This is a genomic window from Rhizobium sp. BK376, from assembly GCF_004341625.1.
In the GTDB taxonomy this organism is placed as follows: Bacteria; Pseudomonadota; Alphaproteobacteria; order Rhizobiales; family Rhizobiaceae; genus Rhizobium.
In genome coordinates, this window is the sequence record NZ_SLZG01000022.1 from 1 (window position 1) to 56,519 (window position 56,519).

54 protein-coding genes and 2 pseudogenes (1 of these 56 running past the window's edge) are annotated in these 56,519 nt (G+C 59.3%); 23 read left to right on the forward strand and 33 right to left on the reverse strand.

All coding sequences use genetic code 11. The features are described from left to right. Positions 1 to 198 (reverse strand): annotated as a pseudogene (locus tag EV561_RS29765) (DNA polymerase IV); the annotation flags it as partial. 210 nt (positions 199 to 408) lie between these two features. Here EV561_RS29765 and EV561_RS29770 point away from each other — a divergent pair. Continuing rightward, positions 409 to 762 carry a hypothetical protein gene (locus tag EV561_RS29770; RefSeq protein ID WP_132527313.1) on the forward strand — a complete coding sequence of 118 codons (354 nt, stop codon included), beginning with the start codon at positions 409 to 411 and terminating at the stop codon, positions 760 to 762. Positions 763 to 934: 172 nt separating this feature from the next. On the opposite strand, the pseudogene EV561_RS29775 reads toward EV561_RS29770, so the two are convergent. Continuing rightward, a pseudogene (locus EV561_RS29775) lies at positions 935 to 1,417 on the reverse strand (SDR family NAD(P)-dependent oxidoreductase); the annotation flags it as partial. A 274-nt stretch (positions 1,418 to 1,691) separates the two neighbouring features. Between EV561_RS29775 and EV561_RS29780 the strand changes: the two are divergent. Further along, positions 1,692 to 3,095, forward strand: coding sequence for an ATP-binding protein (locus EV561_RS29780; RefSeq protein ID WP_132527317.1), 1,404 nt, complete (start codon positions 1,692 to 1,694; stop codon positions 3,093 to 3,095). Between the two features lie 323 nt (positions 3,096 to 3,418). Here EV561_RS29780 and EV561_RS29790 read toward each other — a convergent pair whose 3' ends face one another. From EV561_RS29790 to EV561_RS29815, 5 genes are all read right to left on the reverse strand, one after another. Next, positions 3,419 to 3,853, reverse strand: a complete 435-nt coding sequence (locus EV561_RS29790) for a response regulator (protein WP_245513057.1) — start codon at positions 3,851 to 3,853, stop codon at positions 3,419 to 3,421. A gap of 246 nt (positions 3,854 to 4,099) precedes the next feature. Then, complete coding sequence (locus tag EV561_RS29795) at positions 4,100 to 5,218, reverse strand: metallophosphoesterase (RefSeq protein WP_132527319.1); 1,119 nt, start codon at positions 5,216 to 5,218, stop codon at positions 4,100 to 4,102. A 262-nt stretch (positions 5,219 to 5,480) separates the two neighbouring features. Continuing rightward, a complete protein-coding gene (locus EV561_RS29800) occupies positions 5,481 to 6,020 on the reverse strand; it encodes an MOSC domain-containing protein (RefSeq protein WP_132527321.1) in 540 nt (179 codons plus the stop codon). 517 nt (positions 6,021 to 6,537) lie between these two features. Then, positions 6,538 to 7,137: an NADPH-dependent F420 reductase gene (locus EV561_RS29810; RefSeq protein ID WP_132527323.1), complete on the reverse strand. Its 600-nt coding sequence runs from the start codon at positions 7,135 to 7,137 to the stop codon at positions 6,538 to 6,540. 65 nt (positions 7,138 to 7,202) lie between these two features. After that, the gene (locus tag EV561_RS29815) at positions 7,203 to 7,937 is read right to left on the reverse strand and encodes an SDR family oxidoreductase (protein ID WP_132527325.1); all 735 of its coding nucleotides are present in this window, start codon (positions 7,935 to 7,937) and stop codon (positions 7,203 to 7,205) included. A 231-nt stretch (positions 7,938 to 8,168) separates the two neighbouring features. Here EV561_RS29815 and EV561_RS29820 point away from each other — a divergent pair, with 231 nt between their 5' ends. Further along, positions 8,169 to 9,116 (forward strand): LysR family transcriptional regulator, encoded by a 948-nt coding sequence (locus EV561_RS29820; RefSeq protein WP_132527327.1) that lies wholly within the window; start codon positions 8,169 to 8,171, stop codon positions 9,114 to 9,116. A 55-nt stretch (positions 9,117 to 9,171) separates the two neighbouring features. Here EV561_RS29820 and EV561_RS29825 read toward each other — a convergent pair whose 3' ends face one another. The 3 genes from EV561_RS29825 to EV561_RS29835 all read right to left on the reverse strand — a co-directional run bounded on the left by EV561_RS29825 (position 9,172) and on the right by EV561_RS29835 (position 11,131). After that, positions 9,172 to 9,963, reverse strand: a complete 792-nt coding sequence (locus tag EV561_RS29825) for an SDR family oxidoreductase (RefSeq protein WP_132527329.1) — start codon at positions 9,961 to 9,963, stop codon at positions 9,172 to 9,174. 65 nt (positions 9,964 to 10,028) lie between these two features. Continuing rightward, entirely contained in the window at positions 10,029 to 10,415 is a 387-nt protein-coding gene (locus tag EV561_RS29830) for a VOC family protein (RefSeq protein WP_132527331.1), read from the reverse strand. 5 nt (positions 10,416 to 10,420) lie between these two features. Beyond that, entirely contained in the window at positions 10,421 to 11,131 is a 711-nt protein-coding gene (locus tag EV561_RS29835; RefSeq protein WP_132527333.1) for an SDR family oxidoreductase, read from the reverse strand. A 121-nt stretch (positions 11,132 to 11,252) separates the two neighbouring features. Between EV561_RS29835 and EV561_RS29840 the strand changes: the two genes are divergently transcribed. Then, a complete protein-coding gene (locus tag EV561_RS29840) occupies positions 11,253 to 12,143 on the forward strand; it encodes a LysR family transcriptional regulator (RefSeq protein ID WP_132527335.1) in 891 nt (296 codons plus the stop codon). A 99-nt stretch (positions 12,144 to 12,242) separates the two neighbouring features. Here the strand turns inward: EV561_RS29840 and EV561_RS29845 are convergent, their stop codons facing one another. Both EV561_RS29845 and EV561_RS29850 read right to left on the reverse strand, forming a co-directional pair. Next, on the reverse strand, positions 12,243 to 12,770 hold the full coding sequence (locus EV561_RS29845; RefSeq protein ID WP_132527337.1) for a cytochrome P460 family protein: 528 nt from the start codon (positions 12,768 to 12,770) through the stop codon (positions 12,243 to 12,245). Positions 12,771 to 13,019: 249 nt separating this feature from the next. Beyond that, on the reverse strand, positions 13,020 to 13,937 hold the full coding sequence (locus EV561_RS29850; protein ID WP_207910615.1) for an AraC family transcriptional regulator: 918 nt from the start codon (positions 13,935 to 13,937) through the stop codon (positions 13,020 to 13,022). A 69-nt stretch (positions 13,938 to 14,006) separates the two neighbouring features. On the opposite strand from EV561_RS29850, the gene EV561_RS29855 reads away from it, so the two are divergent. From EV561_RS29855 to EV561_RS29870, 4 genes are all read left to right on the forward strand, one after another. Beyond that, entirely contained in the window at positions 14,007 to 14,747 is a 741-nt protein-coding gene (locus tag EV561_RS29855; protein WP_207910620.1) for an SDR family oxidoreductase, read from the forward strand. Positions 14,748 to 15,356: 609 nt separating this feature from the next. Beyond that, positions 15,357 to 16,736, forward strand: a complete 1,380-nt coding sequence (locus EV561_RS29860; protein WP_245513059.1) for an MFS transporter — start codon at positions 15,357 to 15,359, stop codon at positions 16,734 to 16,736. A 561-nt stretch (positions 16,737 to 17,297) separates the two neighbouring features. Then, positions 17,298 to 17,708, forward strand: coding sequence for a winged helix-turn-helix domain-containing protein (locus EV561_RS29865; RefSeq protein ID WP_207910616.1), 411 nt, complete (start codon positions 17,298 to 17,300; stop codon positions 17,706 to 17,708). Positions 17,709 to 18,832: 1,124 nt separating this feature from the next. After that, positions 18,833 to 19,264 carry a VanZ family protein gene (locus EV561_RS29870; protein WP_132527341.1) on the forward strand — a complete coding sequence of 144 codons (432 nt, stop codon included), beginning with the start codon at positions 18,833 to 18,835 and terminating at the stop codon, positions 19,262 to 19,264. Between the two features lie 165 nt (positions 19,265 to 19,429). On the opposite strand, the gene EV561_RS29875 is transcribed toward EV561_RS29870, so the two are convergent. Both EV561_RS29875 and EV561_RS29880 read right to left on the reverse strand, forming a co-directional pair. After that, positions 19,430 to 19,798: an NUDIX hydrolase gene (locus tag EV561_RS29875; RefSeq protein WP_165927956.1), complete on the reverse strand. Its 369-nt coding sequence runs from the start codon at positions 19,796 to 19,798 to the stop codon at positions 19,430 to 19,432. A gap of 315 nt (positions 19,799 to 20,113) precedes the next feature. Then, positions 20,114 to 20,668 (reverse strand): LysR substrate-binding domain-containing protein, encoded by a 555-nt coding sequence (locus EV561_RS29880; protein WP_207910617.1) that lies wholly within the window; start codon positions 20,666 to 20,668, stop codon positions 20,114 to 20,116. A gap of 396 nt (positions 20,669 to 21,064) precedes the next feature. On the opposite strand from EV561_RS29880, the gene EV561_RS29885 reads away from it, so the two are divergent. The 3 genes from EV561_RS29885 to EV561_RS29895 all read left to right on the forward strand — a co-directional run bounded on the left by EV561_RS29885 (position 21,065) and on the right by EV561_RS29895 (position 22,389). Then, positions 21,065 to 21,373 carry a hypothetical protein gene (locus EV561_RS29885; RefSeq protein WP_132527345.1) on the forward strand — a complete coding sequence of 103 codons (309 nt, stop codon included), beginning with the start codon at positions 21,065 to 21,067 and terminating at the stop codon, positions 21,371 to 21,373. Between the two features lie 183 nt (positions 21,374 to 21,556). Beyond that, positions 21,557 to 22,003: a pyridoxamine 5'-phosphate oxidase family protein gene (locus tag EV561_RS29890; protein ID WP_132527347.1), complete on the forward strand. Its 447-nt coding sequence runs from the start codon at positions 21,557 to 21,559 to the stop codon at positions 22,001 to 22,003. Positions 22,004 to 22,059: 56 nt separating this feature from the next. Next, positions 22,060 to 22,389: a hypothetical protein gene (locus EV561_RS29895; RefSeq protein WP_132527349.1), complete on the forward strand. Its 330-nt coding sequence runs from the start codon at positions 22,060 to 22,062 to the stop codon at positions 22,387 to 22,389. 233 nt (positions 22,390 to 22,622) lie between these two features. Here EV561_RS29895 and EV561_RS29900 read toward each other — a convergent pair whose 3' ends face one another. Beyond that, positions 22,623 to 23,711 carry an amidohydrolase family protein gene (locus tag EV561_RS29900; RefSeq protein WP_245513074.1) on the reverse strand — a complete coding sequence of 363 codons (1,089 nt, stop codon included), beginning with the start codon at positions 23,709 to 23,711 and terminating at the stop codon, positions 22,623 to 22,625. On the opposite strand from EV561_RS29900, the gene EV561_RS38065 reads away from it, so the two are divergent. Next, positions 23,616 to 23,855, forward strand: coding sequence for a hypothetical protein (locus EV561_RS38065; protein ID WP_245513076.1), 240 nt, complete (start codon positions 23,616 to 23,618; stop codon positions 23,853 to 23,855). The two genes, EV561_RS29900 and EV561_RS38065, sit on opposite strands and share 96 nt — an antisense overlap. A gap of 92 nt (positions 23,856 to 23,947) precedes the next feature. On the opposite strand, the gene EV561_RS29905 is transcribed toward EV561_RS38065, so the two are convergent. Genes EV561_RS29905 through EV561_RS29935 form a run of 7 tightly spaced genes read right to left on the reverse strand, consistent with a single transcriptional unit; the run spans position 23,948 to position 30,450 of the window. Then, positions 23,948 to 24,919, reverse strand: coding sequence for a carbon-nitrogen hydrolase family protein (locus EV561_RS29905; protein WP_132527353.1), 972 nt, complete (start codon positions 24,917 to 24,919; stop codon positions 23,948 to 23,950). Positions 24,920 to 24,937: 18 nt separating this feature from the next. Then, the gene (locus EV561_RS29910) at positions 24,938 to 25,654 is read right to left on the reverse strand and encodes an ABC transporter ATP-binding protein (protein WP_132527355.1); all 717 of its coding nucleotides are present in this window, start codon (positions 25,652 to 25,654) and stop codon (positions 24,938 to 24,940) included. Then, entirely contained in the window at positions 25,647 to 26,435 is a 789-nt protein-coding gene (locus EV561_RS29915) for an ATP-binding cassette domain-containing protein (RefSeq protein WP_132527450.1), read from the reverse strand. The genes EV561_RS29910 and EV561_RS29915 overlap by 8 nt, the downstream gene beginning before the upstream one ends. Next, positions 26,428 to 27,453 (reverse strand): branched-chain amino acid ABC transporter permease, encoded by a 1,026-nt coding sequence (locus tag EV561_RS29920; protein ID WP_165927957.1) that lies wholly within the window; start codon positions 27,451 to 27,453, stop codon positions 26,428 to 26,430. The genes EV561_RS29915 and EV561_RS29920 overlap by 8 nt, the downstream gene beginning before the upstream one ends. Next, a complete protein-coding gene (locus EV561_RS29925) occupies positions 27,437 to 28,327 on the reverse strand; it encodes a branched-chain amino acid ABC transporter permease (RefSeq protein ID WP_132527359.1) in 891 nt (296 codons plus the stop codon). The genes EV561_RS29920 and EV561_RS29925 overlap by 17 nt, the downstream gene beginning before the upstream one ends. A 25-nt stretch (positions 28,328 to 28,352) precedes the next feature. Further along, positions 28,353 to 29,564: an ABC transporter substrate-binding protein gene (locus EV561_RS29930; RefSeq protein WP_165927958.1), complete on the reverse strand. Its 1,212-nt coding sequence runs from the start codon at positions 29,562 to 29,564 to the stop codon at positions 28,353 to 28,355. A gap of 25 nt (positions 29,565 to 29,589) precedes the next feature. Then, positions 29,590 to 30,450 carry an IclR family transcriptional regulator gene (locus tag EV561_RS29935; protein ID WP_132527363.1) on the reverse strand — a complete coding sequence of 287 codons (861 nt, stop codon included), beginning with the start codon at positions 30,448 to 30,450 and terminating at the stop codon, positions 29,590 to 29,592. A 206-nt stretch (positions 30,451 to 30,656) separates the two neighbouring features. Here EV561_RS29935 and EV561_RS29940 point away from each other — a divergent pair, with 206 nt between their 5' ends. Then, positions 30,657 to 31,118 (forward strand): GAF domain-containing protein, encoded by a 462-nt coding sequence (locus EV561_RS29940; protein WP_132527365.1) that lies wholly within the window; start codon positions 30,657 to 30,659, stop codon positions 31,116 to 31,118. A 108-nt stretch (positions 31,119 to 31,226) separates the two neighbouring features. Here EV561_RS29940 and EV561_RS29945 read toward each other — a convergent pair whose 3' ends face one another. The 3 genes from EV561_RS29945 to EV561_RS29955 form a co-directional block, all read right to left on the reverse strand. Then, positions 31,227 to 31,640, reverse strand: coding sequence for a universal stress protein (locus EV561_RS29945; protein ID WP_132527367.1), 414 nt, complete (start codon positions 31,638 to 31,640; stop codon positions 31,227 to 31,229). A 125-nt stretch (positions 31,641 to 31,765) separates the two neighbouring features. After that, positions 31,766 to 34,405 (reverse strand): magnesium-translocating P-type ATPase, encoded by a 2,640-nt coding sequence (mgtA, locus tag EV561_RS29950; RefSeq protein ID WP_132527369.1) that lies wholly within the window; start codon positions 34,403 to 34,405, stop codon positions 31,766 to 31,768. 144 nt (positions 34,406 to 34,549) lie between these two features. Then, positions 34,550 to 34,951, reverse strand: coding sequence for a hypothetical protein (locus EV561_RS29955; RefSeq protein ID WP_132527371.1), 402 nt, complete (start codon positions 34,949 to 34,951; stop codon positions 34,550 to 34,552). Between the two features lie 526 nt (positions 34,952 to 35,477). Between EV561_RS29955 and bcsA the strand changes: the two genes are divergently transcribed. The 4 genes from bcsA to EV561_RS29975 are packed head-to-tail and all read left to right on the forward strand — an operon-like array spanning position 35,478 to position 43,019. Further along, entirely contained in the window at positions 35,478 to 37,721 is a 2,244-nt protein-coding gene (bcsA, locus tag EV561_RS29960) for a UDP-forming cellulose synthase catalytic subunit (RefSeq protein WP_132527373.1), read from the forward strand. Next, positions 37,718 to 40,102 carry a cellulose biosynthesis cyclic di-GMP-binding regulatory protein BcsB gene (locus EV561_RS29965; protein ID WP_132527375.1) on the forward strand — a complete coding sequence of 795 codons (2,385 nt, stop codon included), beginning with the start codon at positions 37,718 to 37,720 and terminating at the stop codon, positions 40,100 to 40,102. Before bcsA ends, EV561_RS29965 begins: the two co-directional genes overlap by 4 nt. After that, the gene (locus EV561_RS29970; protein ID WP_132527377.1) at positions 40,099 to 41,202 is read left to right on the forward strand and encodes a glycosyl hydrolase family 8; all 1,104 of its coding nucleotides are present in this window, start codon (positions 40,099 to 40,101) and stop codon (positions 41,200 to 41,202) included. Before EV561_RS29965 ends, EV561_RS29970 begins: the two co-directional genes overlap by 4 nt. Next, positions 41,181 to 43,019, forward strand: a complete 1,839-nt coding sequence (locus tag EV561_RS29975; RefSeq protein ID WP_132527379.1) for a hypothetical protein — start codon at positions 41,181 to 41,183, stop codon at positions 43,017 to 43,019. Before EV561_RS29970 ends, EV561_RS29975 begins: the two co-directional genes overlap by 22 nt. Before the next feature lie 109 nt (positions 43,020 to 43,128). Here the strand turns inward: EV561_RS29975 and EV561_RS29980 are convergent, their stop codons facing one another. The 3 genes from EV561_RS29980 to EV561_RS29990 form a co-directional block, all read right to left on the reverse strand. Next, positions 43,129 to 43,398, reverse strand: a complete 270-nt coding sequence (locus EV561_RS29980; RefSeq protein WP_132527381.1) for a DUF982 domain-containing protein — start codon at positions 43,396 to 43,398, stop codon at positions 43,129 to 43,131. Positions 43,399 to 43,568: 170 nt separating this feature from the next. Next, positions 43,569 to 44,222, reverse strand: a complete 654-nt coding sequence (locus tag EV561_RS29985) for a BON domain-containing protein (RefSeq protein WP_132527383.1) — start codon at positions 44,220 to 44,222, stop codon at positions 43,569 to 43,571. A 162-nt stretch (positions 44,223 to 44,384) separates the two neighbouring features. Then, the gene (locus EV561_RS29990; RefSeq protein WP_132527385.1) at positions 44,385 to 44,711 is read right to left on the reverse strand and encodes an ATPase inhibitor subunit zeta; all 327 of its coding nucleotides are present in this window, start codon (positions 44,709 to 44,711) and stop codon (positions 44,385 to 44,387) included. 546 nt (positions 44,712 to 45,257) lie between these two features. Between EV561_RS29990 and EV561_RS29995 the strand changes: the two genes are divergently transcribed. After that, on the forward strand, positions 45,258 to 46,040 hold the full coding sequence (locus EV561_RS29995) for a Crp/Fnr family transcriptional regulator (RefSeq protein WP_165927959.1): 783 nt from the start codon (positions 45,258 to 45,260) through the stop codon (positions 46,038 to 46,040). 57 nt (positions 46,041 to 46,097) lie between these two features. Beyond that, on the forward strand, positions 46,098 to 47,639 hold the full coding sequence (locus EV561_RS30000; protein ID WP_132527389.1) for a carboxypeptidase: 1,542 nt from the start codon (positions 46,098 to 46,100) through the stop codon (positions 47,637 to 47,639). Positions 47,640 to 48,025: 386 nt separating this feature from the next. On the opposite strand, the gene EV561_RS30005 is transcribed toward EV561_RS30000, so the two are convergent. Continuing rightward, complete coding sequence (locus EV561_RS30005) at positions 48,026 to 50,209, reverse strand: bifunctional diguanylate cyclase/phosphodiesterase (RefSeq protein ID WP_132527391.1); 2,184 nt, start codon at positions 50,207 to 50,209, stop codon at positions 48,026 to 48,028. A gap of 180 nt (positions 50,210 to 50,389) precedes the next feature. On the opposite strand from EV561_RS30005, the gene EV561_RS30010 reads away from it, so the two are divergent. The 3 genes from EV561_RS30010 to EV561_RS30020 all read left to right on the forward strand — a co-directional run bounded on the left by EV561_RS30010 (position 50,390) and on the right by EV561_RS30020 (position 52,213). Continuing rightward, entirely contained in the window at positions 50,390 to 51,223 is an 834-nt protein-coding gene (locus EV561_RS30010) for a universal stress protein (protein WP_132527393.1), read from the forward strand. Between the two features lie 205 nt (positions 51,224 to 51,428). Then, positions 51,429 to 51,758, forward strand: a complete 330-nt coding sequence (locus tag EV561_RS30015; protein ID WP_132527395.1) for a DUF5335 family protein — start codon at positions 51,429 to 51,431, stop codon at positions 51,756 to 51,758. 41 nt (positions 51,759 to 51,799) lie between these two features. Then, entirely contained in the window at positions 51,800 to 52,213 is a 414-nt protein-coding gene (locus EV561_RS30020; RefSeq protein WP_132527397.1) for a DUF3775 domain-containing protein, read from the forward strand. A gap of 269 nt (positions 52,214 to 52,482) precedes the next feature. On the opposite strand, the gene EV561_RS30025 is transcribed toward EV561_RS30020, so the two are convergent. The 4 genes from EV561_RS30025 to groL all read right to left on the reverse strand — a co-directional run bounded on the left by EV561_RS30025 (position 52,483) and on the right by groL (position 56,129). Further along, positions 52,483 to 53,130 (reverse strand): BON domain-containing protein, encoded by a 648-nt coding sequence (locus EV561_RS30025; RefSeq protein WP_132527398.1) that lies wholly within the window; start codon positions 53,128 to 53,130, stop codon positions 52,483 to 52,485. Positions 53,131 to 53,321: 191 nt separating this feature from the next. Then, positions 53,322 to 54,143, reverse strand: coding sequence for a universal stress protein (locus EV561_RS30030; RefSeq protein ID WP_165927960.1), 822 nt, complete (start codon positions 54,141 to 54,143; stop codon positions 53,322 to 53,324). Continuing rightward, a complete protein-coding gene (locus EV561_RS30035; RefSeq protein WP_245513061.1) occupies positions 54,140 to 54,409 on the reverse strand; it encodes an SPW repeat protein in 270 nt (89 codons plus the stop codon). Before EV561_RS30035 ends, EV561_RS30030 begins: the two co-directional genes overlap by 4 nt. Before the next feature lie 97 nt (positions 54,410 to 54,506). Continuing rightward, positions 54,507 to 56,129 carry a chaperonin GroEL gene (gene groL, locus EV561_RS30040; protein WP_132527402.1) on the reverse strand — a complete coding sequence of 541 codons (1,623 nt, stop codon included), beginning with the start codon at positions 56,127 to 56,129 and terminating at the stop codon, positions 54,507 to 54,509. Between the two features lie 222 nt (positions 56,130 to 56,351). Between groL and EV561_RS30045 the strand changes: the two genes are divergently transcribed. Continuing rightward, positions 56,352 to 56,519, forward strand: the start of a protein-coding gene (locus tag EV561_RS30045) for a trypsin-like peptidase domain-containing protein (protein ID WP_132527404.1). It continues 1,233 nt past the right edge of the window; 168 of the gene's 1,401 nt are visible here — the first part of the coding sequence; it begins with the start codon at positions 56,352 to 56,354; its stop codon lies beyond the right edge, outside the window.

A 56,519-nucleotide genomic window follows, 5' to 3' on the forward strand; every position in this document is an offset into this window, starting at 1 on the left:
CTTGACGGGGAGGGCTGCCACGAATGCCGGGCCATTCTTCGGCGTGATGACGGCCTGGCCATTCGGCTTGTTCAGGTCGCTCGCCATCTTCGCCAGGAACTTGTTGTAGGAAATCCCTGCGGAAGCATTGAGCCCGGTTCCTGCCTTGATTTTCGCCCGGATCTCTTCGGCGATCTCGGTCGCGACCGCCATTCCCTTGTCGGCTGTTGGCGCGCTAGGCGGGCGCCAAGCGATGACAGCGTGATGCGACAGGAGCCCTCCGATCGCGGCAGATCACTGGCGATATATTTGCCGCGATCAGACGTGAAGAGAAGTGAATAGAAGCGGTGCAATGTGGCAGGCGGATGCCCGAATTGATGCACAGATACACAGGGTGGCTACACACAGTCACTTTAAAGGAAAACTACCATGTCCATGCTTCGTAAGATCACTGCAACGAGTCTGATTACTCTGTCGCTTGCAGTCACTTCTATCGCAACGGTGACACCTGCATTGGCCCAAGGCGGCCACGGCGGAGGTCACGGTGGGGGCCATGACGGAGACGAGCATCGGGGAGGAGCTGCCATGAGCAGCCAGATGAGCAGAGAGGCAAGTCGCGGCGGCGGGTTTGCTGGCCGAGACCACTTTTCCGGCCGGTTCCGCGACGATGGACCTTTATCCTCCGGCGACGATGAAAACTATCTCTACAATCAATGCCAATCGCAATGGAGCCACGACTACAACCGCCTCGGTAATCCAGTCAGGCCGGACGTATGCTCCTGATCAATGAGGAGCAAAGGCCGTCATAGAATGATCGATGAGTGGCGCGAGCCGAAAAGCCGCGCTGCGAGTTTAGTTTCTTGAAGGCTATTGCATTCTCTAGGAGGGCACCGTCCGCAGCGTGCTTGACGTGCGGCTGCGGACGCGAGCATCATTCACATTGCGGCCCGTAGGCGACAAATGCTTTCGAAGCTCCGTAAACGCCATTGAACATCCCCGAAGCCAAAGCCAGCGCCGACGCTAGGTTGATGATCGTACCGCGCTGGCGGCCAACAAAAGCCGGGACCGCGGCATAGACCAGGCGGGTCAACGCGATGACGTTGATTTCGATCATGCGCTCCATGTTGTCGACGTTGGCCCTCAGTAGCGGCTCGACGGAGCCGACGCCCGAATTGTTGACAAGCATGGTGATCGTAGCGTCGTTCTTGAGTATAGCCTCAACGCGACGGAGGTCCTCGGTGTTACCCAAGTCCGCTTGAACCGTCGTGACCGCGCGGCCGGTCGTTTCCGTGATGGACTGGGCGACAGTGGCCCGGGCTTCCTTCCCCCTGGCCACCAGGACGAGATCAAACCCCCGTCGTGCGAGCCTGTCGGCGTAGAGCGCCCCGAGACCGGAGGACGCACCTGTGATCAACGCTGTCCCATTTGCAGAAGTCATTGCACAAACTCCTTGGTTTCGGTGTGCCTACGACGGCGGCCATCATTGTCTTGTTTCAGACGAGCTTGATGGTGACGCCGATGTTCCCGCGTGTCGCCTTCGAATAGGCTTATACCGTCGATTGATGATCCTTAGCCTGCGGAAAAAATCGGCAATCTGGAGAAGGCCATCGAGAACCCGTAACGCGCAGGACTTGACAGAAGGAATCGCCACTAGATAATCACGATTAAGGTAATCACGATTAAGGTAATCACCGTTACCAAAAGGAGGACGTATGCAGTTTCTAGGGCGCGAGCGCGAACTCAAGCTGGTGCGGACCGAATTGGACTTACAACGACCTTCCCTCATCATCGTATTTGGCCGACGGCGGATCGGCAAATCGCGGTTCCTTCGGGAGGCCGCCAAGAATCGCCCGGAAATCTATTTTCAGGCGACCCGCGTCTCATCACTTTTGAACCTGGAGCAGTTCAAATCCGATGTCGGAAAGGCAATCGGATCAAAGCCACAGCTCGAAGCCCTGTCAAGCTGGGAGGGTGTACTGCACTATGTTGCCGAGCGTGCCGTCGAGCATCCGGGATTGATCGTCACGATCGACGAATTTCCCTATCTGCTTGATAACGAGCCAGCGCTGCCATCAATCGTGCAGAAGTTTTGGGATTCCGGCGCGCTTGGTGATGGGGCGATGAAACTGATCCTTTGCGGCTCTGCCATTTCTCAAATGGAAGACCTGTTGGCGGAACGGAACCCGCTTTACGGGCGAAAAACCATGTCGCTCGATATGAAGGCCTTGCCCCTTGTCGATGTCGCCAAGTTTTTCCCGGAGTATATGGCCGACGACATTATCAGAACCTATGCGATTTTCGGCGGCGTTCCCTATTATCTTCAGCTTTGCGACGCTCAGGAACCGCTCCGCAACAACGTCATCAAACTCTTGCTCACGGAGACAGGCACGCTGATCGACGAACCGAACACGCTGCTTCAGACCGAACTCAGAGAGCCGTCCTTTTACTCAAGCGTCGTTGCGGCTGTATCTGACGGCTGCAACACCAAGTCGGAGATCGCAAACCGACTGGGTGTCAAAGCGGACGGTATTGGACCGTACCTGGCAAAACTACTCGCGCTTGATTTGATCGATAATTCGAAATCGCTGGATGCCGACGAAAAGGGCCGAAATCGCCGCTATCGCGTTGCAGACAGCCTGATGTCCTTCTGGCATCGCTTCGTGCGACCAAACCTGAGCGCGATCAGCAGCGGGTTTGGCGAGGATGTTTACGACCGCGTCGTGGAGCCTCGGTTCGCCGAATATATGGGAATTGCGTTCGAACCGATCGGCCTTCAATTTGCAAGGCTTCATCTGCAGGAGGTCCTTGCGGTGCCGACGCAGGAGGTTGGCCAAATCTGGGGTCACGCCGATTTCGACATCGATGTCGCGGGGCGATTATTGGATGGTGCATTTTTCTATGGCGAATGCAAATGGCGATCGTGCGTGATCGACCTTGGCCACGTCCGATTGTTGCGGGAGCGATCCGAGAGAACGACTTACGGGGAAGGAGCGACGGGCAAGCACTACCTGTTTTTCAGCAGAAGCGGTTTTTCAAGCGATGTCGAGAGTTTGGCGAAAGAAGACGACCGGCTGCATCTGATAACCCCCGAAACACTGGTAAAGCCGCGCCTGTAGAGGCGACAACGTGGGCGCATCGCCACTCCTAATGCGTCGCCTGACGCAACTCCTGAACAGGCGACAAAGGGATTTTGAGAAAGCCTATCTGCGACAAAATGAAGACGATGTTACGATCAACAAATCTCCCAAAGAGGCGTCCACATATGAACCCCTCGGGCTGGACCACGGGACACGGGAAAACTGATACGCTCTGTGGGCCCCAATCGGAGAAGGCTCATGAAGTCCCGAGGAGCCTATCGACGGCACTCAACGCCATCCAAGCTGCAGCTTTGCCAGGACATACGAAATGGCGTCATCGGACGAAGTGATGCCCAGCGCACTTATGGCGTCTCGGCCAACCTCATCCAGTTGTGACTGACACAGTTCGATCGCGGCGAACTAAATGACGAAGAAGCGACGGCTGAACTGACGGCATCCAGAAGTGCCATCGTATCGATCGGTTTCGTGAGAAAGTCCAAAGCGCCACCCTTCAGACCCCTGACGGTCATCGGGATATCTCCGAAGCCCGAGACGAATATGATCGGCATCCGACTTCTGCTCGTCGTGATCATGCCCTGCAGGTCAAGGCCGTTCACTCCGGGCATGTTGACGTCGAGGAGGAGACAACAGGGGGATGTCAGGACGGCCGCAGCGAGGAAGGACTGTGCGGACTCGAACAGGATCGGCCGCCAGCCAGCAGATCGGATCACGAGTTCAAGCGTTTCCCTGACAGACAAGTCGTCGTCGACCGCGAAGACAGTCGTCCGCGTCTGCACCAGTTACAGTCGAGATCATCCGGTAGATGCGCTCCTCTCCTAAGAAGGGGCCAGCTCGTCCAACCTAAGAAATCATATCACAGTACGTTGCTGACGACATGACACCACGTTCGTTTTACAGATGCCCACCGTGCGTCGATTTGCGTGAAACTCCATTGTACGATGGTATCGGATGCAAATTCTGGATGACGTTAGGACGGCCCAGGATGCTGCATCCATCACGGCCTTCGAGAATTCCGGACGGCTTCATGTTTTTACCCGCAACGTGAAGACCGTGAGTTCCGAAGGCCTGCCCAGACGAAGTGCAAAACCAGGCCACAACGCCGTTCCGTTGTTGACGTAAAGCTGCATCCCATCGACGTCATACCAACCGGACACGAAGCCGTCGTTTGCACGCGCAACCAGACGATCGAGGCCGATGACCATGCCGCCATGGGTGTGGCCCGAGAGCTGAAGCGCGATTCCCACCGTTGCCCTCTGCCGTGCCATCCGTGGCTGATGATCGAGGAGTATGACAGGGGCTCCGTCCGGCGCTCCCTTCAAGGCCTTGGCGATATCAGGTGCGGGAAATTTGCTCCTAACCGCTGCGTGATCGGTCACTCCGGCGATGACAATCTGTGCACCGCCGCGCTCGATAACCGCATGTGCATTCGTCAGCATGCCAATTCCGAGGCCAGCGTCGTGTTTCATCCAGGCATCGTAGTCGAAGAGGTATTCATGATTACCGGGGATCGCATATACGCCATCTCGCGCCCGCAGTTCGGCAAGCGGGGCGACGTCTTCGCGACGGCTCTCCAAGCCGCCGTCGATGAAGTCCCCGGTAATGGCGATGAGATCGACCTCGAGCGCGTTCGACCTTACGACGACGGCTCGCGCCCACCACGCGGGAAACAGCCGACTGAGGTGAAGGTCCGTCAGCTGCAGCAGGCGATATCCATCGAACTCGGTGGGTAAGCCAGAAATACCGATCTCGACGTTCTTTACTGGAGGCACTCGAATAGCCTGGATGACGCCCGACGCCGAGATGGCGAGCGCCGCCGTTCCAATCGCATACCGTACCTCCGGTGGGATGGTCGGAAAGCGTCCGACGCCCAGCATGACAACAAGCGAGAAGACATCAAGAGCGATCTGGAAGATCGCGAGAAGGACGGTCGTACCGAATAGCAGGTTGAACAGGATGATGAGCGGGCGCGGATATTCCGGCGCGAAGACCGAGCCCGAAGATATTCTGTTGATCACGAGATGCTGGGACGCGACGAGAAGGAGGCTCGCGATCAGGATCTTGAGTGAAAGGAGCCAAGGAAGAACGGCGAGGAAGCGTGTCACGACAACCAACCAGGGAAGTCCGAGGATCAAATAGAACATGCAATAGGCCTGGGATGATCGCGCAACGGCGAGATGGCGGGCGCGTCGACGCGGTGGCCTTGCCGGCGCAGAAGCAAGATGGCGATCCGCACTCAGCCGCGCAAGTCCTTCGTCAGATCGATCGCGTACTGTGTTTTTCTGATCGGAGCGAGACACAGCAGCGACGAAAGCCGGATAAGATGCCCGAAGCTGTCGTCTTCGTTTTCAGGAGAGCCATGAGGGCTGCGGCGATTAAGAAGGCCCGCCCCCTCGGATCATCGCGTCACACTGCCTCTAGCTTTCGGTGCGGCGTCTCGGGAAACTCGACATCGATCCTATCGCCAGGATGTATTTCGCCACCTTCAAGAACAACGGACATCACACCGGCTTTCCTGATCAGATTGCCGTCTTCGTCGTGGTCTAGGACGGCGGACATCAGTCCTTTTTGGAACCTGTCGATCTGGCTGCAAGGATTGCGCAGACCTGTAATCTTGAGGCGCACCTGCTGTCCGATCCTCAGAACTGTGTCCGTCGGAAGATCGAGAAGCGCGACGCCGGAGGTCAGGATGTTCTCGCCCAAATCTCCCGCCTTCACAAAGAACCCCTTTGCTGTCAGTTCCTCGAACAGCTCGGAATGTATGAGGTGGACCTGTCTCAAGTTTGGTTGGGTCGGATCGCGGGCGACGCGAGAGCGATGTTTTACCGTGACGCCGGCATGGGCGTCTCCATCGACACCCATCCCTTCGACGATGGAGATGCTGTCGACGACGGTCTTTGAAAACTCGTGAGACGATCGACGGGCGACGGAAACGACAGATGGCATTCACTTCTCCGGGACGGTCGGTGGCAGGGCGGGGTGCTTTCGACTTGTTTATAACACAATGACTCCCTATATGATTGTCATCGGCATTGCTGGTGAGCGCTGGAATAAACTGTTGCTCGCAGTGCTGGCGTCGCTTCTTGCTTTTGACCACGGATGTACTGGCAGGGGTGTAAAGCGACGGTGAGGAAGGTCGGTGCGATTTCGCCCCGGCCTTTTTTGTTTGTTTCCGAATGAATGGCCTCGGATTGGAACCGGCGCCCAACTGTATTGCTCAGGCGCTCCGAGCCTGTTCCCGATGCCGACCTTCGACGAACGATCTTGGCGCAGAAAAGCCGGAAGGTCCTTCGGGTTGCGGCTGGTCGCGAGACCCTTGTCGGTGACCACCTCCTTGCAGACCCGGTTTCTGCCGGTGTTGCAGACGTCGATTGAGATGGTCTCCATCGGTTTGTGCCCGGTTCAGTCGGACACAAACTACTCCACGAGCCGGGATCGCCTCGCAATTTGTGATCGAGGTACATCAGTCGAACTTGACCAGGTCCTGGAAGATCAGTTGACCCCAGCTCTTGCCGCGTGCCTGCACCAGCAGTCCACCTTCCGACAATCCGCCAAGCTTGACCGGCGCGAAGCCGAGCTTTTCCGCAAGCGCGCCGATCTGCTCCGCGGCGCCGTCATCGTCGCTGGCGAGGAACACGACTCTCCTCCCGCCATGCGCGGCGGAATGCTTGGCAAGAGCCGCCGCGCCCAGATGGTTGAACCCCTTGACCAGTCTGGCACCAGTGAAAGCCTGCGCGACCATCTTTGAGGAAGGCTGGTCTCCCAGTTCCTGCGGCGGCACGCCATACGCATTGGTCACGTCGACGATTGTTTTTCGATGCCAGTCGGGCAGCGCCTTGGCGACGTCCGGATGCGCTTCGAATCGAACGGCCAGGAAGATGACGTCCGCCTTGACCGCGTCCGCCAACGTCTTGGGAATGATCGTGGGTCCGATCGCGGCTGCATCCGATGCGAAGCTTTCCGGGTCGCGGGTCGTTGCGACGGATACCTCTATGCCGCTCCGCGCGAACGCCTTGGCCAAGGCCTGGCCGATATTGCCGAAGCCGATAATTGCATAGGTCATCATAGTTCTCCTTAAGTTTGCCTGACGGCGCTCCGAACTAGGATGGAGCGCGTGGCCGGTAGGCCTCAGAGTTGGGCCAGGCCGCCGTCGACGGCGACTTCGCTGGCAGTCATGAAGCTGCTGTCGTCCGACGCAAGAAAGACGGCGACCGCTCCAATTTCCGCGGGATCGGCCATTCGCTGGAGCGGGGTCATCGAAGCGAAGACCTTCTGGCCTTCCTCGCCGAGTGCTTCTTTCGCGAGTTCGGTTGCCGTCGCCCCCGGCGACAGCACGTTCACCCGGATGCCGGTGCCCTTCAGGTCTTCCGCCCAGGTGCGAGCGAAATTGCGCACGGCCGCCTTGCTGGCGCTGTAGGCCGTCATTCCCGGAGCGCCGGTGGTTCCCGCGCTAGATCCGGTGAGGATGATGGAACCGCCCGGACCCATCAGCGGCAGCGCCTTCTGGACCGTGAAGATCACGCCCTTCACATTGGTATCGAAGGTTTCGTCAATGTGCGCGGCGGTGATCTTGCCGAGCGCGAGCTGGCTTCCCGCCCCGGCATTGGCGAAGACGACGTCGAGCGTTCCGCGCTCGGCCTTCACCGCTGCATATAGCCGGTCGAGGTCGGCCTCGTCGGAAACCGATCCCTTCACCGCACGGGCATTGGGTCCAAGTTCGGCAACGGCGGCGTCGAGGACTTCCTGCCGACGGCCGAAGATGAAAACGAAGGCGCCTTCATCGATAAAGCGTTTTGCCGCCGCACGACCGATGCCGGTCGCCCCGCCGGTGATTACGGCGGTCTTTCCATTGAGTCTGGTCATGTCATTCACCCTTGGTTGAGTTTCGGAGACCTCAACATAGGTCGACCGGTCCCTGCCTATGAGTGTGCAAGCACGCACATCGGTGGTGCATAATAAGTCCGGAAGCGCCACTGATGTCGGCAATGACGATCGGTATGTTTGCCGTCGGATGCTATGACGGCCGCACGCTTTGCCGTATGATAGCTGAGACACGAGGTTTGAAAGGCGCACCGGGCGGTGCCGGATTGCACCATGATCGACTGGGATGACATTCGTTACTTTCTCGCCGTGGCGCGCGAAGGATCAGTGCGGGCCGCCGCCGAGGGCCTTGGAGTTTACCATTCCACCGTGCTGCGACGCGTCGCGCAGCTCGAGGAGCGCTTGGGCGCGCAGATGTTTGAAAAGCTGCCTTCGGGCTATCGCCTGACGTCCGCGGGTGAGGAGGTCCTTGAGCTTGCCAACCAGATGGAAGCGTCGTCGCATCAGTTGGAAACGCGCCTCCTCGGTCGCGACCAGAGCGTGCGCGGCCTTCTGCGGGTGACCTTGGCCCCGGCCCTCGCAACGCACCTGCTGATGCCGGACTTCGCCGAATTCGCACGGCTGCATCCCGATATCGAGATGGACGTTCTGTCGTCCGGCGAGCTAGTCAATCTGACCAACCGGGAGGCAGACGTCGCGATACGCGTGGTCTACGACCGCAAGACGCTGCCGCTCAATCTTCACGGTTTGAAAGGACCTGAGGTGTTCGGAGGCGTCTACATTTCCCGAGACCGACTATCTGCGCGGCGTGGAGGCGCATCTGATCCCGTCCGTTGGATTGTGATCAGCAGTCATGGGGTTCCGGACTGGGCAAGTGAGGGCGAGGTTCGCACCACCGAGGTGCCGTTCAGGGTCACGGACGCCGAGGCTCAGATCGTCGCCGTCCGACAGGGACTGGGGATCACGACGCTGCCCTGTTTTGTTGGAGATGCCGACCCGCTGCTGACGAGGGTGCCAGGCACTGACCTGCACATATACGGAACGCTCTTTCTTCTCACCCAAGGGGAGACGCGCAAGACGAAGCGGGTGCGTGCCTTCACGGAGTTCCTATCCCGCAGGCTCGCCGGCTATGCCCCGCTTTTCACGGGGCATAGCCAGGAAAGGTTCGGGGCCGAACCCAGCGGCAACAATGATGGCGACGTCACCGTTCTTGAAAGGTAGCCTTCCAGTGATCGAATGACGCCGCCGGGTCGGGGACTAAAGGCGGGAGATCAAGTCAGAGCGTGTCGATCAGGCCTCCGTCCACCCGCATCGACGCGCCGGTCGTTGCGGACGCAAGAGGCGAGGCGAGGTAAGTCACGAGATTGGCGATTTCCTCCACGCTGGCGGCCCGTTGTATGAGCGAACTGCTGCGGTGTTTCTTGACGAAGTCCGCCGCGACCTCCTCGATTGGCTTTCCCGTCTTCGCGCGCTCGTCGGCGAGCATCGCTTCGACGCCTTCGGACAGCGTGGGGCCTGGGAGAACGGAGTTCACGGTGACGCCGGTTCCAGCCATGCGCTTCGCAAGGCCGCGAGCAACCGCGATGTCGGCAGTCTTGCTGACGCCATAGTGGATCATCTCGACCGGAATGTTGAAGCCGGATTCCGACGCGATGAAGATGACTCGGCCCCAGTCGCGTTTCTGCATGCCGGGAAGGTAGGCGCGCGAAAGCCTGACGGCGGACATGACGTTCACCTGCCAGTGGCGGTCCCATACTTCATCGTCAGCATCGAAGAAATCGAGCGGCTGGAAGATGCCCGCGTTGTTGATGAGGATGTCCACGTGGGGAACTTTGGCGACAAGAGCGTCACATCCTTCAGCGGTCGCGAGATCGGCCGCGACGGCGGTTACGGTGCCCTTTGCTCCTTCGCCTTTCAGGCGTTCGGCGGCCTTCACGGTCTTCTCGTCTGATCGGCCGTTGACGACAACGTGTGCACCCGCCCTGGCGAGCTGGCGGACGATCGCGTAGCCGATGCCTTCCGTGGATCCAGTAACGAGTGCGGTCTTGCCTATGAGGTCGATTTGCATTTTCTGCTCCTATGGGGTTTGGATTACAAAACTTATGAAGATTGACAATCGGTCGCTGCGGTCCATCACCGCCGGGCGGCGGCCCGCTCCGACGCTTCACGGAACACGAGTTCAATCAAGATCTGGCCGGGCGTCCTGACGAACAGGCGCCGCTCGCCTAGATCGGGCAGGTCCATCGTCGAATAAGGGGTTTCGTTTTTGTCGAGGCGAGCCCGGAGTTCATCGTAACCGTCCAGCCGGAAGCCGATATGATCGATGACCTCGGCGCTGCGTCCGACGGGCGCCCCACCGCCGGGGATGAGATGGACGATCGGTTGGTCACCTTCATAGAGCCAGTAGCCCGGAAAGCCGAATGAGGGACGGTACCCGACCGTCAGACCGAGCAGGTCTTGGAGGAACTGTCTGGTACCTTCCAGATCGGCGGTCCGCAACGTCACGTGATCGAGGTTCATGGCCTTCACCCGATCACGCCACCGCCATCGACCCGGACAGTCGACCCGGTGGCGAAGGGCGTGGTCATGAGGAAGAGCACTGCGTTGGCGATATCCGAGGGCTGACCAATAGTCTTGGCCGGCAAGTTGGCAGCAACGCGCTCGAACATGGCGTTTCGGCTGGCATCCTCCATCTTCGCCCAGAGGGGCGTGTCAATCAGGCCCGGGGAAACCGCATTGACCCTGATGGGCGAGAGTTCGAGCGCCAGCCCGCGGCCCAGGGATTCAAGAGCGGCATTGATCGCGCCCTGAAGGACTGAGGAACCGGATGGACGTTCGCTCAGGAAGCCGGAGATGAAGGTAAGCGAACCTCTCTCGGTAAAGCGGGCTGCCCTGGCGACCCGGTAGGCGCCCCAGAACTTGCTCTCCATCGCCCGCCTTGCATCGTCGAGAGAGAGCTTGCGAACCGGTCCGCTGGGCGTCTGTGCGGCAGAGATCACGACGTGATCCCAGGCATCGTGCCCGGCAAAGAAAGAATCGACTGCGCTTTCGTCGCCGGTGTCGAGGACCGCCGTTTCGACGTCGCCGAGGGACGACGCAGCTTCAGCGAGCTTCTGTTTTGAACGGGAGGCGATCGTCACCTTTGCGCCGGCTTCGAGAGCCTGCTTTGCGACTGCATAACCTATCCCGGAACTGCCGCCGACGACGAGGACGCGTTGATTGGTCAAGGATGTCATTTTGGTCTCCTGTTTGACGGGGAACCGTCGTGTTGAGTTCGATGTCCCAGAACATAAGGCATGACAGCAGTCGCAAGAATGGCTGTTGTCGGCGAGTGTCTCTTGCGATATCAGCAAGAGTATGAGCGACAACTTCCTAGACATGCTTGTTTTCGTAAGGGTGGCGGACGCGGGAAGTCTTTCCAGTGCCGCACGAGAGCTCAACTTCTCCCTGACTGTCGTCAGTCGCAAGCTGTCGCGGCTCGAAGAGCGGTTGGGCGTCCGTCTGATGAACCGCACGACGAGGTCACTGACCTTGACCGAGGAGGGCACGCGCTTCTACGAGCGCTGCGTCCGCATCCTTGCTGAAATCGAGGACGCCGAGACGGAGGTCACGAGCGGCCGGGATACCGCCAGCGGCACACTGAAAGTGACTGCCACCTTCGCCTTCGGAATGCGGTGGCTTGCGCCGCTGCTAGGCGAATTTCAGCGCGCTCATCCCGGTCTGCATGTGCGTCTCGACACGGACGACGGCGTCGCGAACATCGTCGACGCCGGGTACGATCTGGCGATCCGGTTCGGTGCGCTTGCCGACTCCAGCCTCGTCGCGCGGCAGCTTGCACCCAACAGGCGGGTTATCTGCGCGGCGCCCGCCTACCTTGACATCCGCGGCCGGCCCAGTTCGCTCGAGGACCTTCTGCAGCACGACGTCGTATCTTTCGGCGACCCTCCGAACACGCATTGGGTGTTTGCGGATGGCCGCTCCGTCAACCTTCGCGGCAACCTCAGCACCAACAACGGCGAGCTTGGCCACCGCTGGGCGTTGCAGGGAGCGGGCCTCATCCTGAAGTCCATCTGGGACGTTCAGGACGACGTCGCTGCCGGAAGGCTGGAAGTCGTACTTCCGGCGCACAGGCTGCCCGCCGCGCCGATACACGCGGTTTTTCCTCACAGTCGGCTGGCGGCGGCAAAAGTTCGCCTTTGCGTGGACTTCCTCGCCGCGCGGCTAAGGAAGGCGTCGCCGGAACTGTGACGGGTACCTGGGAGGGCCGGGTCACATCCGTAATCTCGAAATTCATGCCGCCGATGTGCATTTGGTGCGCCAAGAGCCCGGAAGCCAGGCGGCCGATACTCACGGAGAGTAATGGCTAAACACGAAGTCCTTCGAGCGGTCGAGTTTTGTGTGGCACGCAAAACAGGATTTTATGAGCGGCTCGCTCTGGTTGGCGATGCCGTTCTCGAACTGGCCATATCCCCACCCACCAGTGTCGGCGTACTTCTTCGAATCCTTCACGCTGATCTGCACATTCGTCGGGTCGCCCGCCACGAAGGACTGCGGCGCCGGAAACACGGCGTCGTTTTCGGGAGACGACTTGTAGACATACGCCAGGCGGGCAATCACCGATCCATCGGGGAAGGGCCGCGACCCCTCGCGGAATGCCTTCACGGCAATGTCGTTTCCGAGGATCGCTCGAATGTCATTGTTCTTTCCCGCTTCGTGGGCGACCGTGATCACCTGCCAATCACGATATCCTTCTGGAAGACTGACGCCGTAAATCGGCGAGGCATTGTCAGTAGCGGCGACGACAGCAACGACGAAAGGTAGACAGATCGCGGCAACACCTAACGGCAGCGCCCGCTTGGCAATGTACTTTCGCATTTCAGTCTCCTTGTAAGAAAACCATATCGATCATCTCCGCTCCACTTACATCCGCGTTTGGGGTTCACCTACTGCCCATGAAGTTGCCGTTTAACGTGCTGATCTGACCGCAGACGATATTCTGGATTCGTTTGATTGCGGGCCAGACGCGAGGAAGTGCGAAGCATCGTGGCATAGTACCCCATCGAAAAACTAAGCCCTAATGAAACGCTGCGATTGCTTCCAAACCATCGCGGTCGTCCGGGATGGTCATGCGTCCGAGCGCGGCGTGCGGCCGAAGGTCCGTTTGAAGGCATGGCAGAACGCGCTTTGCGAACTGTAGCCGACATCCGCCGCTGTCATCGCGACGGACTGGCCCATGTCCAGCTTCCTTTGCGCAAGAACCATGCGCCAGCGGGTCAGGTAGTCGAGCGGCGGACGGCCCACGCGATCGACGAATCTCTGGGTGAAGGCCGAGCGCGACATTCCGACCTCCGATGAGAGCATCGGAACCGTCCACCGTCGCGCGACATCGCCGTGCAACAATCTGAGCGCCGGACCGACTTTCGGGTCGGAGAGTGCGGTTATCCAGCCGATGTTCGTGGCGGGACCGGTGGCAACAAAGGCGCGGACCGCCACGACGATCAGGACTTCTGCCAAATGCTCGGCGACCAGCGAACTACCCAGATTCCTGCCGCTGACTTCATTCCTCAAGGACTTGAGGGTGCTTGCAACAATCTCCGCGGTCGGAGAGGTTCGGTCGACGCGCAGGAAGGTCGGTAGGGCGTCCAGCACGAAGGAGGCGCTGCCATCGGCAAACCCGCTTCCACCGCCGATCATTGCTGTCTCGTCCGCCGCTCCAAGGCGCACGATATCTCGTCCCGGCGCGGCGTAGAGAGGCATGCCGTCTGCCGGGTCAATCTCCGGACTGCTTGCGACGGTGTAATGCGTGTTGTTGATGAGAACGACGTCGCCTTCTGTGATCTCGTCCGGCGGGCGGTTCGGCAGCAGGAGCCAGCATCGCCCCCGAGTGACTGCGACAAATTTTAGCCGCGCCCGTCCATCGAAAGAAAGTGCCCAGTCCCCCGCGGCTTCGAGGGCGGTTCCGCGGACGCTGCGCGCGCCGAGCGCAACAAGAACTTGAGAAAACGGATCGGAGTTTGTTTCGGCGGATCGCGACAAAGACATGACCAATCGAGCATAGATCATCCTGTCCATGCCGCATAGGCTAGATTTCCCAACTAAAACATGGAGCCCATTGTGACCATAGAAAACAAGATTGTTGTAGTCACCGGCGCCGGGCGCGGCATCGGCCACGCGACCGCTCTCCATCTCGCCAAGCGCGGCGCATATGTCGTCCTCGGGGCTCGCAGTGAAGCAGAGATCGCCGCCTTGGCGGCGGATATCGAGACGACGGGCGGTCAAGCCATCTGGCGTGCGACCGACGTCACCCGGCGTGCCGACCTCGATGCGCTGGTCGATCTAGCGTGCACACGTTTCGGTCGGCTCGATGTCATAGTCAACAATGCGGGCATCGGGCCGATTTCGCGCTTCGACGCCCTTCAGGTCAACGACTGGGACGCCATGATCGACGTCAACCTGAAGGGCGCGCTTTACGGGATTGCCGCAGCACTTCCGGTATTCGGTCGCCAGGACCGAGGCCATGTTGTCAACGTCATCTCGACCGCCGGCATCAAGATCGTCCCGACGATGGGTGTCTATGCGGCGACCAAAAATGCGCTGCGTACCGCTACCGAAGCGCTGCGCCAGGAGTCCGGCCGCAATCTTCGCGTCACGGAAGTGTCGCCCGGTTTCGTCGACACCACCTTTGCAGACTCCACGATCAAGGTTCCCGAGATCCGAGCTGCAATTCGAAAGCGAAAGGAAGAACTCGCGATTTCGCCGGATGCGATTGCAAGAGCGATTGCTTTCGCGATCGAGCAGCCCGACGACATCGAAATCGGCAGCATCGTGGTCCGCCCGACCGCACAGGACTGACCATAGATTGCCAACGAGGATGGGCTGGCAAATCAGAACCGATCCCTCACCACCTCTGGACCTTCGAGGTTGTTTGAACAGAGGTCGAAGAGATGGTGAGGATGGTATTGCTCGGCTTGGCCTGGGCATTTGGCGGCATTGGTGGGCGCCGGATCTTCGGGACTATCGGAGTTCCTCTTCGTGGAAATGTGGGAGTATTTGTTGCTCAATGCTGGCAGGTGCAGGAAGTTTAGGCTCGACAACTACCAAGCGAGAAACGGTCGAACAAGAAGAAGGCCGCCATTGACAGCTGGCGGTCTTCAATGTGGTCACAGGAACATCGGATTGCGCGTCAAGCAGCGCCCCGCCGCGCGGCCTTGTCAGCCGCCTTCCGATCCGATCCACACTTCTCGATGATTTCCTTGCGAGCACTGCCTGAACATGCGTTTGGACAGCGCTTTGTCACCAACAGCGAGCAGCGTCCGGCCCGCCTCCTTGCTAACAAGAACGTGATGAGGGCGGACTGGCATTCAAACCAACCTCATGTCATGGGTCGCCTAAATCTCCCATCCGAATACACCGCGCCAGATGATTGAACTCTCTTCAGCGACTGGTGATTGAGCTCTGATTGTGTCCGAAACAAATGTAGCCGCCACCAAGCCCCAGATCTCTGACATCAGTCTGTCGCGACGAGACCGTCTGGCGATGGCCGCGCTTATGTTCTCGATCGCGTTGGCCGTTCTCGATACGGCGATTGCGAATACTGCGCTGCCTTCGATAGCGGCAGGTCTGAATACGACGCCAGCCGCCTCGGTGTGGATCATCAACGCCTACCAGCTTGCCGCGGTCGCCACATTGCTTCCGTTCGCAGCACTCGGGAGCGTTGCCGGCCACCGTCGCGTCTACCTTCTCGGATTGATTCTTTTCACCTTCGCGTCGGCGGCATGCAGCTTTTCCGGATCTCTCGAGACACTAACGGCGTCAAGGATCCTGCAAGGCATCGGCGCAAGTGCCATCATGAGCGTGAACACGGCGCTGATCGCCATGATCTACCCGAGCAAGATCCTTGGACGAGGATTGGGTCTCAATGCCCTGGTGGTTGGCATCGGTTTTGCGGTTGGTCCAACGCTCGCCTCCGTCGTCCTCTCCTTCGGGCCATGGCCATGGCTGTTTGCGATCAACGTGCCGATCGGCGTGCTTGCGTTGGCTTTCGCCTTTTCGAACTTGCCAAAATCTGACACGTCGGGGCACAAATTCGACGCCACAGCAGCTATACTCACAGCGATAGCCTTTGCCGCCCTCATCTTTGGACTGGGGGAAGCGGCGCAATCTGCGTCGCCCTATCGAACTGTCCCGGCGCTGGCCATTTTCCTGATCGTGACCACAGTGCTCGTCAGATATGAAGCCAATAGTGCTGCGCCAATGTTGCCGATCGATCTGTTGAAGCGACCAATGTTCGCTCTATCCGCGCTGACCGCGTTCTGCGCCTTCGCAGCCCAGGGACTGGCATTCGTTTCCTTGCCATTTTATCTCGAACATTCCCTGGGGATGAGTGAAACGACAACCGGGTTCGTGATGACACCTTGGTCGGCTGTCGTTGCAATCATGGCACCTATCGCTGGCCGCCTATGCGATCGGTATCCCTCGGGAATTCTTGGCGGGATTGGTCTTGCGTGTCTGGCTGCTGGCATGGCGCTCCTGTCGATCGCCCCAGCAGGCGCGAGCCTGGGAATGATCGAGATCTGCATGGTGGTGTGTGGCGCCGGTTTCGGGTTCTTCCAGTCGCCAAATCAGAAAGCGCTTATGTCTAGTGCCCCGAAAACAAGAAGCGGCGGCGCAAGCGGGGTCATTGCAACGGCCAGACTGATCGGCCAAGCAACTGGCGCTGCCCTTGTCGCCTTCAGCTTCGGCATCGCCGGTGAACACGGACCGACATTGGCCCTGCTGCTCGGCGCCGTCTTTGCAGCGGTGGGATGCGTGGCAAGCGCGAGTCGGCTGCTGACACGGTGACCGCGATTTAACTGGCGGATGACAAGGCTGGTGGTCGGACCAAACACCTTGCTCAAGGCGAAGGGAGATACGAATTGCCGTTCTCTCTTTCTCGCTGACATCGTTCTGATCTATTCGGGTTCCTCCTGATCGGCGGGGGCACTCGTCGGGCTGCCGACAACGGCGCCGACCGGGGGCGGCCGCGCCCCTCCTTTTGACTACCTGAGATCACCGACGATCCTGGTACGATGAAGCATCATTTCCTTTCCGCTGCCAGGCCTGCAGACCGCGGGGGGCTTGTCACTTGGAGTTGCTGCACACGTGAACGAGGAACTGAAGAATGCAGCCGCAAAATTCAGAAACCAGCGTCGGGTTTGAATAGTGCGATTGGACGGGCGGCGGTCTGCGTGCCATCGCCTTGATTGAAGAACCGCAGATGGCGGATCTGCCAAGGTATAGCCCCACGCGCTGACCCCATATGGGTAGGGCATGACGTACAAATGTAATATGCTGAAGAGGCTTTACAATTCGCGCGGTTTGCATCTCTTTACCCAAGACAGGTAGGTCCAAACGGGTATCACAATGTCGAGCGCCGACTTTCTGCTTTCCGAACGACAACAAAAACTACTGAGAGCGTTATTCTTACACGGTGAGGGCCAATTCTCTGTTTCCGACCTCATCCGGATCGCCGGGCCTCGCAACGGCGCGACCCAGAGGATTCTCGACAGCTTCGAGAAAGCCGGTGTCGTCACGAGGGAGCCGAGGGGAAACCAGAGACTTTACAGCGTGAACAAGAAGTATCCTTTCTACCCTGAACTGCGTTCGATCTGCCTCAAGACCTTCGGCCTGGCTGACGTGATCTCCGATGAGTTGATGAAATTCGCGCCCAACATCCAGACCGCCTTCGTTTTCGGCTCCATCGCAAGGGGGAGGAGCGGGCGGACAGCGATATCGACCTCATGGTTGTGGGGGACGTGGATTGCTTCGAATTAGGCGAAGTCGTCGAGAACCTCAAGGGCGCACTGGGACGCGACATCCACCTCAATCTATACACGCCGGCCGAATGGGACGACTTGCAGTCCGACCGCGTGACCCGAGCGATCAAGAGTGAACCTCGCATCATGGTGGCGGGGGCACGAAGTACCCGCACCAGGCGCTCATCGAAATCGCTGGAGCCGAGCGAAGGCTGGCATAAAGGTCTCGGTTGGCATCCTGAGGTGGGCCGAGCGGTTTTCAGCATTGTTGCTGTTGTAGAAGCGGACCGAAGACCGTGTTCACGTCCAACCAAACAACCTACCGGAGACAATTGATTGGATTTGTCCAGCCAATCGGTCGCCCAGCTCGCGACCCTCGGAATCTCTGATATTCCACAGGATGGTGGATCCGACGAGCACCAATGATCTCGGCGAAATCGAATTTTGCAGCAAGCTGCTGCAATTTGGACTGCGGTCGCGCGACTATCTTGTCGGAATCGTCGCATAGTACTCAAAGCGATCCAGAAATCGGGAATTCGATGGGGATCCGGTCGATGTTCCGTTGCTCGACGAACCGCCTAGACCGTTTCCGCCGTACGGCCGGAGCAAAATCCATGCGGCAAGTCCAACGAGGAACAGCGCAGCGAATACCAAGGCCCATCCAGAGCGCGCTTTTCCGCTTCGGGCGCCGCGTCGTCCCTGCCCTTCGTATTGCGTTTTCTTGTTTGATGACCCGAATGGATCCCCTGGTGGTCCGCTCATAATGGTACTCCGCGCGATAGGTCTGGAACCTGCTGCGCGATTGCTTGTTCCACCTGCCGGGCCTTGATATCGCGCAGAGTATCGTTCAAGATATAGCCGGCTCAGGCCGCGTTCACTGCTATGCCGCCCACGATGATGGTGACGTTCGAGACGTTCACCTGCCATGTCTCAAACTTCACTGGCATGTTTGATTCCTCGGTAGCCACCCGCTGCCCTTTTCTGTATGCCATCATGCCAGCTGTTGAGCCCGCAGCGCTTTCATCGTATTTGGTGAAACAGCGATAAGAAAGAAAAGGCCCCGGAAATGGTGCGAGAAGCGGCCGTTAAGGCTACTCCCAATTCGCAATAGCGCTGCACTGCACAATCGCATATTACAGAAGGATGAAACATCCTCGTTCCCGACCTGCGGCCTGGCTTCTGCTTGCCTTCATTATTTTCGCTACTGTTTGCCCAATCAGCGTGCGTCCGCATGACTATCTTCCTGTGGAAGTCGATCGAGCATTGGCGTTCTTCCTGATGACGGGCGCCTTTGTCGTGGCCTATCCCAATCGCTGGCTCTCTGTGACACCGATGTGCATAGCCGGTGCCTTCGGCATCGAAGCGCTTCAATTCTTGTCGGAAACCAGACATCCTGAGCTGGCGGACGCAATGGTGAAGGCAGTAGGCGCTGCTTTGGGTGCGTCGCTCGGAATTGCTTTCAATGCAGTCCGACGCCGTGCCTTAGGATGGCGACAGACCGCACCCTCCCCCGCGGCGGAGTCAGCTATCGCGTCATTGGTCATCTTGAAGATCATTTCGAGAGTACTAAAGTAACGAATCTCACTTTCTTTCCGTCCATTGCCCCGCGTTCCTGAAGATGCGGGGGTTCTTTTTGCAGATCCATGACAGCAGAAACCCGGTCCGACGAAATCAGAGAGGCCTTCCTGGATGTTCTCCGACGGCTTGGCGTCCGCTAGAGCTTTTGACCTTACGGAGATGTCATTGGCGCAGCTTGCTCTTGCGTTCGTGAAGCAGTCGAAGCAGCCCCTTCAGTTCCGGTTCGTCAACTTTGACGGCAGCCTCAAAGCAAAAGCACCATAGAAGTTCTCGCTGGCCCTGCTCCCGATCGTGATCCAATGGCTTTTCAAACTTCAGCAGATGGACCTGGACCACACAAGGCACGTTCTCGCCGTCGCTGAGGCATTTGAGATAGGTGAAATATCCGAATGCCTTCTTCGATACCTTACCGCAAACGCCGGCCTCTTCACGCGCCTCTTGCTCGGCGACTTGATGGGCGGATTTGCCCTCCATGGGCCAGCCTTTCGGGATTGCCCAGCGGCGTGACTCTCGGGTCGTGATCAGAAGCACCTCAAGCGCGCTGGAGCGCCGTCTTTTATGTGGATGATCTCGACAGCTTCAATACCTGGTTCGCGGCCAATGGCGCGGACATCCTTCACCCGCCACAGGCAACACCCCTCGGGCGAAACATGACCGTTCGAAATCCCGATGGGTCGGTCGCAGAGTATTTTGAGGCCGCTGGCGCAAACATCAACAGATCATCGGACCGTTAGGTCCGCCTGCTCGATGCGACACCGGAACTGCGGCGACATTGCTCGGCGACTGCGCGCCACCGGCCCCTTGCCGGATCGGTCGAACACCCGTTGCGCCCGGTTGGCGTCGCGATCAGCGCGTCGCCCTAATGACGTTAATGAATGCCCTCAGACTTGGCGGCACGTGCCGATGTCCGGGATAATAGAGGAACAGGCCAGGGTAGGCGGGTGACCCGTCCTCAAGCATCGCCTTGAGACGACTGTCGGCAAGATAGGGTGCTGCAACCCGCTGCGGAATGAAGGCGATACCCGCGCCAGCCAGCGCTGCTTGAGCCATCAGCTCCGTCCTGTTGAGAATGAGTTGGCCGGGCACGTCGATCGACAGCGCGTGACCGTCTCGCTCAAACTCCCAGCGATAGGGCCGTCCGTTCGGCGTCCGGGAGCGCACGCAACGATGGTCGGCAAGGCCTTCCGGCGTTTGCGGCGGCTCGCGGCCATCGAGATAGGCCGGAGACGCAACGGTGAGCATCCGCGACTCGCCTCCGAACCGGACCGCAACCATGTCGCGAGGCACGGCCTCGCCGAGACGCACACCGGCGTCAAAGCCCTGGGCGACGATGTCGGCGAACGCCGGATCAGCCACCAGATCGAGCGTAACGTCTGGATATTGCTGAAGAAACCGTGGCACGATGTCAGCAGGAACATCGATGCGGTCGCCGACGCCGTGAGCCGAAGCGTTCCTTTCGGACGCTCTCTGCCGACATTGACATCTGCCAAAGCTTCGTCCAGCTCCCGCAGCAGCGGCGCCAGCCTGGCAACGAGTTCTTCACCCGATTGGGTCGGGGCTACGCTGCGCGTTGTGCGTTTGAGAAGGCGCACGCCGAGCTCTTGGCGCAGCCCTTGATTTTCCACCGCAGGCTCTCGCCTTCATCGACGTCCAGGCCCAGGGCCGGTTCAAGGGGCGCCGACACTACCGCATTGCACGATAAATGGTTCGTAAGACAGTTGATCTAGCTCAATGCGATCGAGCCGCGGCGGCGCACTATAGGCTTCGGATCAACACATCAAAGTCTGGATCGACACCATGCTTAGAGGAAAGCGCGACAGTTTCGGCGGCCCGCCGGGTCACCCGATCCCCTCTATGGATGAGGTGGGCGGTAGGATCCTGGTTCTGCGGGTCGTGGCGATCGCCGCACTCGCGAGGCTCTTGAAACGCTACGATGAAAAGGGCAAAGCTGAGCTGACAGCGGCGTTTCGCCGTGCAATCAAGAGAAAATGCGGACAGGCAAATCTCACCGAAGGTGATACCGCTGCCGCCTTGGACTATGCTCGCGAATTGTTCGATGAAGCGCTCACTCGGGCTTCTGCGCCCCAGTCTTCGGGCAGCCACTAATCCGGGGTTGGACGGCATCCGATAACCGAGCGGTCGGGAACCGGCTGGGGATGCCCGCCGATCGCAGATCTCAGGCCGCCTTCGGGCTTATAGCGGGAGCGATCGCTCGCGACGCTCAAAACACAAACGAGATTGTACTGCCTCCGGAGGGACGATCCGCCGGTACGCTTTGAGGTGATCGCCATGAATGTTGAAGAGATGTCCTACCAGGAGTGTATCGCATTTATAAATCGGCAATGGCTAGCAAGACTGGCTTGTGCCGAAGGAAACGTCCCATATGTCGTTCCAGTCCAATACGCTTGCGCCGCCGACAAACTATATGTTTTCACCTTGCCAGGCAAGAAACTGGAAATCATGAGAAAGAACCCTCATGTCTGTGTCCTGATCGACCAATTGAAAAGCAAGCATTCCTGGAAGAGCGTTGTTATCGAGGCGCGGTTCATTGACCTTGGCGCCGAAGAGTCTCGGGAAGAGAAAGGCCAGGCTTGGTCTTTGCTTGCGCAACATGCCGATTGGTGGGAGCCCGGTGCTTTGAAACCGACCGGCAAATTGGCGGATAGTCCGTCGAGCACACATCTGTTTTTCGCGCTTGAATTTGTCGACGTAAGCGGGAGGAAAGCCGACGGCTAGAGTCGCAGCTCTGGCGGCGAACACATCTTTGATAGTCAACAATGAGGGTTGCAGCCATGGCAAAAGGAAAAAGCCCGGCCCCAAATGAGACGAGCGGTGCAATGGCGCCGACAATTGGAGAGATCGAGGGCCGTCTCCTGGTACTTGAAATGGTCGCAGGAAGTGCCGCGGCCAGGTTGCTTAGCCTTCACGACAGCAACGAGAAAGCTGCGCTTGTTGCCGCGATTCTGGCAGACATCGAGCTTAGCTGCCGTAGCAAAGGGCTTCACTTCCGCGACATCCTAGACGCGCAAGGTTACGCTGAGGAACTGCTGGCGGACGCTCAACTCCAGGCGGACGGCCTTGATGATATCAAACATGCATATCTTCACCGAAAGCATGATTAGCCGCATTGGAATAGCTTTAGCCATACGGTTAGCGGTGAAACCGACAGTGACAAGGCAGACCTTGACGCGGCGCGAGCCCATTGCGCCTTCGTGAGACGAACCAGACAAACAGGTGAAGCAGTCGGGCACGCCGATCGCTATGTTACGCCTCAGGCGCACACCGGTTTGGCGCTGCCAGAGGTGACGAAGAGTGCGGTGTCGACTCTCAATTCTTTAAATGTCTTCCAACGAACTCATATACTTGATCGCAGTTCGCTCGACGAAACTGTATTTTTAACGAAAGCGCCGTCTTTGATAATAGCCCGCAGATTTTCTTCCGGGCGGGTCAATACCTGCACATCGGAAATTGGATCGCCATCCACAACAAGAAGATCTGCCATATAACCGGGAGCCACGCGACCGATTTGCTCTTGCATCCGGAAGAGAGCCGCAGCTGTCGTCGTGGCAGAGCGAATGATGTCGATTGGTGCTTGCACCGCCGAACGGATAACGAACTCCTCCAATTGCCGACGATGCATGGAGCCGAGCAGGTCGGTCCCATAAACGATCTTGACGCCAGCCTCATGCGCCATGCGCAACGCATTGATGCCGGCATCCACCACCTCGGAGATTTTCGGGACCATTTTCTGTGGTAGCCCAGACGCCACCCCTTCTTCTGCCAGTGCGCGATATGTGATCAGCGTCGGGACGAGAAACGCATCATATTGCTTGAAATGCCTGATTGCCGACATATCCAGAAGATTGCCGTGCTCGATCGAATCGACTCCGCACATGAGGGCGCGATTAATCGCTTTGGCCGTATAAGCGTGAGCCATGACGGGAATGTTGGCCGCATGGGCCTCCTGGACAGCGGCCTGTATTTCCTCGAAGGCGAATTGAGTGCTGTCAATCCGGTCAGTGGGCGAGGCGACGCCACCTGATACCATGATCTTGATCTGGTTTGCGCCTTTGCGGATTTCTTCGCGGCAAGCCTTGCGCATTTCGGCGACGCCGTCGCAGATGGCGCTCAAGCCCGCACAACAAAGACATTCGTTGAAATGCATATCGCCCGGTCCACGGATGTCGCCGTGGCCACCCGTCTGCGATAGGGAGTGGCCGCAGAACAGCAGGCGCGGTCCCTTGATCAATCCTTCATCCACGGCGCGCGCCAGCCCGAAATCGGCACCACCAGCATCTCGAACGGTGGTAAAGCCACGCATCAGCATGTCTTCCATGATCTTTCGCGCATGCTGCGCAACATAGAAGGGGGACATGCGGTTGACGGCGCCAAGATCCGCGGTGACAGCCGTAACGTGCACATGCGCATCGCAAAGGCCCGGCATGAGCGTGCGGCCACCGACGTTGAACTCTCGTGCGTCGGTGCGGGGTCGGCTGTCTCCGATAGAGGCGATCCGGCCATTGCTGATTTCCACGAAGCGATTGTCGAGGTAGGTACCGGCATCGACGTCGAGAACGCGCGCGTTTGAAATGATCATCGGCTCATTCATGTTGGGTATCCTGACAAATTTCGGCGGGATGTGTTCTGAAAACATCCGCCCTTGAGGCAATGCTTATCGGTCTATTCGGCCGCCGGCTTCGATTGGAGAGATTGTTTGAGTGCGCGCGGCTTGGTGGCCGGACGTGCCACGGGAAGGGTCTCGGAAGGGTAGCGATGGCTTTGGTCGACGACAGCGGCGTAGTGCTCGGGACGACGATCCTGCAGCAGGTTCAGACCAAAGAATTCTTCCGTTCGTGACTTCAGAATTTCTTCCTGCAGGTCAGCTGTATGGACGACGAGACCCTCCTCTTCGGCGAGGTAGCTGACGACTTTGCCGCGTGGATCGACGATCTGGGAGCCGCCATAGTAATCGACGTTCTGGGAGTAAGCCCCTTTTTCGCAGTGATTGGATATGACCAGCCAATTCTGATTGAAAAAAGCATTGCCTTGTGCTGCGGTATCCATGGCCCATCCGTGATAGTCGGTGGCGCGGTCATGCCCTCGCATCGGCCAGGCCGTCGACATCAAGACCACGTCGGCACCCTTGACCGCATAGGTGCGCAGCAATTCCGGGAAGCAGAGATCGTAGCAGATGATGCTGCCGAACACGCCGAGCGGCGTCTCGAATACGGGCATCTCTTCACCCGGATTGAAGTAAGGGAATTCGAACTGGTTGTGAACCTTCCGATAGATCCCAATGACGCCTTCCGGCCCGATGAGGGCAGTGGAATTGTAGATCGCGTTTCCGTGCAATGCGCGTTCCGCCATGCCGAGCTGGATGAGCATGTCGTGCTTGCGTGCCAGTGCTGCAATGGCTTGTGTAGACGGGCCGGGGATCGGTTCGGCTTCGCGGAAATAATATTGTTTCTGTTCTGCTTTCGCCTTGCCGGAAAGATCGAAGTCCGCATAGCCCTGAAGTCCGGCTTCCGGCAGAACGAGAACGTCCACACCCTTGTCGGCTGCTTCGTCTATCAATTCGGTGAAGCGCTGCAGGTTCTTTTTCTTGTCGTGGACGATTTTGACATTGGCTGCGGCTAAGGTGGCTTCGGTCATGATCCTGATCTCCTTTGGTCACGCAAGCGGCGGGCGCACCGGTTGATCCTGGTTGAAGGCAAGTTTCATCAGCCCCGTCACCGCTTCGGTATCGGTGGCAGGGACTGTGAAGGCGGAACGTCCAGTCTGGACGAGGCATAGTTCATCGGCAAAATCCCGGGCACGCGCGATGTTCTGCTCAACGAGAAGCATCGTCAGCCCGGCTGCGCGCAGCTTGCCGAGATGCCCGTAGATTTCATCGACGATACCTGGCGCCAGACCGAGCGACGGTTCGTCCAGAAGCAGAAGCTTGGGGCGCTCGGCCACTGCGCGCGCCAGGGCAACCATCTGCTGCTGGCCGCCCGAGAGCAGCGTTACTGGTTCCGAGAGGCGGGATTTCAAAGCAGGAAAAAGATCCAGCGCCTCATCGAGGCGTCCGTAGGCGGATTTTGGCAGGCCGACGACGATGTTCTCGAAGACGGACAATTGTTTCAACAGGCCGCGGCCCTCATGGACGACCGCGATGCGATGGCGGCGGACGCGTTTGGGCGTTGCAAGCCGTTCGCTCGCTTCACCCTCGATGCGGATGCTGCCTGCCGTGCGGATCAGTCCGAGCACGGATCTCACCGTTGTGGTCTTGCCCGCCCCATTGGTTCCAACCAATGCCATGCAGCGGCCGGTCTGCAGCGAGAAGCTGACATCGAACAGCGCCTGCGTCCGTCCATACCATGCCGATAGATGTTCGACTTCAAGCATGTGCTGCCTGCCCAAAATAAGCGACCTTGACGTGCGGATCTTCGAGAACCTCGGCCGGTGAACCTCTTGCGATGACACGACCTTCTGCGAGAGCCACGCAATCCGCGCAGAGCTTACGGACGAGGTCGACGTCATGTTCGATGACTATCAGTGTAAAAGGGTCTTCGGTATGGTAACTGCGCAGCGTATCGACCAGTCGCCGCCGTTCGCCGGCATCGAGGCCGGCGGCGGGTTCGTCCAACAAAAGCACCTTCGGTCTGACGAGCAGAAGCCGGGCGATTTCGACGAGCCGCCGGCTGGCGAACGGAAGCTCCGCGGCAAGACGATGCGCATCTTGCAGCAGTCCCAGTCCCGCCAGTGTCTTCATGACCGTGGCGATATCGCGTGCGCGGCAGTTCCGTTGCGACTGCAGGTTCAGAAGTTGCGCCATCAAAGGCGGTTGCGGCAATCGTTCGCACCCGACGAGCACGTTGTCGAAAACGCTTTCTCGCTCCAGCAGCCGGACTGTCTGGAAGCCGCGCACGATGCCCATTTCCGCCCTTGCGCGCGCGGTCGAAGGCGAGATGTCGCGTCCGTCCAGTTCGAGCGTCCCCGACGTCATCGCGGTGAAGCCGGAAATCGCATTGAGGAGGGTCGTCTTGCCCGCGCCATTCGGTCCGATCAGGCCGGTGATTACACCTGGGCGGAATTCGACGGTCACACCGGCAACGGCAGCCACTGCCCCGTACTGCACGCCAACTTCCCTGACGGTGAGTTTGCCGTCACTGCCGGTTCTAACCATGGTTCCGCCTCTTGAGCTGCAGGACACCAAAAAGTCTTGAGAAACCTTCCGTAAGGCCGCCAGGCAGCAACAGAGTGATGGCGATCAGGACAAAGCCGCCAAGCAGTGGGAAGAGATTGGTATAACCGAGTGCCGTGAATACCTCCGGCACGAGAACGATATAGGCGGCGCCGAGCCAGGCGCCGACGGTTCGCCCTGCGCCGCCCAAGATGACGGCAACAAGAAAATTCACTGATCCGAAAAGGTTGAATGTGGTCGGTGATACGAAGCCGGAAATATATGCATAAAGACAACCGGCAATGCCGGCGAAGACTGCCGACATGATGAACGCGGTAATCTTCGTCCTGATGATGCGAATGCCGATCGAGGTTGCCGCAAGTTCGGAGTCGCGAACCGCAAGCATACGGCGGCCGATCTGCGAGCGAGATATTTGTATGGTCAGCAGGGTGGCCAAGGTCGCGACCGCTACGGCAAGCACATACGCATGCAGCGGAACCACGGTGCTGAAAGAGGAAATCTCCAGCGGCGAGACCGCCATTCCCTGCGAGCCGCCGGTTGTTTGGTCGCTGTGGTTGATCGCCCAGATGAAGAGTTCTCCGAAGAGAAGCGTCACAAGCGAGAGCCGCAAACCCGAAAGTCGTAGCGTCGGCACTGCGACAACAGCTCCGGCAATGATTGCGATTAGGACGATCACTGGGACCTGCTGCCATATCGGCCAAGACCAGTTCGCCATCATCGCGGCCGCATATGCGCCCAGTCCGAAGAAGCTTGCATGGGAGAGTGAAAGCTGTCCGGTTCGTCCGAAGACGATGTCGAGGCCGAGTGTCGCAATGGCATAGATCGCGACTTGGGTAGCGAGATAGAGGTAGTAGTCGCTCAATGTAAACGGCAGTACCGCCGCCAGCGCCACCAATAAAGCAATCATGGAGATCTTTGATAACCGGCGATCTCCCGATGGCAGGGTCGCGGCCTTCATCTCGTCATGGGCTGGCATGGCAATCTCAAGCGCGGGCTTCATGTCGCTCATCCACAAAACGCTTTGGCATCAAGGTCAGGATTGCGACCACCAGAATGAAGAGCGCAGGTACGCCTCCGGCTTCGCCGAAAAAATAGATTGCAAACGCCTGGTAAAGCGCGACGAAAAACGCGGCGAGGATTGGTGGCCAATATCGTTCGAGGCCGCCGATCATCCCGGCAATAAAGACATTGATGACGAGTGGGGTCATGTAAAAGGAGCTGACGGAAAGCCGGCTGGCAAACATCATCCCGGCAATGGAGACGAGTAGCCCCGAAAGCGCCCATGTCCACGTCCGCAACGCCGGAACCGATATTCCGACGCTTTGCGCAATATCTGTATCTTCTGCTGCCGCTCGCAACGAGATGCCGAGCGTCGTGTGTCGCAATACGATGTGGCCGATAACCACGAACACCAGGCCGAGAGCGATTGCCAGAAGATCGTTGGCGTTGATGAAGACACCTCCGACTGTCCAGGAAATATCCGACAGAAGTCTGAGATAGCTTCGTGCACTGGTACCGAGGATCAACTCGGCGAGCGATGTCAGCAGAAGAAGCTCGCCAAGCGTGACGACAAAGTCGAGGCCCTGCCGATGGGCTATCCGCCGGAGAATCACAAGGTCCGTCAAGGCCGAGATGATTACCGCCGCGCCCGTTGCCACCAGCACGGCCAGCCAGATCGGCCAGCCGTTCTCGGCATAGAGCCAGTAGCTGCCAAATGCAGACACCATACCGATCTGACCATAGGCAAAATTTATATTCTTGCTGACCTGGTAGACGATCAGGACTCCGAGCAACATGATCGCATAAAGCGCCCCGGTCGCCAGGCCGCTGAGCGCCACCTGAAGAAGTGTCGCTAAGTTGATACTTGCCATCATCAAGGCTTCCCCCTTGAACGGGTAACTATTTGACAGAGGTGAACGGCATGACTTCCTTGGTTTTGTCGCCTTCCAGCTTCACGAGACCGACAGCATTTACACCCTGTCGCAATTCAGGTCCGAATGTTATGGGCGGGAGAATGCCCGTCTCGAAATTCTTCATGCTTTCCAAGGATGCCATCAGGCAGGAGCGCGTCAGGGCCTTGCTGTCCTGAAGGGCCTTGACGGTAATCTGCGCCTGGCTCCATCCAAGCTCTTCGAACTTGCCGGGATCGCGTCCAGTCTTTGCCTTGAAGTCGGAGACGAACTTCTTGACCAACGGGTCCGCGCTATCGAGTTTTGCGGTCTCTTCGGCAATGATCATACCCTGCGACAAATGACCGAAACCCTTGATGTAGTTCTCGTCGTCCATGCCGGCCCAGGCCGCGGTCTGCGGCTTGTAGCCGATACGTGACATGGATTCGAGCAATTGACCGGTATCGGCATTGGTCAGGATCAGGAACACCCAGTCGGCATTGGCGTCGCGCAATTGTGTTGCGATCGGTGTCATGTCAGCTGTGCCCGGCACTTCCGGGATATAGTTTACCTTGATGTCGGTGCCTTTGACAGCGGCATCCATCCCGGCTTTGGAATCGTCGCCGACATTGCCCTGGACGCCGACAAGTCCGAGTGACTTGGGTTTGAAATTCTTGACCACGTAGTCGGTCATGATTTGAAATTCGGTGATGTAGTTGACCGCCGTCATGAAGACATGAGGCGTCTTCATCGTGCCGAGCTCGCTGGACGGAGCATAGGGGGCAATGGCCGGTACGCCGGAGCGTTCGATGAAGGGAACGGTTGCGAGAAAATTTGGTGTTCCTTCGCCGCCGGCGATCGCAAATACGCCTTCGCGCTGAATAAGCGTGCGAATCTGCTGTTGCGCTACCGATGGAGTATATTGATCGTCGAGGACGGTATACTTGATCTTTCGTCCCTGGATGCCGCCCGCGTCATTGATGATGTCGTAGTATGCTTGGGCGCCGGCTCGGGCACCGATACCGCCTGCGGCTGCTGAGCCGCTCAACGGCATCAGCGAACCAAGTTTGATTTCCGTCTTGGTGACGCCGGTCGTTTTTTCATTCGGATTGCATTCGGTCGCGTTCGCGACGTTCGCGAAGAGTGTGCTCAGGGTTGCAAGTGATGCGAGAAGTCGAATCGAGCGGCGTGAGACACCATAAGTATACTTTGTAGTGCGCATTGCTGTTCCCTTCTTCTTTGGCTTTTCATGTCTCTTGGTTGTCATCCATCGCAGGCAAGGGAGAGCTGTTGATCGGAGCTCTGAAGCCGCGATTGTCCTGCTCGCCTTTGGTCGAGGGAAAATAGCTCTCCTGGGCGCGAAGCTTGTGTGAAATAGCATCAGCCGCCGCGACGATGAGGTCTCCGTAGCGGTCAAAATCCGCGCCATCGCTTGCCGCGCCGAGAAAGCTGAGGCTGATGCCAGCTATCGGAGCGCCGGTAACGTCGACGATTGCGGCACCCACGCCGCAGACACCGGGATAGCTCTCCTCCATCATTGGTACCCAGCGTCGCGCACGATGCCGTGCAAGCTGGCGGTCAAGATCGTCCCGCGTCTGCAGCGATTGTGCGGTCAAGCCAGTCAGCCGATCGACCCCGAGAATCCGATCGAGCTCGGATTTATCCATCGACAGGAGCATCGCTTTTCCGGTCGCAGTCGTCGCCGCCGGCAGTCGATCGCCCGGCGTCCAGAGGAAGCGAATGGGCTGGCTTCCCTCGCGCACGCCCAAAATAACAATCTCGTCGCCGTAAAGCTTGCCCAGATAGGAGGTAAATCCTGTTTGCTGCGTCAGATGGAGCATCGTCTGGTCTGCAATCTTTGTGAGCGGATTGTCAGTCAAGTAAAGTGCGCCGACCTCGCAGGCGGTTACGCCGATGCGGTACTTCACACCGTCGGAAGCCCGTTCCAGGAAGCCTGCCTGTTCCAATGTGGTCAGTATCCGCGTCACGGCAGTTCTGGAGACTTTGAGCTTTCTGCAGATTTCCGCCGTGCTGAGCTCCGTCTCGCCGCGCCGGAAGGCTCGCAGAACCTGGAGAGTTTTCTCGACGGTCTTTAAAGTTTCGCTCATGATGTCCGATATTCGGTTATCGCATCCTGAAATCGGATAGTATCGCTCGAAATCGCTGCCGTCAATGCGGGGGTGCACAAATATTTTGCTTGCCTATTTTTTGCTCTGGTTTCTAATTGGTGTGCTTTAGGCTGCCTTTTGTGCGTGCATTTACGCATCGCCGTCGCCCTATGATGGAGAGCACGCCCAATAACAGGAAACGCACTATGCAGCAGTTGCTATCCCTGCTCGCCGAGCCCAATCAGCCCGATCGCCTCTATGCCGCGCTCCGCGAGGTTCTTGCGGAAACGGTTGGATATAAGTTGCTCACGTTTCTGTGCGTCGACGGCCTTACCATGAGGCGCGTCTATTCGACATTACCGGAAACCTATCCCGTGTCGGCCAGCAAACGGATGGGACCGACGGCGTGGGGGGAAAAGGTGTTGCAAAACAAGGAGCCCTTCCTCGGAACCGATATGGATGCGATGAGCTGGGCTTTTTTTGATCATGAGCTGATTGCGAGCCTTGGGCTCGGATCAGCCATTACCGTTCCGGTGGTTTATAATGGCGAGGCGCTTGGTTCCATGAACCTGCTTCACGAGGAGCATTTTTATCAGCCCCGCCACTTGGAGCTTGCGCTTCCGTTTGCTCAATTTCTCATACCGGCGTTCTTGGGACATCAGCGCTAGCTTTGTAGCTGCGCTCGGGCTTCGTTGCCCTGGCTGATCGTCGCCGCCGACCGCCGAGAGTGAGAAAAGGCAACAATGACAGTATTGGGATCGCGTTCCAGTCTCATTTTAGGCCAGCCGGCATATGTGGACGGAGCAACGGGCCTTGTGGATTATGCGGTCAACGATTGAGCCGAAAAACTTATCCAGAATGTCTTCGGGATGGGCGCCAATCACGATGCAGTCGGCACCGACCTCCTCTGCAATCCTTATGATTGTGTGCACAGCTTCGCCTGTGCACACATGCATGATCGGTTTCAGCGGCAGAGATCGGGTTATCTCGACGAGTTTGTGATCCGCATCTTTCAACAGCTCGACAGCGCGTGGCTCGGGATGCTGCGGCGAGACGGCCGGAAAGCCTTCAACGACGTGCACCAGGTGCAGGTCTCCACCGGGGGCCAGCAGGGTGATAGAGGTGGCCACCAACTGCCGCGCCCGCTCCCGCGAGCCCAGTCCGATCGCGCAGACGATAGTCTTATACATTGGCAGCTGCTCCCATTTCTCTTCGCAGTTCTCGGTTAGCCAAGTCTCGTCGCGGCCGCCAGCCCCAGGAACGGAAGACGGCTTGTCCAGCGCCGGCGGACCAAAGATACGATGCAAGCGATGCTTCAGCCTTGATCGGGGTCAAGGGCCGATGCCTGCCTGGAGCGCGCCAATGCCCGACTTTTCTTTCGCCTGCCCTGTGGCTGCTTTCGAAAATAGACCCGCTTGACCGCCTCAAGCGACACGACGAATGCAAGCGAAATGCCAAAGAGCCCAGCCAGGATCGAACCGGGAATCGGGACAAATCCAAACACGCCGGCGAACGGGAGATAGGGGAGCGCAGTACCCAGAATTGCCACAGCAATTGTCGCCGAAAGAAGAAGAGGGCCGGGCCGACTTTTCCAGAACGGCCCGGGTGTCCGCACGACCAGCATCGTCGAGAGCTGGGTGATCAGGGATTCCACGAACCAGCCGGAACGAAACTGCTCCGCGCCTGCTGCAGCGACAGCCAGAAGAAAAACGAATGTCAGGATGTCGAACACGGAACTCAGCGGTCCGAACCACAACATGAAACGCTGTATGCGGGCGATATCCCATTGTTGGGGCCGGCGCAGGGTCGTTGAATCGACATTGTCGGTGGCGATCGCCATCGAAGGGATATCCGACAGCAGATTGTTCAAAAGAATCTGTTTGGCCAGCAGGGGCAGGAAGGGAAGGGCCATCGAGGCTGCCGCCATGCTGGCCATGTTTCCGAAATTCGCGCTGGTTGCGATCGATATATATTTGAGGGTGTTCGCAAATGTGCGACGTCCGTCGTCGACACCGCGGGCAAGGACCGAAAGATCACGTTGCAAGAGTACGATGTCAGCGGCCTCGCGGGCGACGTCGACGGCGCTGTCTACCGAAATGCCGACATCGGCGTGCAAAGCAGGCGCATCGTTGATCCCGTCCCCCATATAGCCGACGACATGACCCGACTTGCGCAGGGCGGCAATGATGCGCTCCTTCTGATTGGGATCAATCTCGACGAACAGGTCGGTTTTGGTCGCCCGCGCAAAAAGCGCGTCATTGCTCATGGCCGCGATATCCGATCCGGTCAGCACCCGGTCGCATCCCAGCCCGATCGTGCGCGCAAGGTGGGCGACCACAAATCGGTTGTCCCCGGATATCACCTTCGTTTTAATCCCCCGTGCCGAGAGGCTGGAAAGCGCGACGGCCGCATCGGGCTTGGGTGGATCGATAAATAGCAGGAAGCCTTCAAGTTTCAGCCCCGTCTCGTCCTCCTTGGAAATCCGATCGCTCGCAAGCTCCTTGGTCGCGACCGCGATCACGCGCAATCCTGCCGTTCCCCAGTCACGGTACCTTGTGTCTATGTCGGCCCTCATCGCTTCATCGAGCGCAATCGTCTTTCCGGTTGACGAGACGGCATGGGTGCAGACTTCCAGAATGTTTGACACCGCGCCCTTGGCGATCAGCCGTCTGGGACAATCCGGACCTTCCACGATGACGGATAGGCGCTTTCTCAAGAAGTCGTAGGGGATCTCGCCGCATTTGCGGTAGGAGGAGGGAAAATTCCTCTCCGCCAGGGATTGCTTGACTGCATCGTCGAGGGGGTTGCGCATACCGCTCTGCATTGTGGCGTTCAACCAGCCGAGATGCGCCACGGCTTGCGAATCCTTGCCGTCGGCTGTGACGCAACGGTCGAGATCGATCACACCCGTCGTCAGCGTTCCCGTCTTGTCGGTGCACAAGACGTCCATGCTGCCGAGATTTTCCATCGCTTCCAGCCGACGAACAATCACGCCGGCGCGAGACATGATCCTTGCGCCCCTGGCAAGCGTCACGCTGATGATTGCCGGTAGAAGTTCGGGCGTGAGCCCGACGGCAAGGGCAAGAGAAAACAGCAGAGAATCGACAAGCGGCCTGTGAAGGACAAGGTTGGCGACAAAGACGACCAGAACGATGCAAAGCATCACCTTGGTCATAAGGTAGCCGAAGTGACGGATGCCCTTGGCAAAATCGGTCTCCGGTATCTGGCGGGCGACCGCGCTTGCGATCGAAGCAAATTCGGTCCGGTTCCCGGTCGCGACCGCGACGACCGTCGCGGTTCCACTTCGAACCGACGTGCCGGTAAATACGCAGTTGAGCCGGCCAGAAAGTGCAGCCTCCGGCGCCGCCTTCCCGGGCGCCTTGGAGACGGGAAACGTCTCTCCGGTCAGTGAGGCTTCGCTGACATTCAGGTCCTGTGCCTCGAGGATGACCGCATCTGCCGGGATGAGGCTACCGGCAGACAGTTCGATCAGATCTCCGGGAACGATTTCGTTGGCGGGTAAGATGACCGATGTCCCGTCCCGCCGCACCGTCGTCGTCAGCGACACGCGCCTCTTTAGCGCCTCCACCGCGCGCTGGGCTCCATATTCTTGCGAAAACCCCAGCAGGCAGCTTGCAAGGACGATGACGCCGATGATGATGGCATCGTGCTTTTCGCCGAAGGCTGCAGCGACGACTGCAGCAAACACCAGAACCAGGACGAGAGGGCTGCGGAATTGGGCCGCAAGGGTGCGTAGCGCACCGCCTGTGTGCGCCGTTCGGATAGAGTTGCTTCCGACTACCCGAAGGCGCGCGGCCGCCTCATCGGACGACAGTCCGTTTGTCGCCGACGTTGCAAGTGACACGACGATCTCACATCCTGTCTTCGTCCAGTATTTTTCCGGGCAGGCGAGCGCGTCGAGGCTTTGAGGGACAGGGGATGGTGGGGCATGCATCAGCGGCTCCTTTGGCGGTGAGGCCGCAATTCTGCCAATATCAGCAGCGTTGACATTGACGACAGTCAAGCGACCAAGCTTTCGTCGAGCGTTAAACGTCGGCACCCCGGGCCGCTTTTTGCCGTCCATCTGCCGGCATTCTTCCTATTGCATTGGCCTGGGCGGCTCGTCGTAGAAAAACGGGCGTGTCCATTGCGACGTCTTGTCTGCGGCCGCCGCGGGCGCACGATCCTGGCGGGTCAGGCAGCGCACCGCCTGTCCAAACAATATCGCGGAGAACAGGAGGGATATTCCCGAGCCAATTGTATCAAGCGCCAACAGCCATGGAACGATGGCCAGCCAGGCAGATATGGCAAGTCGTTCACAGGAGGAGTCCAGTGGGCGGTCGCGTCGCGCGCAGAAAAGGCCGATCCCGCAGATCGCCAGATTGATGGAGAGAACCGGCTCGGATGGGAGGTCTGGCAACAAAAGAAGCAAAATGGCTGAGCAGGCAAGGATGCCAACTGCAGAAATATCCATCCGATGTCCGTCGCTTGAAACAATCACGTCCGGCTTCCTTGTCCTCGTCATAGATCGAAAATACCGGAGCCGGCCAGGCCGGCATTGACAAACATCAAACCCACTGCTGCATATGCTAGAGATCTCGTGATGCGGAAAGCTTTGCCGCTGCTGCGCGGTGCCGGCGTATAAACTCGAAATGATCCTTCTCAATCTCCTTTATTGATGCCGCACGACCCCTGCTTGCATTGTGGCCGAGATACTTTCATTGCTCTCTCTTTGAGTTGCAGGCGTTAACCAACAATACTTTCTTTCTCGCATTTTATCCTGCCCAATACTTGAGCAGAGAATTTCACGGTATAACGATTAATCGGCTCAAGAGGCTAACTATAGTTGTTTCATCCTGGTACATATCTGCCGCACCGCGAAACTATTGCCGAAGTAGTGGGCACTATTTCATAACGAATGGGCAATAGGGAGGCAGAAGAGCTCGACGTATCTTATATTGCTAATTTTTCATTAAATGGCTAATGCCTCCTTAACGTTGCGTCAGTATCGCGTATAGGAGCAGGAAATGAGTAAAGCTTTATCATTTATTCTGTGGTCGTTCAGTACTGCCTTAGCGGTATTTCTGATAACTCAACCACTCGGCAACTCTGTACAGGTCGTTCTATCCGTATTTGTCATCGCCGTACTTGGCATTATTACGGTCCTGCGATTGGACGGTGTCTGGAGGCACATATTTCTCGCCTTGGGAACCGTTGTCGTCCTCAGATATGCTTACTGGCGTACAACAAGCACGCTTCCTCCTGTGGAGGATCTATATTCGTTCATACCGGGAATTATACTCTATATCTCAGAAATGTATTGCATCGTGATGCTCGGCATCAGTCTCTTCGTCGTCTCTGATCCCCTGGATCGGGACCCGGCTCCGAAGCTCGCCGACGAGGAATGCCCGACCGTTGATGTCTTTGTCCCGTCGTATAACGAAAGCCGGGACATCCTTGCGCTGACGCTGGCCTCCGCCAAAGCCATGCACTATCCGAAGGACAAGTTGAACGTTTTCCTGCTCGATGACGGCGGCACGGATCAGAAGCGCAATTCGCCGGATCCGGCAGTCTCGGAGGAAGCACATCGCCGCGCCGAAATCCTGAAGGATCTTTGTGCCGATCTGGGCGTCACCTACATGACGCGAGCCGAAAACGTGCATGCCAAGGCTGGCAACCTCAATAGCGGCCTGATGCGGACGCACAGTGATCTGGTCGTCGTCTTCGACGCCGACCATGCGCCGGAGCGTAACTTCCTGCGTGAAACCGTCGGATATTTCAGGGACGATGAAAAGCTCTTTCTCGTTCAGACGCCGCACTTCTTTTCCAACCCGGATCCGATCGAGCGCAATCTCGGCACCTTCAAGCACATGCCGTCGGAGAACGAGATGTTCTACGGCAAGGTTCAGAAGGGTCTCGACCGCTGGAACGCCTCCTTTTTCTGCGGTTCCGCAGCCGTCCTGCGCCGCGAGGCGCTCGAAGAAGTCGGTGGCTTCTCGGGCATTACCATCACCGAGGATTGTGAAACGGCCCTCGAGCTTCATTCGCGCGGCTGGAACAGCGTCTATGTCGACAAGCCGCTGATCTCAGGCCTGCAGCCGGAAACCTTTGCAAGCTTCATCGGGCAGCGTTCGCGGTGGTGCCGGGGCATGATCCAGATCCTGCTTCTGAAGAATCCACTCTTCAAGGCCGGTCTGACCCTGCCACAGCGCGTCTGTTATCTGTCGAGCGCTCTGTTCTGGTTCTTCCCCTTCATGCGGGCGATTTTCTTCTTCGCGCCGCTGCTGTTCATCATCTTCAACATGAAGATCTTCATCGCCTCGTCCGAAGACTTCATGGCCCACACGGTCACCTATCTGATCGTCGGCGAAATGATCCGAAACTATCTCTATGGCAGCGTGCGCTGGCCCTGGATTTCGGAACTCTACGAATATGTCCAGTCCGTCTATCTGGTTCGCGCCATCATCAGCGTCATCCTGCAGCCGCGCCGGCCAACCTTCAACGTCACGGCCAAGGGGCAGATGACGAAGGGAGATCATCTCTCCGAACTGGCAATGCCGTATTTCGCGATCTTCGCCTTGCTCGGCGCAACGCTCTTCGTGGCAGCCTATCGCTACACGACCGAGCCTGAGATCAGCGGTCTCCTGCTCATCGTCGGCGGCTGGAACTGGTTCAACCTGATCATTGCCGGCGCAGCGCTCGGCGTGGTGACGGAAAAGCGCAGCGATGTCTCCGGCATCGAGCTGCCGACCAATGCCAATGTCGACTTGATTTTCGGGGATGCGATCGTGAGCGGCTCGATCAGCCAGGCATCCGCGTCCGGCGCTACGCTCGTGCTCAAGCAGGCGCCTGGCATCTCGCTTCGCAAGGGCGATTACGGCCGCCTGTCGCTGCTTTCGCTGCCGCCGGAACTCATCGTGCCGACGATGCCGATCACGATTGGTGCTCAAACCGGTCTCGAAAACGGTGAGATCAGCCTGAAGTTCGATCCGGATCCGCATCACTATCCGATCATAGCAGAGCTTATCCTGCGCGATCTGACCCAGGTCCGTGGCCTGCGCACCATGCGCCAGAAGCGCCGCAGCCTCGTTGGCTCGAGCCTCGCCTTTATCCGCTGGGCGGTGACCTGTCCGTTCACAGCCCTCGGCCTTGCGATGACCAGCGGATCCGCAGACGCAACCATGAAGCAGCAGAAGATCACTCAAGCCCCTGCGGCAGGCAATGCGCCCCAGGCAGCGGCTTCCGTCAACGCGAAGGGAGGTGTGTTGTGAGTTCTCTCGTTCGGTACAAAATCGCCATGGCAGGCGTTGCGCTTGCGGCGCTGACATCAGGCGCAATGGCAGAGGATGCGGGCTTTTCGTTGTCGGATATTGCCGTCAAGCAGGCCGCCACGTCTCAGCCTGTTGCCGATGAGGGCAATCTACGGCGCATCGCCGGCGACCGCAGCGCCTTCTTCTTCAACGGCGAAAGCGCCAGCAGCGAATATCCGTTCTATGCGCTGCCGGCCGAAATCGCGGGCGCCACCAAATTGGTGCTGACGCTGCAGACGGCCATTTCGGCAGCGCCGGAGCGGTCCCAACTGCGCGTCTTCGTCAACGACCAGGAGCTTGGCAGCGTCCATCTGACTGCAGGCGACGCCCATCGCGTCGAGTTCAACGTCCCGAACGGTCTCATCCAGCCGGGATACAACGCGGTTTCTGTCCTCGTCGAGCAAAAGCATCGCGTCGACTGCTCGATCGATGCCACCTATGAACTCTGGACGCAGATCGATCCGGAAAGGAGCGGATTCGTCTTCTCGGGCGCGACCCGCAGCGACGCGGCCTCGATGCCCGATCTCATCGCGCTTGGCGGCATCGCCAACGGCCGCACGCCGATCCGTGGACATCTCGTCCAGGGCGCCGACAGCGTCGACATCGACCGCACCACCTCGGTCATCCAGTCACTGTCGATCATCGGCAGCTTCGATCGCCCGACGGTCAAGCTCACCCATGACGTCTCCAACGAGCCTGGCATCGATGTCGTCGTCGGAACCTACGGCACGGTGCGCGACATCGTCGGCGACGATGCGACCAGGAACCTGAAGGATGGCATCAGTGTTCGCTCGTCGTCCGACGGCAACCGCAAGATGCTGCTGGTAACCGGTCGCTCGGCGAGCGACGTCGATGCCGCCGTCACACTTCTGACAGCTGAGGCCGAAAAACAGCAGCACGACGGCACGCCGCAGGGCCTGCGGGCGCTCACCAACATGAAGGGCCGCCTGCTCGATCCGAATTCCCAGGTGCCGCTGCGCAATCTGGGTTTCATCACCCAGCCGTTCTCGGGCCGGCTTTACAAGGAGCAGGTCAATTTCTCGATGCCGTCGGACTTCTATCCCGGCGACTATTCGGCTCTCGTCCTGCATCTTAACGCACAATATGCGGCTGGCCTTTCCAAGGATGCGGAACTCGTGGTGCGCGCCAACAACGAGGTGGTCTCCGACATTCCGCTCGGTGCCGGCAAAAGCGGTCTTATCCGCGATCAGCGTCTTCCCATTCCGCTGAACAAGCTGCGCCCGGGCGAGAACACCATCACGTTCGAAGCCCGCCTGCCGTCCGCCGCCGATGTCGTCTGCGACCCGGTCGCCAATCTGCAGGAGCGTCCGCGGCTGTTGATATCGGGCGACAGCTTCCTCGAAATCCCGAATTTCGCCCGAGTCGGGCGCTATCCGGATATCGCCGCGCTGGTCTCCGGCTCGTCGCTGAAGAGCAAGGGCAATTCGGCAGCGCCGCTGCCGGTCTTCGTTCCGCGCCTCAACTCGCCGGCGCTCGATACGGCCGCATCCTTCCTTGCCAAGATGGCCTATTCCTCCGGCCATGTCCTGTCGGTCGATATCACGCCCGTGATGCCGGATGCCCAGCAGCCGACCGTCATGGCCTTCGGCAGCTATGGCGACCTGCCTCCGGAAATGACCGAGAAGCTCGGTCTCGATCTTGAAGGATTTGCCGCCGGCGCAAACCTTGGTGCCGCAAGCGCTAGCAACGCAGCAGCCCAGTCGACGGCGCTTGCGCCGGCGGTGGCGGCGCAGATCCAGGCGCCCGCGCTTGATGCCGCAAGCGACGGGCATTCCTTCGCGACGGATGCTGAGACCAGCTTGCCCGTCGACCGGATCACCAGGATTGCGGGGAGACTGGCGCAAAAGGCCGGCCAAGGCATCGACAGGGTGACGCATTTCGCCGCGCAGACGCTCTCCACGCTGCCCTTCAACCTGCCGGGCACGACGGCAGCCCGCCGCAGCCACTACCAGCCCGCGGCAAAGGCCTCCTTCATGATCGCGCAGAGCGAAGTCGATCCGGGCGGCGCCTGGACCGTCATCACGGCGCCGACCAACGCGCAGCTCAATGAGGGTCTCGACACCGTCATGGGGCGCACGACCTGGAGCCGCCTCAACGGTTCGATCCAGTCGTTCAGCGCCAGCGGCGAGGTCGTGGATCAGGTCGATCCGCAACGCGTCGGCCTCTTCCAGACGCAAGCGGCAACCATCGGCAATCTTCGCCTCGTGGTCGCCGGCTGGTTTTCCAACCATGTCTGGGAATATACGCTCGCCCAGATCGGCGCCGCCATCATGCTCGGCATCTCGACGTTCCTGCTGCTCAAGCTGGGGCGCAACCGATGAGCAGGAGGAATGTCTGCAACAGGCTGGTCGGGGTCGCCAGTGTTCTCGCCTGTTTGCTTTGGTTCACCGACGTACAGGCAGCGCAGACCTCTGAACCCGCCCTGATCCCGGCCGACTACGTGTCGGGGGCCTGGCTTCTCTACCATGATAAATATGTCGGTTCTGACGGCCGGGTGATCGATACGAGGGCAAATAGCATCAGTCACAGCGAAGGGCAGGGCTATGGTATGCTGCTTGCCGTCAAAGCCGACGACCGCCGCAGCTTCGACAGGATCTGGGCCTGGACGAAGGTCAATCTCTATGTCCGTGGAGATGGTCTGGCGTCCTGGCGCTGGGATCCGGCCTCGACGCCGCATGTCACGGACGAGAACAATGCGACCGACGGTGATCTCCTGATCGCCTGGGCGCTCTCGCTCGCGGCACAAAAGTGGCAGAATGGCGGATATCGCGAGGCTGCGCAGGCGATCGCCGGCGCGATCGCCAAGAATGTCGTCGTCGACAGTTCCTACGGCAAGATCCTGCTGCCGGGCATTCACGGCTTTTCCAGCAAGGACCAGCCGGACGGGCCGATCGTCAATCTGTCCTATTGGGTGTTTCCGGCCATCCGGGATCTTGGCGCCGTCTCTGCTGCCTTTCCAGCCGAGGAGCTGATCAAGACTGGGCTCGAGCTGACGCGAGACGCGCGCTTCGGGCCTGCGGCGCTGCCGTCGGACTGGATATCGCTCGCATCGGCCAGACCGGTTCCGGCGCGAGATTATCCAGCGCAGTTCGGCCACGATGCCATCCGCGTACCGCTCTATCTCGCCTGGTATTCCCGCGACTATCCGGACGTCCTTGGCACCTATGAGAAAAGCTGGCGCAATGCGCGCGAGCCCTCGGTCGCCGTCATCGAGCTTGCCACGGCAACGCCGATCGCCGGCATGGGTGATCCCGGCTACGTCGCCGTCGCCGACCTGGTCTCCTGCAGCGTCGGCAGCGAAAAGACCGCTGATCGAGCCGCAGCCTTCCAGACCACCGATTACTACCCTTCGACCCTGCATCTCCTCAGTCTCATCGCTCTCGCGGAAAGGTATCCCCGATGCTTGCCAGATCTTCAGTAAAAACGGTTCTGCTATGCGGCTGCGCGATCCTCGTGCTGCCGGTCCTGTCGCAAGTTGTCTCCACCCAGGCGGGCGACATGTCGCCCTTCGCAAGCCCGGCTCCCGTCGTTCCGATTTCGGCGGAAGCAGGCTCGATGGCCATTCTGCCGATTGACCGGACGGCGCAGACGAGCGCGCAGCCGGCGGCCTCTGTCCCGGTCATGCCTGTCACGCCGCAGGCTGCGTCCTTAGGTCAGTCGGCCATGATGCCGTCGCCGCAGGATCCGAAGGTGCTGAACGTCGCGCCCGGTGAAAATCCGTTCGCCCCCTCGGCTCCGCCGGTGGCCGTTCCGTCCGCGGCTCCGCAGGCGCAAATGGTTTCGACAGGCGCCAAGATGCTGCCGGCTGTCTTGCCGCCTCCTGCTGCGTCCGCAGGCGAGAACCCGTTTATGAGCGCCACTCCGGCGCCGAAATCTGCGACCGATGCGGCTGCCGCTGCGCAGGATCCGAAGGTCGACGACACGGCTCTTCGCTATTATGCCTCGACCCGCGACCTGAAGCGTCTCGGCGCCGAACTGCGCCGCCTCAAGGCTCTCTATCCGAACTGGGAGCCGCCGGAAAATCTGTTCGACCAGGCTGCCACCGTCGACGAGCAGCCGCTCTGGGACATGTACGCCCAGGGCAATTATACCGGCATCCGTGCCGAGCTCGCCCGGCTTCAGACCGCCAATCCGCAGTGGAAGCCTTCGGCTGACCTGTTGAAGAAGCTCTCTCTGGCGGAATCGCGCAAGGTCATCGACCGGGCCTATGGCCAGGGGAACTGGCCGCAGGTGATCAGCACCGCCGGCCAGCAGCCCGACCTTCTGGTCTGTGGCGACATGAACACGATGTGGCAAGTCGGTGAGGCGCTCGCCAAGACGCGCGACTTCAACCACTCCTTCGAGCTCTACAAATATATCCTGACGCGTTGCGATGGTACGCCCGAACGCCTTGCAACGATGCAGAAGGCAAGCCTGCTTCTGCCGGATGTCGGCATCAAGTCGCTGCTCGCCTTCGGCCGCACCCTGTCCGACGGCAAGTCGGAATTCGTTAGCATCGCCTTTGATGGCCTTCGTCGGCGCATGGGGCAGGCAGCGGCTGCCGATCAGCTGGCGCAGCGCCCGGCGGACCAGGATCTGCAGGCTTTCTCGACCTATGTCCAGAGCGCGCAGTCGGCTGACGATGCCGGCCTGTTCGGCTGGTATTACTATTCACAGAGGCAATGGCAGGCAGCCAGCGCCTGGTTCTTGCTTGCCACGCAATACGGTTCCGATCCCAAGAACATCGAGGGTCTGATCCTCGCGCAGCGTAATCTCGGCAAGGTCGGCGACGCCTATGCGCTTGCCACGCAGAACATGGCCAAGTCGGACGGTATTCGCGAGCAATATATCGAGATGGTCGCAAGCGCCCTGACCGATAAGGCACCGGTGCTGAAAGTGTCCGGTCAGGATATCGCGACCTTCCGGACCGCCGTCTTCGATGCCAAATCAGCCCTGGGCGCGCAGGCGCTGGGTTGGAAGTCGCTGGCCGATAGCGGCGCCAAGGATGCGGCACCGCTCTTTGCGCAGTCCTTTGAATGGGATGTGACGCAAGGTGGTGTTGTGGGGATGGCGGTCGTGGCCGCGCGCACGAGGGAATATACCAAGCTCGCCTCGCTGAAGGCGGAATATGGCAAGACTTACCCGGAACTCGACAACTTCAAGATCTACACCAGGTCGAGGCCGGTTAAAACGGCGCGGGTCGTGCCGATCAAGAGGCCGGAGCACAAAAAGAGCCTGTTGGCGGCCCTGTTCGAATAGGGCGATGCCCAAGACCGGAGCCATGCGGGAAGATTACCGGATGGCTCAGTCGACCAAGTTGCGTCACGCCGCGTCCGAGGGGCGCAAAGACACCCGGTCCAGATGGTCTTCACTCATGTGATTTGGGCGCACAAACGCTCATCTTGGCGCATTCCGCTGCCTCGACAAAGGCTTGGCGCGCGGTTTCGCTTGAAACCTGCCCGAGAATGGCGGCAGAGCAAAGTTCGCGCGCCAACTGGTGCTTCTCGCGGGATCCGGCCCAGTCGTTCGCCAGAAACGCCAGGGCCTCTTTTGGGTCGTGGATGATCTGAGGAGGGCGCGTCCGGACATGGATATAGACCGGCTCGTCCCAGGTCATCACAAGATTCTTTGTAAGCATTGCTTCAACCCTCGTTGCGCTGGCCAGTCCGCGTGATAACTATTGTCGCTTGGCAAGGCAAACCCCCGCAGTACGGCAAATGAAACCGCGGCCTTGATGCGACCGGCCGCGATAGAAAGCCGACCTTGATCCCGTCGTCCCAGCCGGCGGGCGGCAGCGCCGCCCGGCCATCAGGCTTCACCGATCAAAATCCGGTCTTCCAGGGTGCTGACGCCAGCTGCTGACCAGGCGGCACGCTCGGCGCGCTTTCGTTCCGAAAAGGTCTGGACAGTGCCCTTCAATGTGACCTTGCTACCGGAGACGTCGACCTTAATGGCGCTCGCTTTCAATTCGGCGTCACGCTCAAAGGCGTCTTCGATCCGCTTCTTGATGTCGCTGGCGTCTACGCTTGGGACGATCTCGATCCCGTTTCTGACGCCGACGACGCCCTCGAGGTTCCTGACGGCTTTCCAGGCGGCATCCTTTTGATACTGCCACTCCACGGTACCCGTCAGGGTGACGTAGCCAGCGGCGACCCGGACCTTGATCGCGTCCCTTGGGAGGTTGACGTTCCAGTCGATCATGCTAAGGGCGCGGGCCGCAATCCCGTCGTCGTCCAGGCGATTGGCCCCGTGCGGCTGAACCAGGATGTCCTGCGCTATGCCGCGCACGCCCTTGACGCGGGCGGCAACGCGTTCAGCGGCGTCGCGCTCCGAATACGTTCGGACATGTCCGCCAAGCGTGACGACACCGTCCTTGACGGTGACCGCAACGCTGGCCGCATCGACACTCGGTTCGAAATCCAACTCATCGATGATGCTTTGTTTCAGAAGATTGTCGTCCATAACCTGCTCCTCTTGCCTCAATGCGTCGCGACCGGATTCTAGCCTGGCTGCCGACGGATGACTTTGACTTCGGTCAACTGCTCAGCTGCGCGTAAGCAAAGACAAGCCCAATCCGGACCCTTGGCAGTACATGCAACCGATCGGAAAATCCGCAGTCCTCGTTCAGCTGGCCGCTTTCTCCTGCTCGAGGGCCTCGGCTGCTTCATACATCAGCTGGTGCATCTTCTCGCGGATCAGATCTTCATCGACAGCCTGGCTCGCCTGCCTGAAATCACTGACGATCTTGTGAACCAGGGTTTCGTCGAGCGGGGACCGGCTACCGATCGCGACGACCTCGTCGGCATAGGCTTTCACATCTTGCTTTCGCATCGAGGCCGCAGCCCATTCCCCCAGCATCCGGTCGCGACGCCGCCTGGTCTTGAACGAACGTTCAAAGTCGAGAATGTATTTGTCCTCGAGCATCCTTCGGCGGTCCTCGAACATCGTCATGTGCAGTCCTCCTCGGTTCGTCGTTTGAAGCCGGCGCCGCGCCTTTGATCGGCAGGCGAAGCCGTCTCATAGTATGGCGCGGGCGGGCGAGCCTCCTTGATGGGGATCAAGAAGCCCCGTGCACGGGGAATATGCGTTGGCGGTTGGCGCGCGAAAGCCGCGCGCCAGCAGAGCGTCACCCGGTCAGCCGGGGGCGCCAGGACAAAATTTATGTGGTTGATGCACGTCAAAGGCGTGCCTTTCAAACAGGGCTAAGCTGGCTGGGTAACCGGCGATTGCTGCGATTAAGGAAGGGGAGAACCACGATGACTGAAGCAGTCTTAAGTGCTCTTGTTTCGGTATTGATGGCGGGCTCTGCATTCGCGGCGAGCGAGTTTCGCATTGCCCATCCGGCAATCGCCAAGACCAGCCCTTCATGCAGTCGGCGTCTGCCTTCAATCGGAGGCGTCGAACAAAATCCTGTTCGCGGCGAGGACCTTCGGCGGCCCGGTGTTGATGGCTGCTGCGACGGCAGGAGCTGCCCCAAGACGTGAACGGAGCGAAAGGATGCGCGAGTGCTATCGCAACATCTTGTTGAAGACGGCCCATTCCGGTTGCCTTGCCACCGTCGAGGATCGCCTGGAGCGGACGGACCTTGAAAAAGGGCAGATCATCGTCGAACCGGGGCGCAGCATGAGATGGGTGTACTTTGTGGAGACCGGGCTGATCTCGGTGATCTCCCATCCGGCAAAACATCAGGACATCGAGCTCGGCGTCATCGGCAGGGAGGGGATGACCGGAGAGGCGGTTGCGCTGGACGACGACCGCTCACCCTTTACCTACCGGGTTCAGATAGCGGGTTGCGCGTTAAGAATAGAGGCCGGCAGACTACGTGAAGCCATGGTTCTAAGCCGGCCGCTGCATCTATTTCTGCTGCGCTTTGCCCGCGCGCAACATATTCAACTCTGTTCGACCGCCGCGGTGAACAAACGTGGCACGATAAACCAGCGGCTCGCGCGCTGGATCCTCATGACATATGACAGGATTGACGGAGACCGGCTGCACGTCACCCATGACACTTTCGCAAGACTTATCGCTGCAAGCCGGGCGTCGGTCACGAAGGCTTTGCATCATCTGGAGGGAATGAGCCTGATCCACTCCATGCGCAACACCATCATAGTGCGCAACGCCAAAGGGCTGCAGGTGCTCGCGGGAAGCGCATATGGTCTTGCCGAAAGCGAATACGCTCGTCTGATCGGGACCGACTTCCGTCGCCATCGTATGCGCTACGGTTCGGGCGACGTGCCGGAACTTTTCCTGAGCGAACACTCACCGGGCGATTTGAGCTGACAGGACAATCGGCAGTCGCTTCGCGCAACCCGTCGCTGACACAAAGGATGATTATCGATGTCTTTTTCCAGTCGCTTTGCCCGTTTGTTGACGCTGGTCCTTGCCATCGTTTCGATCTCCGCGTCGGTCTTTGCCGAGCAGCCGGACCAGGATCAGAAAACCGCGCCCGCGGAGGGTGTTCTTACGCTTCTGCCGCCGGATGCGGTGAGCGATCATGTCCTGGCAGTGGGCGGCCAGACGATTTCCTACACGGCAACGGCCGGCACGCTAGACCTCTACGGGCCGGATGGCGCCAAGACGGCAGAGATCTTCTACACCGCCTATGTCGCGAAGGACCGCGGTGCGGCAAGACCGATCACCTTCGCCTTCAATGGCGGCCCGGGCGCGGCTTCGGCCTTCCTCAATCTCGGTCTCGTCGGGCCGCGCGTGCTCGATTTCGGGCCGAGCGAGCGCGATGGCGCCAATGCCAAACTCGTCGATAATCCCGACAGCTGGCTGCGCTTCACCGACCTTGTGCTGATCGATCCGATCGGCACGGGCTGGAGCCGGACCGCAAAGCCGGATGATGCCAAAAATTTCTATAGCGTTCACGCCGATGCCGAGAGCCTCGCCAAGGCGATCTGGCTTTACGTTTCGCACAATGGCCGTTCGTCTTCGCCCAAATATTTGCTGGGCGAGAGCTACGGTGGGCTTCGCTCGGTGAAGATCGCAAGCGCGCTGCGCCAGCAGCAAGGCATCCTGGTTTCCGGCATCGTGATGCTGTCGCCGCTGATTGATGGATCGATGGTCTTTGGCGGCGACCAATCTGCCCTGGGGGCAGCATTGCGCCTGCCCTCGCTCGTCGCGGCCGATCTCGAGCGCCGCAATAGCTTCAGCGAACAGGCCGTCGAGGCTGCAGAACGCTTCGCGCTCACCGACTATCTGACGACGCTCGCGGCTGCGCCCCCCTCCGGGGATGCGGCGGCGGCCTTTTATTCGAAGCTCTCGCAGATGACCGGCCTGCCGGTCGAGGCTGTTACAAGGACAAGAGGTTTTCTCGGCGACAGCTATGTCAAGAATTCGACAGGCGGCGACGGCCGGATCGTCAGTTTTTACGACGCCGCTCTCGTCGCGCCGGATCCATATCCTGAAAGCGCATCCGATCGCCACGATGATCCCGTACTCGACGGTTTCGTGCGCGCCTATGGCGGCGCCTTTTCGAGCTATGCCCACGACGAACTCGGCTTCAAGACGGAGATGACCTACAATCTGCTCGCCGAGGACGTCAACGAACATTGGAACTGGAGCGATCGGCCGGACGGCAAGGCCGGCGGCCGGATGGAAATGGGTGGCACCGACGATATCCGCGAATTGCTTTCGCTGGTTCCATCGTTCCGGCTGCTGGTGGGTCAAGGCTATAGCGACATGGTCGTCCCTTTCGCCATGAACCGCTACGTTCTTGATCACCTTCCCGCCGAAGCGGCCGGACGGACGGCGATCAAGCTCTATCGCGGCGGCCACATGTTCTATACGCGACCGGGTTCGCGGGCGGCCTTTTCGGACGACGTCAAGGATTTCTATGTGGCAACAAGCGTCGCGCCGCCTGCCGGATCCGAATAGTCTTCGCTCCCGGAAACGATGCCAGGCAGGGTTGCCGATGGAAAGATGCGACGCCGGCTCGACCCTTGCGGAAAACATCAGACCGCCCTCGACTATCGATGACAGCCGTCTCATAGCCATGGGCGCAGGACGGACTGTCGAAGGCGACGGTTGATGACGAAGGTCGACGCCTCCGGTGCGCTTGCCGGCCTTGTCCGGCGATAGTCCAAGGCGCCCTCTCAACAGCTGATGAGAAAATGTTTGCAGGACCGTTATTGCTGCATAAAATCAGATGTTTAGCATATTCTCTGTGATCTAGCGCACTGACAGACTTTTTCCTGCGACAACTGATAGAGTTGGCATGACGTCGCGCCGACGCCCACGGGGCGTTCGTCGGCTCGCTGCAGCTACAGTCCCCCGCTGCGGCGAGCTTTTGGCGATCTGCCGGCGCTCCGGGCCGCGGCCTCCTCTTGTTCTTTCAGCAGCACGGCCAGTTGGAATGCGTCCAGGGGCCGTGACAGGAGATAGCCTTGAACCTGGTCGCAACCTTCCCGCCTTAACGCTTCCAGTTGCTCCTCCGTTTCCACGCCCTCGGCCGTGGTCGTCATCTTCAAGTTGCGACCCAGTCCGATGACCGCGCCGACGATCGCTTTGGCGCTCGCATCGGTCGTCATCACACCGACGAAGGAGCGGTCTATCTTGATCTTGTCGAACGGATATTTCTGCAGATAGGTGAGGCTCGAAAAGCCGGTTCCGAAGTCGTCCATCGCCAGTCCCACGCCAAGTGCCTTGACCTGTCGCAGGATCGTCAAGGGATTGATCGCCGGATCGAGGAAGACGCCTTCGGTAATTTCGAGCTCCAGCCGCCCGGGCTCCAGTCCCGTCTCACCCAGAACCGTGCTCAAGAATCCAACGAATTCCCGATCCCGCAGCTGAGCCGGAGAGACATTGACGGCGACCTTAAGACCCGGCCAGCGCGCAACCTCTTGACATGCCCTTCGCAGCAGCCAGCGTCCCAAGGGGATGATCAGGCCGTTTGCTTCCGCGATCGGAATGAAGTCGGCGGGACTGATCCATCCTTTGTCCGGATGACGCCACCGCATCAGCGCCTCGACCGCAACGATACTCCGATCCCCCGTCGACTGGATGGGTTGGTAATAAAGCTCGAGACCGCCGTCCTCAAACGCGCGGTAAAGATCCGATTCCAGATCGCGCTTTGCGTCTACGGCCTCGTTCATCTGCGGCCGGAAGAAGCGGTAGGTGCCCCGTCCGTCTGTCTTGGCCCCCCACAAGGCCTGCTCCGCGTGTCTGAGAAGGCTTTCAATCTCGTCGCCATCGCAAGGCGCAAGGGCAATCCCGGCGCTCACGGTTACGGCAGCCTGCTGGTCTTCGACCGGCATCGCCTGGAGAAAGGACATGATTTGATCCGCGATGCTGCCAGAATCGTCGTCAGGGCCGAGGACCATTGCGACGGCGAATTCGTCGCCACCATGGCGGGCTGCAACTCCCTTTTCGCCGAGATTTCGCGCCAGTCGCTCGGCGACAGCCTGCAAAACGACGTCGCCGCCCGCATAGCCCAGTCTATCGTTGCAATCCTTGAAATGGTCGATGTCGATGCGGAAAACCGCGACCTGCCCGCCGTCCGCCGCCTGTTGCACGATCATCTTTTTTACGCGCTCGGCAAAGAGGACGCGATTGGGCAGGCCCGTCAGACCATCGTGGGATGCCATATGCTCCAATTTTCGTGTCGCGTCCGCATTGACGACTTCCAGCGTCCGCCTTGCAACGATCGACCGCTTGAACATGTCCAGCGCACGCGCGAGCGATCCGAGCTCGTCCAATCGATCCAGATAGGGGATGGGAGGGTCGGTGTGACCGGAGGCGAGGGATTTTGTGGCGGTTACAAGTTGGCTGAGGGGTAAGAGTGCAAACCGGGTGAGAAGGAGGGTTGCTGCCCCGACAATGGCGATGAGAAGGCAAACCGCCCATAGGGCGCGGCGTGCAAGGCTCGCTTTCCAGGCGGCAAGCTGCTTGGTCATGTCGACTGCAGCGCTGTAGCCTCCAAGGAGCTCCCCCGCCTTAACGTTCATCGACCGTGTGTGGCACGTTGTGCAACTCGCATCGCCCGCGGCGCCCTCACCGAGAACAATGGGACGGGAGAGACGAAAGGTAGACCCTGTGATGGTGCTTTGCGGGCGAAGCGTGTTGGCGGCCGCGCGGTCGACAGCGTCTGCCGGCGGTTCTTCGTCGTTCGAGCCGTTGGCATTCTGATAATCAAGCACCTTGGGTCCCATGAACACCCAAAGTCTTGTGCCGTCGCTTGCGGCGGAGAAGCGCTTCATCGCGCCATCGAGCACGGCAGTTGCCTTGTCGCCGTCGCCGAGCCCGAGCCGTTCCTTCATGGCCTGGCTGTGCACGGCTTCCAGCATATCGAGCGCGGCGGAGGCCCGCTCTTTGCTGGCAGCGCTCATCCGTTGATAATCGCGCAAGCTTTCGATAGCGATCCCCGCACCCTGGCCAAGGGCGAGCAAAAGCGAGACTACGAGCACGATTGTCCAGGTCAAGGGAATACGTTCTGCAAGCTTCTTCATGAGGTCCGACCGGCCGATTGCGGCAGACGCTATTCTGTTGGCACTAAAGATGCGTGAGCCGCCGCCCCAAGATGTCACGGGTAGTTTCTTGCAATGACAGCCGCCATCGCATGTTTGCGGCAGATCAATGAAGCGCACGGCGTCCCATCAGATGATGGGTGATCGAAGCGGAGAAAGACAATGGGCATCAAGACGGTTTTGAGCATTATGGACGCTGAAGATTTCGAGTTCGACCTGAAGCAGGCGGTCGATTTCTGCACGACATGCGATGCGCACCTGACCGTCGTGCTGATGGTCATCGACCCCGATGTCTATACGGGAACGAACCCGGCCTACTCGATTGCCTATATCCGGCAGCGCGAGGAAAAGGCGGCGACGCTTTCTCGAAATGCCAGGGTGATTGGAGAGTTTCTGGCATCGACGGGACTGTCCTATGACGTCCAGGATGTGTTCACCGAAATCGCGTGCGTCGTCGACGACATCGCCGATCGCGCCCTCTATAGCGATCTCGTCCTTGTCGGGCGGCAGGCAGCGTCGAAAGAGGCTTTTCGCCGCTTCATTCTTTCGGGCGCACTCTTCCATTCGCCGACGCCGGTCTATTTCGACCGCAGCGGCCGGGCCTTCGAGCGAACCGGAGGTACGGTTCTGGTCGCCTGGGATTCGGGCAATGCGGCTGCTCACGCGGTGCACGCGGCGATGGACTTGCTGGTGTCTGCAAGCCTCGTCCGCGTCGTGCTGATCGATCCCCTCGCAGTCAAAGGCGTAAACGGAGAGGAGCCCGGAGCCGATGTGGCAACCTATCTCGCCCGCCATGGAGTGAAGGTCGAGGTCGACTGCGTGGCAAGCGGCGGCAGGAGCACGGACGAGGTGCTTCTGGAACGCGCCAGGGATGCGGAGGCAAAGTTGATGGTGATGGGCGCGTACCGGCATTCGCGGCTGAAAGAGCGACTGTTTGGCGGCGTTACGCGGTCTATGCTTGAGACCGATGACGTCGCCCTTTTTCTTTCACATTGATTGCCCGAGGAAGACTGGCCCGGAACGCCGTCATCGCAAGCGAAGCCGCAGTACGGTTCTATAAAGCGACGGCAGCATCTCCCGGCGAATGTTCTCGGTAACCCGCCTGTGGACGTGCGTGTTCCAAGCCGTGTTGACCGGGATCAAGGAAGGACCGGCCGGTAAGGAGTCGATTGCTCCGAACTTCAGATGAGAGGATAGGAAGATGACCAATGAAGTCCTCGCAAAAACCGAGTGGCGCAGTTATTTCAAGCGTTATGACGAGATCCTCGCGGGCACGGAGGTTCGAATAGAGGTCGCCAGCCCGGCCTTGGGTGATCAGGTCCTGGTTGAGCGGGCGGCGCTGCTGGGGTTGACCTACGAGGCGCGCGAGGATGTCCTGTCGATCGTGGCCTCGAACCACAGCCATATCGTTAAACAGCCTCGGGAGATTTCGGTGCACGAGGTGGATGGCAGGCTGCAGGCGATGCGCATCCTGGATCAGGAAGGCCGCCAGCAGATCCTGACGTTCTTCGAGCGACATGGCAGGTCTTGACGAGGATCGAGGGTCCGCGGGCGCATAATGTGGAGGCGACGATGAACAATCAGCGTCGAGAGTGGATAGCTTCCATCTCACCGGACAAGGTGCGATACCTCATTGCCAAAAGTCGCAAATTCGATGTCAAGGACGTCGGGACCGATCCTCATTCCGGATCGAATGCCACGGACGACGGGATGATCGCAATTCTCGAGGAGCACCCGGACGATGTGGTGGAAAGCGAACTCAGAAGCGCAATCCGCTCGCTCAACGAGGACGAGCAGGTTGATCTGGTCGCTATGGCCTGGCTCGGGCGGCGTGACGGGGATATTAACGACTGGGCGGACCTGCGACGTCAGGCGGCCGATGCGCATAATGGCCGAACCGCCTCCTATCTTCTCGGAACCCCGCTTCTTGCCGATTATCTGGAGGAGGCGCCGGACCAGTTCGGAGAGACACCGACGCCGGATTGACAAACGACCGATGGCCGCCGTGGTGGCCAACCGGCCGGGTCTGCGATGCCTCGACTTTCGGGACGCGTGAAAACGGCCGCGGCTAGTTGTTTCCGCAAATTGCGATGGCGGTGCAGCAGGCCTTGCAAATACACGAATGACAATACACGAATGAAAGCGACCAGCCTTCGATACCGCCGCAGGCAGGCAGCCCGGCGATCGGTCCGACAGCTGCCGAGGCGACGGGTAGACCTCCGTCGCCGGCCTTCGTCGCTGGCCACGGGCTCTTTCTAGCGGATGGCGATCTGATCTTCGAGCGTGCTGACGCCCGGAGCCGACCAGACCGCACGTTCGGCAGCCCGCCGTTCAGACCAGGTCTTGACGTGACCTTTCAGGATCACCTTGCTGCCGGAGACATCGACCTTTATGGACTGTGCCTCAAGCTCGGCATTCCGCTCGAACGCATCCTTTATCCGCTTCCTGACGTCAACGGCGCTGACGCGTGGTGCGATCTCGATCATGTTCGATACGCCAACGACACCCTCAAGATTCTGCACCGCTCGCTGTGCCGCATCCTTCTGGTACTGCCATTCGGCCTTGCCGCTGATCGTGATCCAGCCCTTGGCGACCCGAACCTTGAAGGCATCTTTGGGGATCGAAACATTCCAGTCGATCATCTTGAGTGCGCGTTGCGCGATCGCATCGTCATCGGTATTCGTCGCGCCGAACAGACGAACGTCTATCTCCTGTGCGATGCCGCGAACGCCTTTGACACGGCTGACGACGCGCTCGGCAGCCTCCTTCTCGGCATAGGTGCGCACGTGACCGCCAAGCGTCGCCACACCATTTTCGACGGTTACGGCAATATGCGCAGCGTTGACGCTCGGCTCAAATTCCAGTTCATCCAGAATGTTTTGTCGCAAACTGTTGTCGTTCATGACGTCATCTCCTTTCATTTGCGATTGACCGCCCAATTCTAGCGCCAGCGGTGGTTTCTTCGTTGATCCGCGTCAAGAACACCTTCAGATCAGGTTGCGCCTGGTCAATTGGGAATGATCGGGTCGAACATATCCGCAGGGCAATGAGCGGGATGTGCGGAAACAAAACCGCCGTGGTCAGCGACACAACGTCAGTTCGATATGAAGAGATCGATGGGGCAATCTTTCAGCAGCGTCCTTGTGACACCGCCGAACGCCCACTCTCGCAGGCGGCTATGGCCGTAGCCACCGGCGACAAGGATATCGGCCTTCAGCTGGACGGCTGTTTCAATGATAGCGAGCGCAACCGATGAGCGCTTGGGCTTCACCAGGCCGCGCGCCCGCACGCCGTGCAACGAAAGCATGCGGATGACGTCGTCCAAAAAGGCGATCTCGCCGGACCCGCCATCCTCGACGCCGAGGATCACAACGTCACGCGCTTGCCGAAGCAATGGCATTGCATCCAGTGTGGCTCTTCGTGCCTCTCGGCTGTTCTTCCAGGCAATGACAACGCAATCGGCGCTAGACGCCAATCGGCTCGTCGCCGGCACGAAAATCGGCCGACCGGCCTCAAGCAAAACCGTGGCGATATCGAGCGTTCTTCGATCATCGGCCAGCTGGCCCTTGTCGAGACGGAACAAAACGACGAGATCGGCGCCGCAGCTTTGCTCGACCACGTTTCGGGTCGGATCGGCAATGGTCGCATGCCAGTCCACGTGATGTCGAAACGGCGCAAGCGTCGTCAGGCTTGCATAGAGATCGCGTTGCCGCGTCCGGATGGCGTCGATCTCGTCGCCGACGATCTCGGCGGCCGTCGCCGAGCTAGTGCCCGTTTCCATTGGATAAAACGGTGCGGCGGCTGATACGCAGCGCAATTTGGCGTCAAACCGGGCGGCCAGCTCCAAGCCGATGGGAAAGCGCCCTTCCGGCGAAGCATCGACGTCCAGATGCATTAAAATGGATTTGAAAGTCATCGTTTCTCCAGTCCCTGCGATCGTTTCGCGACCAGAACCCATACGGCGAGAAGAGCAAGCGCGCCGCCGGCGATGATCGCGATCGCTCCCGGTACGGCTTCATCGCGGAATTTCAACGCCCATGGGGAAACGACAAGCCAGCAACCGACGGCAAGCGTCACCCCGTCCTCCCAGAAATGGTAGGATCCGTAGGCGGCCCCGCCCAATGCGGCAACCAAAAGGCCGCAGACCAGGAAATTATAGGGGGCAAGCCCGATCGGAACCATACGCGCCGAGCGCCCAGGGAGAGGCGATCAGGCATGCTCCGATGATGAAGATCAGGTGATCCTGCCAGCGCCGTTTCATATTCGGCCTCCTCTCGCGTCACATGTCCATCTGCTGCGGTGCGATCGGCGGAGCGGCAGGCTCTGGAATATCCGTCATCGTCGCTTCGGTCAGGAGCAGCACGCTTGCGACCGAAACGGCGTTTTCCAGCGCAACTCTTACCACCTTCGTCGGATCGATAATTCCCTCCTGAAGCAGATCAACGAAGCGATTCTTGGCGGCATCGAACCCGATCAAGCCGCCGCTTTCCATCATTTTCGACACGACCACGCCGCCATCGACGGCGGAGTTTTCGGCGATCTGGCGGGCAGGGACCTCGAGTGCCCGCTTCAGGATCTGTATCCCGGTGCGCTCATCGCCCTCACAAAGCTCTTCTTCGGCCGCCACCGCCTGCGCGCATCGCAAGAGGGCAAGCCCGCCGCCCGGAACAACCCCTTCCTCGACCGCGGCCTTGGTTGCGTTGATCGCATCATCGAGAGCATCCTTCCTGGCTTTTATTTCCGCCTCCGAGGGTGCGCCGACGCGAATGACGGCGACCCCGCCGGATAGTTTTGCCAGCCGCTCCTGCAGTTTCTCGCGGTCATAATCGCTGGTCGTCTTGTCGATCTCCTTGCGGATCTGCTCGATCCGCCCCTTGATCGCTTCGGCGGATCCGCCCCCGCCGATGATCGTTGTCGTATCCTTGTCCACGACCACGCGATCTGCCCGGCCCAATTGTTCAAGGGCGACCTTGTCGAGCTTGAGGCCAAGATCCTCGGAGATCAACTGACCGCCGCTCAAGATCGCCAGATCCTGCAGCATGGCCTTGCGGCGGTCGCCAAAACCCGGCGACTTGATCGCACAGTTGCGCAGCGTGCCTCGGATCTGGTTGATCAGGAGCGTTGCCAGGGCTTCGCCTTCAACATCCTCGGCAACGACGAGAAGCGGCCGTCCCGACTTCGCCACAGCTTCGAGAAGGTTCACGAGATCGCCGAGTGCAGAAATCTTGCGGTCGACAATGAGGATCAGCGCGTCTTCCATCACGCATTCCATACGCTCTGAATTCGTGGAAAAATAGGGTGAGATGAAACCGCGATCGAACTGCAGGCCCTCGACCACTTCCAGGCGCGTTTCGGTCGTCTTGGACTCCTCGACCGTAATGACGCCTTCCTTGCCGACTTTCGCCATGGCGTCGGCGACAAGCCTGCCGATCGCTTCATTGTTGTGCGCAGAGACGGTGGCGACCTGCAGCTTCTCCTTGTCGGTCGTTACCGGTCTGGACATGTCGCGCAGGGCCTTTACGATGACTCGCGTGGCACGTTCAAGCCCGCGCTTGATGTCGATGGCACTCGCACCGGCAACGACGTTGCGGTGACCGTCTGCCAAAATCGCATGGGCGAGCACAGTGGAGGTGCTCGTTCCATCGCCGACGACCTCGCCGGTCTTTTCGGCTGCAGCCCGCAACATGCGCGCGCCGAGGTTTTCCTCCGGATCCTTGAGGTCGAATTCCTTGGCGATGGTGACGCCATCGTCACAGACGACGGGCATGCCCCATTTTCGTTCGAGCAGCACCGATTTCGATCGCGGGCCGAGCGTGATGCGGACTGCATCGGCAAGCTTGGTTGCCCCTTGAAGAACCTTGCCCCTCGCCTCGGCGTGAAACAGAACTTGCTTGTGCGCCATCGTCATCTCCCGACACGGCTTCGACATGCGCCGAAGGCTTAAGGAGAATTGTCACAGAATTCGGCTGCCGCGCTTTGATCCTGGTCAAGCCGGGATCCGGACGGACAGGAAACCACTGCAACCCGCCCGCCGCCTGAGATTGTTCTGGGTCAATGTCTGCACGTTCACAGGCTTTAATATCTGCCGGAACAGAAAAAGGACCGCACGAGAAAGGCAGCGCGCATGCACAACCCGTCGACCACTGCAGGAAGGATCGCCGCATCGTCAGGCGGAGTGTGCTGGATCGCGAAAAATCGTTGGCGGCTCCTTGTCGGAGCATGCATCCTGCTTTTATGCCAGGAAGCGGCTGTCGCTTCGACGATGCCGCCCTCGCTGGCGCCGATGCTGCAG

Coding starts and splice junctions, on each gene's coding strand:
- EV561_RS29770 (WP_132527313.1), top strand. CDS start 409: ATGTCCATGCTTCGTAAGATCACTGCAACGAGTCTGATTACTCTGTCG.
- EV561_RS29780 (WP_132527317.1), top strand. CDS start 1,692: ATGCAGTTTCTAGGGCGCGAGCGCGAACTCAAGCTGGTGCGGACCGAA.
- EV561_RS29795 (WP_132527319.1), bottom strand. CDS start 5,218: ATGTTCTATTTGATCCTCGGACTTCCCTGGTTGGTTGTCGTGACACGC.
- EV561_RS29800 (WP_132527321.1), bottom strand. CDS start 6,020: ATGCCATCTGTCGTTTCCGTCGCCCGTCGATCGTCTCACGAGTTTTCA.
- EV561_RS29810 (WP_132527323.1), bottom strand. CDS start 7,137: ATGACCTATGCAATTATCGGCTTCGGCAATATCGGCCAGGCCTTGGCC.
- EV561_RS29815 (WP_132527325.1), bottom strand. CDS start 7,937: ATGACCAGACTCAATGGAAAGACCGCCGTAATCACCGGCGGGGCGACC.
- EV561_RS29820 (WP_132527327.1), top strand. CDS start 8,169: ATGATCGACTGGGATGACATTCGTTACTTTCTCGCCGTGGCGCGCGAA.
- EV561_RS29825 (WP_132527329.1), bottom strand. CDS start 9,963: ATGCAAATCGACCTCATAGGCAAGACCGCACTCGTTACTGGATCCACG.
- EV561_RS29830 (WP_132527331.1), bottom strand. CDS start 10,415: ATGAACCTCGATCACGTGACGTTGCGGACCGCCGATCTGGAAGGTACC.
- EV561_RS29835 (WP_132527333.1), bottom strand. CDS start 11,131: ATGACATCCTTGACCAATCAACGCGTCCTCGTCGTCGGCGGCAGTTCC.
- EV561_RS29840 (WP_132527335.1), top strand. CDS start 11,253: ATGAGCGACAACTTCCTAGACATGCTTGTTTTCGTAAGGGTGGCGGAC.
- EV561_RS29845 (WP_132527337.1), bottom strand. CDS start 12,770: ATGCGAAAGTACATTGCCAAGCGGGCGCTGCCGTTAGGTGTTGCCGCG.
- EV561_RS29850 (WP_207910615.1), bottom strand. CDS start 13,937: ATGTCTTTGTCGCGATCCGCCGAAACAAACTCCGATCCGTTTTCTCAA.
- EV561_RS29865 (WP_207910616.1), top strand. CDS start 17,298: ATGTCGAGCGCCGACTTTCTGCTTTCCGAACGACAACAAAAACTACTG.
- EV561_RS29870 (WP_132527341.1), top strand. CDS start 18,833: ATGAAACATCCTCGTTCCCGACCTGCGGCCTGGCTTCTGCTTGCCTTC.
- EV561_RS29885 (WP_132527345.1), top strand. CDS start 21,065: ATGCTTAGAGGAAAGCGCGACAGTTTCGGCGGCCCGCCGGGTCACCCG.
- EV561_RS29890 (WP_132527347.1), top strand. CDS start 21,557: ATGAATGTTGAAGAGATGTCCTACCAGGAGTGTATCGCATTTATAAAT.
- EV561_RS29895 (WP_132527349.1), top strand. CDS start 22,060: ATGGCAAAAGGAAAAAGCCCGGCCCCAAATGAGACGAGCGGTGCAATG.
- EV561_RS38065 (WP_245513076.1), top strand. CDS start 23,616: ATGCTGCGCAACATAGAAGGGGGACATGCGGTTGACGGCGCCAAGATC.
- EV561_RS29900 (WP_245513074.1), bottom strand. CDS start 23,711: ATGCCGGGCCTTTGCGATGCGCATGTGCACGTTACGGCTGTCACCGCG.
- EV561_RS29905 (WP_132527353.1), bottom strand. CDS start 24,919: ATGACCGAAGCCACCTTAGCCGCAGCCAATGTCAAAATCGTCCACGAC.
- EV561_RS29910 (WP_132527355.1), bottom strand. CDS start 25,654: ATGCTTGAAGTCGAACATCTATCGGCATGGTATGGACGGACGCAGGCG.
- EV561_RS29915 (WP_132527450.1), bottom strand. CDS start 26,435: ATGGTTAGAACCGGCAGTGACGGCAAACTCACCGTCAGGGAAGTTGGC.
- EV561_RS29920 (WP_165927957.1), bottom strand. CDS start 27,453: ATGAAGCCCGCGCTTGAGATTGCCATGCCAGCCCATGACGAGATGAAG.
- EV561_RS29925 (WP_132527359.1), bottom strand. CDS start 28,327: ATGATGGCAAGTATCAACTTAGCGACACTTCTTCAGGTGGCGCTCAGC.
- EV561_RS29930 (WP_165927958.1), bottom strand. CDS start 29,564: ATGCGCACTACAAAGTATACTTATGGTGTCTCACGCCGCTCGATTCGA.
- EV561_RS29935 (WP_132527363.1), bottom strand. CDS start 30,450: ATGAGCGAAACTTTAAAGACCGTCGAGAAAACTCTCCAGGTTCTGCGA.
- EV561_RS29940 (WP_132527365.1), top strand. CDS start 30,657: ATGCAGCAGTTGCTATCCCTGCTCGCCGAGCCCAATCAGCCCGATCGC.
- EV561_RS29945 (WP_132527367.1), bottom strand. CDS start 31,640: ATGTATAAGACTATCGTCTGCGCGATCGGACTGGGCTCGCGGGAGCGG.
- mgtA (WP_132527369.1), bottom strand. CDS start 34,405: ATGCATGCCCCACCATCCCCTGTCCCTCAAAGCCTCGACGCGCTCGCC.
- bcsA (WP_132527373.1), top strand. CDS start 35,478: ATGAGTAAAGCTTTATCATTTATTCTGTGGTCGTTCAGTACTGCCTTA.
- EV561_RS29970 (WP_132527377.1), top strand. CDS start 40,099: ATGAGCAGGAGGAATGTCTGCAACAGGCTGGTCGGGGTCGCCAGTGTT.
- EV561_RS29975 (WP_132527379.1), top strand. CDS start 41,181: ATGCTTGCCAGATCTTCAGTAAAAACGGTTCTGCTATGCGGCTGCGCG.
- EV561_RS29980 (WP_132527381.1), bottom strand. CDS start 43,398: ATGCTTACAAAGAATCTTGTGATGACCTGGGACGAGCCGGTCTATATC.
- EV561_RS29985 (WP_132527383.1), bottom strand. CDS start 44,222: ATGGACGACAATCTTCTGAAACAAAGCATCATCGATGAGTTGGATTTC.
- EV561_RS29990 (WP_132527385.1), bottom strand. CDS start 44,711: ATGACGATGTTCGAGGACCGCCGAAGGATGCTCGAGGACAAATACATT.
- EV561_RS29995 (WP_165927959.1), top strand. CDS start 45,258: ATGCGCGAGTGCTATCGCAACATCTTGTTGAAGACGGCCCATTCCGGT.
- EV561_RS30000 (WP_132527389.1), top strand. CDS start 46,098: ATGTCTTTTTCCAGTCGCTTTGCCCGTTTGTTGACGCTGGTCCTTGCC.
- EV561_RS30005 (WP_132527391.1), bottom strand. CDS start 50,209: ATGAAGAAGCTTGCAGAACGTATTCCCTTGACCTGGACAATCGTGCTC.
- EV561_RS30010 (WP_132527393.1), top strand. CDS start 50,390: ATGGGCATCAAGACGGTTTTGAGCATTATGGACGCTGAAGATTTCGAG.
- EV561_RS30015 (WP_132527395.1), top strand. CDS start 51,429: ATGACCAATGAAGTCCTCGCAAAAACCGAGTGGCGCAGTTATTTCAAG.
- EV561_RS30020 (WP_132527397.1), top strand. CDS start 51,800: ATGAACAATCAGCGTCGAGAGTGGATAGCTTCCATCTCACCGGACAAG.
- EV561_RS30025 (WP_132527398.1), bottom strand. CDS start 53,130: ATGAACGACAACAGTTTGCGACAAAACATTCTGGATGAACTGGAATTT.
- EV561_RS30030 (WP_165927960.1), bottom strand. CDS start 54,143: ATGACTTTCAAATCCATTTTAATGCATCTGGACGTCGATGCTTCGCCG.
- EV561_RS30035 (WP_245513061.1), bottom strand. CDS start 54,409: ATGGTTCCGATCGGGCTTGCCCCCTATAATTTCCTGGTCTGCGGCCTT.
- groL (WP_132527402.1), bottom strand. CDS start 56,129: ATGGCGCACAAGCAAGTTCTGTTTCACGCCGAGGCGAGGGGCAAGGTT.